General features: G+C 70.7%; 57 protein-coding genes and 1 pseudogene (2 of these 58 running past the window's edge). 26 read left to right on the top strand and 32 right to left on the bottom strand.

The annotated features are described in order from the left end of the window. Positions 1-779, bottom strand: the 5' portion of a protein-coding gene (locus ABZZ38_RS10620) for an ATP-binding cassette domain-containing protein (protein ID WP_356737891.1). Its footprint begins 1111 nt before the window's first position; the window shows 779 of its 1890 coding nt (coding positions 1-779); it begins with the start codon at positions 777-779; its stop codon lies off the left edge, out of view. A 1339-nt stretch (positions 780-2118) separates the two neighbouring features. Here ABZZ38_RS10620 and ABZZ38_RS10615 point away from each other — a divergent pair. After that, positions 2119-3240 (top strand): hypothetical protein, encoded by a 1122-nt coding sequence (locus ABZZ38_RS10615; protein ID WP_356737889.1) that lies wholly within the window; start codon positions 2119-2121, stop codon positions 3238-3240. Next, positions 3237-4844, top strand: a complete 1608-nt coding sequence (locus ABZZ38_RS10610) for a hypothetical protein (RefSeq protein ID WP_356737887.1) — start codon at positions 3237-3239, stop codon at positions 4842-4844. Before ABZZ38_RS10615 ends, ABZZ38_RS10610 begins: the two co-directional genes overlap by 4 nt. Before the next feature lie 49 nt (positions 4845-4893). Here ABZZ38_RS10610 and ABZZ38_RS10605 read toward each other — a convergent pair whose 3' ends face one another. From ABZZ38_RS10605 to ABZZ38_RS10590, 4 genes are all read right to left on the bottom strand, one after another. Further along, a complete protein-coding gene (locus ABZZ38_RS10605; RefSeq protein WP_356737885.1) occupies positions 4894-5064 on the bottom strand; it encodes a hypothetical protein in 171 nt (56 codons plus the stop codon). Beyond that, a complete protein-coding gene (locus ABZZ38_RS10600) occupies positions 5009-5221 on the bottom strand; it encodes a hypothetical protein (protein ID WP_356737933.1) in 213 nt (70 codons plus the stop codon). Before ABZZ38_RS10600 ends, ABZZ38_RS10605 begins: the two co-directional genes overlap by 56 nt. A gap of 155 nt (positions 5222-5376) precedes the next feature. Further along, the gene (locus ABZZ38_RS10595; RefSeq protein WP_356737883.1) at positions 5377-6555 is read right to left on the bottom strand and encodes a Cmx/CmrA family chloramphenicol efflux MFS transporter; all 1179 of its coding nucleotides are present in this window, start codon (positions 6553-6555) and stop codon (positions 5377-5379) included. Between the two features lie 307 nt (positions 6556-6862). Continuing rightward, positions 6863-7009: a hypothetical protein gene (locus ABZZ38_RS10590; protein WP_356737881.1), complete on the bottom strand. Its 147-nt coding sequence runs from the start codon at positions 7007-7009 to the stop codon at positions 6863-6865. Positions 7010-7299: 290 nt separating this feature from the next. On the opposite strand from ABZZ38_RS10590, the gene ABZZ38_RS10585 reads away from it, so the two are divergent. The 4 genes from ABZZ38_RS10585 (at position 7300) to ABZZ38_RS10570 (ending at position 10170) form a co-directional block, all read left to right on the top strand. Next, entirely contained in the window at positions 7300-8094 is a 795-nt protein-coding gene (locus tag ABZZ38_RS10585; protein ID WP_356737879.1) for a hypothetical protein, read from the top strand. 3 nt (positions 8095-8097) lie between these two features. Then, the gene (locus ABZZ38_RS10580) at positions 8098-8544 is read left to right on the top strand and encodes a phage holin family protein (RefSeq protein WP_356737877.1); all 447 of its coding nucleotides are present in this window, start codon (positions 8098-8100) and stop codon (positions 8542-8544) included. After that, on the top strand, positions 8520-9191 hold the full coding sequence (locus ABZZ38_RS10575; protein WP_356737875.1) for a DUF3618 domain-containing protein: 672 nt from the start codon (positions 8520-8522) through the stop codon (positions 9189-9191). Before ABZZ38_RS10580 ends, ABZZ38_RS10575 begins: the two co-directional genes overlap by 25 nt. A gap of 424 nt (positions 9192-9615) precedes the next feature. Further along, on the top strand, positions 9616-10170 hold the full coding sequence (locus ABZZ38_RS10570) for a GNAT family N-acetyltransferase (protein WP_356737873.1): 555 nt from the start codon (positions 9616-9618) through the stop codon (positions 10168-10170). Between the two features lie 346 nt (positions 10171-10516). Here ABZZ38_RS10570 and ABZZ38_RS10565 read toward each other — a convergent pair whose 3' ends face one another. The 3 genes from ABZZ38_RS10565 to ABZZ38_RS10555 all read right to left on the bottom strand — a co-directional run bounded on the left by ABZZ38_RS10565 (position 10517) and on the right by ABZZ38_RS10555 (position 12179). Then, positions 10517-10654 (bottom strand): hypothetical protein, encoded by a 138-nt coding sequence (locus ABZZ38_RS10565; RefSeq protein WP_356737871.1) that lies wholly within the window; start codon positions 10652-10654, stop codon positions 10517-10519. 410 nt (positions 10655-11064) lie between these two features. Next, positions 11065-11199 (bottom strand): hypothetical protein, encoded by a 135-nt coding sequence (locus ABZZ38_RS10560; protein ID WP_356737870.1) that lies wholly within the window; start codon positions 11197-11199, stop codon positions 11065-11067. A gap of 569 nt (positions 11200-11768) precedes the next feature. Continuing rightward, complete coding sequence (locus ABZZ38_RS10555) at positions 11769-12179, bottom strand: hypothetical protein (protein ID WP_356737868.1); 411 nt, start codon at positions 12177-12179, stop codon at positions 11769-11771. 285 nt (positions 12180-12464) lie between these two features. On the opposite strand from ABZZ38_RS10555, the gene ABZZ38_RS10550 reads away from it, so the two are divergent. Then, on the top strand, positions 12465-12851 hold the full coding sequence (locus ABZZ38_RS10550; protein ID WP_356737866.1) for a transposase family protein: 387 nt from the start codon (positions 12465-12467) through the stop codon (positions 12849-12851). 90 nt (positions 12852-12941) lie between these two features. Next, positions 12942-14069: a transposase gene (locus tag ABZZ38_RS10545; RefSeq protein ID WP_356737864.1), complete on the top strand. Its 1128-nt coding sequence runs from the start codon at positions 12942-12944 to the stop codon at positions 14067-14069. A gap of 8 nt (positions 14070-14077) precedes the next feature. Here the strand turns inward: ABZZ38_RS10545 and ABZZ38_RS10540 are convergent, their stop codons facing one another. After that, complete coding sequence (locus tag ABZZ38_RS10540) at positions 14078-14575, bottom strand: hypothetical protein (RefSeq protein WP_356737862.1); 498 nt, start codon at positions 14573-14575, stop codon at positions 14078-14080. Between the two features lie 95 nt (positions 14576-14670). On the opposite strand from ABZZ38_RS10540, the gene ABZZ38_RS10535 reads away from it, so the two are divergent. The 3 genes and pseudogenes from ABZZ38_RS10535 to ABZZ38_RS10525 all read left to right on the top strand — a co-directional run. Continuing rightward, complete coding sequence (locus ABZZ38_RS10535) at positions 14671-14802, top strand: hypothetical protein (RefSeq protein ID WP_356737860.1); 132 nt, start codon at positions 14671-14673, stop codon at positions 14800-14802. Positions 14803-14878: 76 nt separating this feature from the next. Further along, complete coding sequence (locus ABZZ38_RS10530) at positions 14879-15364, top strand: TrmO family methyltransferase (protein ID WP_356737858.1); 486 nt, start codon at positions 14879-14881, stop codon at positions 15362-15364. Between the two features lie 205 nt (positions 15365-15569). Then, positions 15570-15737, top strand: a pseudogene (locus tag ABZZ38_RS10525) (site-specific integrase); the annotation flags it as partial. A 59-nt stretch (positions 15738-15796) separates the two neighbouring features. On the opposite strand, the gene ABZZ38_RS10520 reads toward ABZZ38_RS10525, so the two are convergent. After that, positions 15797-16213, bottom strand: a complete 417-nt coding sequence (locus ABZZ38_RS10520) for a hypothetical protein (protein ID WP_356737856.1) — start codon at positions 16211-16213, stop codon at positions 15797-15799. A gap of 359 nt (positions 16214-16572) precedes the next feature. Continuing rightward, the gene (locus tag ABZZ38_RS10515) at positions 16573-17688 is read right to left on the bottom strand and encodes a magnesium and cobalt transport protein CorA (RefSeq protein ID WP_356737854.1); all 1116 of its coding nucleotides are present in this window, start codon (positions 17686-17688) and stop codon (positions 16573-16575) included. Positions 17689-17806: 118 nt separating this feature from the next. Between ABZZ38_RS10515 and ABZZ38_RS10510 the strand changes: the two genes are divergently transcribed. Together ABZZ38_RS10510 and ABZZ38_RS10505 are read left to right on the top strand one after the other, a co-directional pair. Further along, positions 17807-18922, top strand: coding sequence for a winged helix DNA-binding domain-containing protein (locus ABZZ38_RS10510; protein ID WP_356737852.1), 1116 nt, complete (start codon positions 17807-17809; stop codon positions 18920-18922). 198 nt (positions 18923-19120) lie between these two features. Then, positions 19121-20833, top strand: coding sequence for an AMP-binding protein (locus ABZZ38_RS10505; protein WP_356737851.1), 1713 nt, complete (start codon positions 19121-19123; stop codon positions 20831-20833). A gap of 208 nt (positions 20834-21041) precedes the next feature. On the opposite strand, the gene ABZZ38_RS10500 is transcribed toward ABZZ38_RS10505, so the two are convergent. Further along, the gene (locus ABZZ38_RS10500) at positions 21042-21830 is read right to left on the bottom strand and encodes a hypothetical protein (protein ID WP_356737849.1); all 789 of its coding nucleotides are present in this window, start codon (positions 21828-21830) and stop codon (positions 21042-21044) included. 232 nt (positions 21831-22062) lie between these two features. Between ABZZ38_RS10500 and gcl the strand changes: the two genes are divergently transcribed. After that, a complete protein-coding gene (gene gcl, locus ABZZ38_RS10495; RefSeq protein WP_356737847.1) occupies positions 22063-23847 on the top strand; it encodes a glyoxylate carboligase in 1785 nt (594 codons plus the stop codon). Positions 23848-23932: 85 nt separating this feature from the next. Here gcl and ABZZ38_RS10490 read toward each other — a convergent pair whose 3' ends face one another. Beyond that, complete coding sequence (locus ABZZ38_RS10490) at positions 23933-24865, bottom strand: N-acetylmuramoyl-L-alanine amidase (protein WP_356737845.1); 933 nt, start codon at positions 24863-24865, stop codon at positions 23933-23935. Positions 24866-25045: 180 nt separating this feature from the next. Here ABZZ38_RS10490 and ABZZ38_RS10485 point away from each other — a divergent pair, with 180 nt between their 5' ends. Then, the gene (locus tag ABZZ38_RS10485) at positions 25046-25609 is read left to right on the top strand and encodes an endonuclease domain-containing protein (protein WP_356737843.1); all 564 of its coding nucleotides are present in this window, start codon (positions 25046-25048) and stop codon (positions 25607-25609) included. 322 nt (positions 25610-25931) lie between these two features. Continuing rightward, entirely contained in the window at positions 25932-26102 is a 171-nt protein-coding gene (locus ABZZ38_RS10480) for a hypothetical protein (protein ID WP_356737841.1), read from the top strand. Between the two features lie 371 nt (positions 26103-26473). Here ABZZ38_RS10480 and ABZZ38_RS10475 read toward each other — a convergent pair whose 3' ends face one another. The 3 genes from ABZZ38_RS10475 to ABZZ38_RS10465 all read right to left on the bottom strand — a co-directional run bounded on the left by ABZZ38_RS10475 (position 26474) and on the right by ABZZ38_RS10465 (position 29974). Continuing rightward, positions 26474-27931, bottom strand: a complete 1458-nt coding sequence (locus ABZZ38_RS10475) for a catalase (RefSeq protein WP_356737839.1) — start codon at positions 27929-27931, stop codon at positions 26474-26476. Between the two features lie 248 nt (positions 27932-28179). Next, positions 28180-29097: a 2-hydroxy-3-oxopropionate reductase gene (locus ABZZ38_RS10470; protein ID WP_356737837.1), complete on the bottom strand. Its 918-nt coding sequence runs from the start codon at positions 29095-29097 to the stop codon at positions 28180-28182. A gap of 37 nt (positions 29098-29134) precedes the next feature. Then, a complete protein-coding gene (locus ABZZ38_RS10465; RefSeq protein WP_356737835.1) occupies positions 29135-29974 on the bottom strand; it encodes a TIM barrel protein in 840 nt (279 codons plus the stop codon). 423 nt (positions 29975-30397) lie between these two features. Here ABZZ38_RS10465 and ABZZ38_RS10460 point away from each other — a divergent pair, with 423 nt between their 5' ends. Further along, positions 30398-30706 carry a hypothetical protein gene (locus tag ABZZ38_RS10460; protein ID WP_356737833.1) on the top strand — a complete coding sequence of 103 codons (309 nt, stop codon included), beginning with the start codon at positions 30398-30400 and terminating at the stop codon, positions 30704-30706. 38 nt (positions 30707-30744) lie between these two features. Here the strand turns inward: ABZZ38_RS10460 and ABZZ38_RS10455 are convergent, their stop codons facing one another. Beyond that, complete coding sequence (locus ABZZ38_RS10455) at positions 30745-31680, bottom strand: zinc-binding dehydrogenase (RefSeq protein WP_356737831.1); 936 nt, start codon at positions 31678-31680, stop codon at positions 30745-30747. 80 nt (positions 31681-31760) lie between these two features. Here ABZZ38_RS10455 and ABZZ38_RS10450 point away from each other — a divergent pair, with 80 nt between their 5' ends. Next, positions 31761-32270, top strand: coding sequence for a MarR family winged helix-turn-helix transcriptional regulator (locus tag ABZZ38_RS10450; RefSeq protein ID WP_356737829.1), 510 nt, complete (start codon positions 31761-31763; stop codon positions 32268-32270). 12 nt (positions 32271-32282) lie between these two features. Here ABZZ38_RS10450 and ABZZ38_RS10445 read toward each other — a convergent pair whose 3' ends face one another. From ABZZ38_RS10445 to ABZZ38_RS10385, 13 genes are all read right to left on the bottom strand, one after another. Beyond that, positions 32283-33050 (bottom strand): hypothetical protein, encoded by a 768-nt coding sequence (locus ABZZ38_RS10445; protein WP_356737931.1) that lies wholly within the window; start codon positions 33048-33050, stop codon positions 32283-32285. Positions 33051-33339: 289 nt separating this feature from the next. Then, the gene (locus ABZZ38_RS10440) at positions 33340-33870 is read right to left on the bottom strand and encodes a hypothetical protein (RefSeq protein ID WP_356737827.1); all 531 of its coding nucleotides are present in this window, start codon (positions 33868-33870) and stop codon (positions 33340-33342) included. Next, positions 33867-35150 (bottom strand): MCE family protein, encoded by a 1284-nt coding sequence (locus tag ABZZ38_RS10435; protein ID WP_356737825.1) that lies wholly within the window; start codon positions 35148-35150, stop codon positions 33867-33869. Before ABZZ38_RS10435 ends, ABZZ38_RS10440 begins: the two co-directional genes overlap by 4 nt. Continuing rightward, complete coding sequence (locus ABZZ38_RS10430) at positions 35147-36487, bottom strand: MCE family protein (RefSeq protein ID WP_356737929.1); 1341 nt, start codon at positions 36485-36487, stop codon at positions 35147-35149. The genes ABZZ38_RS10435 and ABZZ38_RS10430 overlap by 4 nt, the downstream gene beginning before the upstream one ends. An 11-nt stretch (positions 36488-36498) precedes the next feature. Next, positions 36499-37641: an MCE family protein gene (locus ABZZ38_RS10425; protein ID WP_356737823.1), complete on the bottom strand. Its 1143-nt coding sequence runs from the start codon at positions 37639-37641 to the stop codon at positions 36499-36501. Then, on the bottom strand, positions 37638-38618 hold the full coding sequence (locus ABZZ38_RS10420) for an MCE family protein (RefSeq protein ID WP_356737927.1): 981 nt from the start codon (positions 38616-38618) through the stop codon (positions 37638-37640). Before ABZZ38_RS10420 ends, ABZZ38_RS10425 begins: the two co-directional genes overlap by 4 nt. A gap of 20 nt (positions 38619-38638) precedes the next feature. Further along, positions 38639-39676: an MCE family protein gene (locus ABZZ38_RS10415; RefSeq protein ID WP_356737821.1), complete on the bottom strand. Its 1038-nt coding sequence runs from the start codon at positions 39674-39676 to the stop codon at positions 38639-38641. Beyond that, complete coding sequence (locus ABZZ38_RS10410; protein WP_356737819.1) at positions 39673-40917, bottom strand: MCE family protein; 1245 nt, start codon at positions 40915-40917, stop codon at positions 39673-39675. The genes ABZZ38_RS10415 and ABZZ38_RS10410 overlap by 4 nt, the downstream gene beginning before the upstream one ends. Before the next feature lie 6 nt (positions 40918-40923). Further along, positions 40924-41727 carry an ABC transporter permease gene (locus ABZZ38_RS10405; RefSeq protein WP_356737817.1) on the bottom strand — a complete coding sequence of 268 codons (804 nt, stop codon included), beginning with the start codon at positions 41725-41727 and terminating at the stop codon, positions 40924-40926. 3 nt (positions 41728-41730) lie between these two features. Then, positions 41731-42501, bottom strand: a complete 771-nt coding sequence (locus ABZZ38_RS10400; protein WP_356737815.1) for an ABC transporter permease — start codon at positions 42499-42501, stop codon at positions 41731-41733. Then, positions 42498-43529 (bottom strand): ABC transporter ATP-binding protein, encoded by a 1032-nt coding sequence (locus tag ABZZ38_RS10395; protein ID WP_356737813.1) that lies wholly within the window; start codon positions 43527-43529, stop codon positions 42498-42500. The genes ABZZ38_RS10400 and ABZZ38_RS10395 overlap by 4 nt, the downstream gene beginning before the upstream one ends. Before the next feature lie 157 nt (positions 43530-43686). Next, positions 43687-44760 (bottom strand): sigma-70 family RNA polymerase sigma factor, encoded by a 1074-nt coding sequence (locus ABZZ38_RS10390; protein ID WP_356737811.1) that lies wholly within the window; start codon positions 44758-44760, stop codon positions 43687-43689. Between the two features lie 54 nt (positions 44761-44814). Next, positions 44815-45939 carry a lytic transglycosylase domain-containing protein gene (locus tag ABZZ38_RS10385; RefSeq protein ID WP_356737810.1) on the bottom strand — a complete coding sequence of 375 codons (1125 nt, stop codon included), beginning with the start codon at positions 45937-45939 and terminating at the stop codon, positions 44815-44817. A 177-nt stretch (positions 45940-46116) separates the two neighbouring features. Here ABZZ38_RS10385 and ABZZ38_RS10380 point away from each other — a divergent pair, with 177 nt between their 5' ends. From ABZZ38_RS10380 to ABZZ38_RS10345, 8 genes are all read left to right on the top strand, one after another. After that, on the top strand, positions 46117-46389 hold the full coding sequence (locus ABZZ38_RS10380) for a hypothetical protein (protein ID WP_356737808.1): 273 nt from the start codon (positions 46117-46119) through the stop codon (positions 46387-46389). Continuing rightward, positions 46386-46763 (top strand): helix-turn-helix domain-containing protein, encoded by a 378-nt coding sequence (locus ABZZ38_RS10375; protein ID WP_356737806.1) that lies wholly within the window; start codon positions 46386-46388, stop codon positions 46761-46763. Before ABZZ38_RS10380 ends, ABZZ38_RS10375 begins: the two co-directional genes overlap by 4 nt. A 154-nt stretch (positions 46764-46917) precedes the next feature. Beyond that, positions 46918-47433 carry a 2-oxo-4-hydroxy-4-carboxy-5-ureidoimidazoline decarboxylase gene (gene uraD, locus ABZZ38_RS10370; RefSeq protein WP_356737804.1) on the top strand — a complete coding sequence of 172 codons (516 nt, stop codon included), beginning with the start codon at positions 46918-46920 and terminating at the stop codon, positions 47431-47433. Beyond that, entirely contained in the window at positions 47430-47819 is a 390-nt protein-coding gene (gene uraH / locus ABZZ38_RS10365) for a hydroxyisourate hydrolase (protein ID WP_356737802.1), read from the top strand. Before uraD ends, uraH begins: the two co-directional genes overlap by 4 nt. 7 nt (positions 47820-47826) lie before the next feature. Beyond that, positions 47827-48750, top strand: a complete 924-nt coding sequence (gene pucL / locus ABZZ38_RS10360; protein ID WP_356737800.1) for a factor-independent urate hydroxylase — start codon at positions 47827-47829, stop codon at positions 48748-48750. 168 nt (positions 48751-48918) lie between these two features. Next, positions 48919-50319 (top strand): nucleobase:cation symporter-2 family protein, encoded by a 1401-nt coding sequence (locus ABZZ38_RS10355; protein WP_356737798.1) that lies wholly within the window; start codon positions 48919-48921, stop codon positions 50317-50319. Positions 50320-50396: 77 nt separating this feature from the next. Next, positions 50397-51782 (top strand): 8-oxoguanine deaminase, encoded by a 1386-nt coding sequence (locus ABZZ38_RS10350; RefSeq protein ID WP_356737796.1) that lies wholly within the window; start codon positions 50397-50399, stop codon positions 51780-51782. 392 nt (positions 51783-52174) lie between these two features. Continuing rightward, positions 52175-53524, top strand: a complete 1350-nt coding sequence (locus ABZZ38_RS10345) for a nucleobase:cation symporter-2 family protein (protein WP_356737925.1) — start codon at positions 52175-52177, stop codon at positions 53522-53524. A 248-nt stretch (positions 53525-53772) separates the two neighbouring features. On the opposite strand, the gene ABZZ38_RS10340 is transcribed toward ABZZ38_RS10345, so the two are convergent. Together ABZZ38_RS10340 and ABZZ38_RS10335 are read right to left on the bottom strand one after the other, a co-directional pair. Further along, positions 53773-54363 carry a TIGR03086 family metal-binding protein gene (locus ABZZ38_RS10340; protein ID WP_356737794.1) on the bottom strand — a complete coding sequence of 197 codons (591 nt, stop codon included), beginning with the start codon at positions 54361-54363 and terminating at the stop codon, positions 53773-53775. A gap of 106 nt (positions 54364-54469) precedes the next feature. After that, positions 54470-54879 carry the 3' portion of a hypothetical protein gene (locus tag ABZZ38_RS10335; RefSeq protein WP_356737792.1) on the bottom strand. 208 nt of this gene lie beyond the right edge of the window, so only the last 410 of its 618 coding nucleotides appear in the window; its start codon lies beyond the right edge, outside the window; the stop codon is at positions 54470-54472.

Raw genomic sequence — 54879 nt, 5'->3', positions numbered from 1 at the left:
CGGACCTCGTCTCCGTACTTCGACGTGGTCGCCCACCAGCGCATCATGCCGCGCACGTTGCGGTCGGCCACGTTGGCGTAGTGGATCTCGTAGTCGACCCGGGCGGTCAGGACCGCGCCGACACCGGCCGGCAGCACGGCAAGCAGAAGCAGCGGCAGCATCAACGGGTTCAGTACCGACAGCACGCCGCCGGCGGTGACCATGCGGATCAGCGCGGACAGGAACCGCTGGGCGTCGGTGACCATCACATGGGTGCGGATCACCCCCATCTCGGCCGCCTCATGCCGGTCCGAGAACCCGTCCTCCGCGTACGCCGCGGCCTCGACCCGGCACACCGCCTCGACCAGCGCACTGTCCGTCTCCGTGATCAGCCGAGGTGTGATCCGCCGCTCGGCGTACGTGGACACCGCTCCCGCGCCGCGGCCCAGCGCGGCGGCCAGCGTCACCAGCAGAAGCGCCGGCAGGGCCCCGTGCAGCCGGTCGCCGGCGGAGCCGCCCCCGAGGAGCGGCTCCATGGCGCGGGCGGTGGCGGTCAGCAGCACGGCGCCCGAGACGCCGGTGACCACCTGGCAGCCGAGCAGGAGCCGCACCGCTCGCCGGTCGGTCCGCCACGACAGCCGGGCGATCCGGCCCAGGACGGCCGGGATCTGCCCGCACATCAGCCGGAAGGAGACCTCGGCGAGCGGATTGACGGAGTACTGCCCGCTGTAGGTGATCTCCGCCGGCGGTGGCGGAGGAGGCGCGGTGTCCTGCTGTTCGTTCGTGGCGGCCGAGGTCAACGTGGTCCCCCTTGGCGGTCGTTCGACGTGGTCGTGAAGCTCAACGACCCGGGCGGGATATCGAACACCTGTGTTTCGGTCGGTTGCGGAATCCCGAGATTGAGCGCGTGTTGGAGCGTGGGGGATGCATCGACCCGTCTCCTGCAACGGGAGGGCGAGGCAGGAGGGTTGGCCGAAACGCCGACGCCGACGCCGACGCCGAGGCCGACGCCGGCCTCGTGCGCTGCGCTGCGCGCGACGCCTGGACCGGGGGAGCCGAGGCTTACACCGCGTTATTCGATCGGGCAGGCGCTCGGAACGTGGGACTCGACTGTTTGCGGGTGACGCGTTCGCGGATCGTGCCGTTGCCGGTACGCAGCTCCGCGGTGAGTTGGTCCTGCGGCTCGTCGGGGAGCAGCCCGGCTCCGAATGCGCACCCGTTCACGAGGCCGCGGCGGCTCCTCTGCTGCCCGTCGCTCGCGAGTGCGGTGAACAAGGGGTGCGCCGGCCCCTCCCGACGGGGTATCCGTCGTTCAGCCGCGTCGCTCGGCGGTGCAGGTCGTGGTGACAGGTCGCGTGGGGCCTCCTCGCTGGTGCCGATGGCATCCAGGATCGTCAGCCCGAGCCGGGCGTCCAGAAGTGCCATTCCCGGTTCAGGTTCCAGCTCGACGTAGAGGTCCGCCGGCCCGTGCGCGTGACGATCGGCTGCCTGTCCGGCAGCGCGCCGGCATGGCGCGGCAAGGCACGCTGTCACGGCCTGCTACGACAAGCGCGCTCAGCTTCCTTTTCGCGTGCCCGGTCGCGGAGGGCGAGTCCGGCCGGCTGCCGGGCGCGGGCCGGTACCGCTCACGCCGGGCACGGCCAGGTCGCGCAGCAGGGCCTGGGACAGTGCCGACTGGGCGGAGCCGATGCCGTGGGAAAGCCCGAAGTTCCGGTGCCCCGGGGGTAGTCGGCGCTGGGGGGACCGGTGGGTCCGACGTTCATCCGCCACGGCGGCAGCCCGGCCGGGTTCGGCAGAGGTTCGCTCAGGCGCACCAGGTGGACAGGACGTCACGGGTGTTCTCGTGGTGCGGGTGGTGGCTCAGATGGGCCCGAAGGCGGGGTGGCGGCGTAAGGCCGGGCATCTCGTCTCCACTCAAGGCCGGGTGGCACGGCAAGCAGTGCCACCCGTATCCCCACCAGACGGTCCAGGCCCCATTGCGGCAGCGAGCTCTGACGGGCAGGCGCCAGATCACGCCAATCCCGGCAGCCACAACTCTTTTCCCCTTGCCAGTACGTACAACTCCGTATACACATGGCCGCCAACAACGCGGGACTGCCGGGCACACGGGGCTCGGGGCCGCGAGGACGGGGGAAGTGTGTGACGTACGAGCGCCTCCTTGCCCGCGTCATCTCCGGGCTGCTGATGGAGCCGCGGAACCGGCCGAGCGTGGGCAGCAGGCTGCGGCGCAAGGGCGGGCCGCCCGTCATCGAGGTCGTCGGACTCGACCGGACGCAGCAGAACGACCTCCTGTGGAGCCTGCGCCACAAGTACGCGGAGCGGCTGCCGGTGAACGTGCCCGAGGTCCCGGTCGGGAACGGGGTCGCGGACTCCTTCTGGTATCTGTCGACCCGGATGTCCGGGCTCAACGGCCCAGCCGGCCGACGTGCCCCGGCCTTTCCGCGCTTCCACCTCGGGCTCCTCGCTCACACCTGGGCCGCCGACCACGCCGACCTCGGCCTGGACCGGCTGCAGTACGCGCACCGCGCCCTGGTGCGTGATCTGGGCCGGAGGCGGCAGGAGGAACCGCCCCGGCGCGACCAGCTGCTGCGCGAGCTCGAGGTACCACTGACGGGGTCCGGCTCGGTCGGCAGCCTCCTGGCGATGCTCTCCACGCTGGCGCGCTTCCTGACCGGACGCCCGCGGCCCGACCGGGTGGCCCTGCGCTGGTGGGGGCGGGCCCTGAGCGTGCAGAAGGGCGGCGCGTTCTCCAACCGCGAGGCGATCGCCATCAGGCTGTTCCACTTCTTCCGGCCACGCCCGCCGCGTCCCGACGACCCGGACGATGTCCGCGAGGAGGCGGCCCGGGCGGAGGCGGCCCGAGTCGCCAACCGGAACGAGTACCTCATCGCCGCCTTCCTCGCGGACATCGACGCGCACTACGGCCTGCTGCGCCGCCTCAACAGGAACCAGCCCCCGCTGATGCTCCTGCAGGTGCACAACGCGGTGGGCCGGGCCGTCCTCGACACTTACCTCGCCGCCTACCGGACCCTGCGCCGCGTAGTGGGTCGCCGTACGACCACGCATCCCGTGGTCCTGGTGGTGAGCGACGACGACGCGGGCGCCCGGCTCTCGGCGGCGCCCCTCGACGAGCTCGAAGCCCTCCTCCACGCCTGGGCACTGCGCCTCGAAGGCGATGTGCGCGAGCGGCGGCTGGTGCGGGTGACGGTGCGGGAGGCGGCACCCGGGGCACGGCCGACCATCTCGGGGGAGGGGCAGTGACGGACACTCCGGAGAAGCCCGGGCACGGCCCGGTGACCCTGGTGGCGATCGCCTTCGGCGTGATCCTCGCGCTGCTGGTGGCATGGACCCTGTGGGACCGGTACGGGCCTGAGGACCCCGACCCGTGCGGCCCGGGCCTGCACACCACCAACGGCGAGTGCATCGGGGTCAGCGACGGCGGCGGCAAGCCCTTCATGGAGGACCTCACCGAGGTCATGAAGCGTATCAAGGAGGAGAACAACCGCATCGACGGCCAGACGCACGTCACCATCGCCCTGATGATCCCGATGACCTCCGACCACGAACAGGTCAGGAGGCAGATTCTGCACGAGGTGCAGGGTGCCTACATCGCCCAGTACTTCGCCAACGGCGCCACCAAGGCCGAGAAACAGAGCGGTGGCGAACACCCCAAGATCCGCCTCGTGCTCGCCAATCCCGGCAAGAACCGCGATCAGTGGCGGCCGGTGGCCGACCAGCTCGCCGGCCTCGCCGAGGACAAAAAGCACAACCTTCGTACCGTCTTCGGCTTCGACCTCAGCGTGCGGCCGACCGCCGAGGCCATCGCGTATCTGACGACGGAGAAGAAGATCCCGGTCGTCGGCGGCCCCATCACCGGCGACGAGTTCACCGGCTACCCCCTGTTCGCCCGGATCGCGCCCACCAACAGCGACCAGGCGGACGCCCTGGTGCACTTCGACGAGAACCTGGATCTCGAGCACGCCATCCTGGTCAAGGACACCAGGTCCTCGGACCCCTACAACGAGTCGCTCCTGCAGGCGTACGAGGGGAAGCTGCGCAGATCGCCGCACGAGCCGATGCCCTTCGAGTCCGATGGGACGGACGCCGAGGGCGGACTGTCCAGCGAGTTCAAGAGAATGGCCACGGACATCTGCGTACTGCGGCCCCAGGTCAACACCGTCTACTTCGCCGGTCGCCCCACCCACCTGCGGCAGTTCCTCAACGAGCTGGCCAGGAACCGCCCGTGCAAGGAGGAGCCGTTCACGGTGGTCAGCGGATCGGGCGCGTCCACGCTGTACGCGGACACGAAGCTGGACTGGGACGCCCTGCGCGGCCTGCGCGGCGACGGCGGCAGGTGGGAAGGCAAGGTGACCGTCCTGTACACCTCCGTCTCGCACCCCGACGGCTGGCTCAGCAAGCAGCCCCGACCGCCCGAGACGGGTGGCTCACCGGCTGTGGTCCGCGAGCTGATGCAGCGGCTGGCGGCACCGGCCCCCGTCGGGCCGATAGGGCCCGCCGACATCTACGACTCGCGCACCGTCTCCGTACACGACTCCGCCAAGACCGCCATCGCGGGAATCAGGCTGCACGCCGAGGGCCGCAAAAGCGGCTACGTCCCCACCCTGCGGGAGATCGGCACCGACTGGAACGCCCTGAGGGGGGTGCACAAGGTCGACGGGGCCAGCGGCTGGATCTGCATCGACAACAAGGGCAACGCCTACAACAAGGCCGTCGCCGTCGTCCGGATCGATCCGGACGTACGCGGCGAACGGCCGACGTTCGTCGGCCTCGCCTGGCCGAGGAAGTCCCCGCCGCCAAAGGGCCAGGAAGGCAGCGGGGCCTGTCAGATCCCCCGCGCCCAGTAGTGCTCCGTTGGGTTCTGGGTCTGGTCCGTTGCGGGGCAGGGGGGCGGCCTCAGGGCGTGCAGGTGCCGGTCCAGCACAGCGGCAGGTCCTTGAGTGCGTCCAGGACCTGGTAGAAGGCCAGGCCGGCGTGAGGGCTTCTGTCTGGGTCCAGCCGCCCGGACCCTTCAGGGTCGAGGAACCGGCGGTGGTGGATGCCCAGGTGGGCCAGCCACCGGCCCACCTGGGCGTTCGCTGATCCGCACGCCCCGGTTCGCGGGTTCGAGCGCGATCCCGCGTGCGGACCACTCGTTGTCCCGCCGCAACTGCTCAATCCGTTCGACGACCCCGGGTGGGGTCCGGGCCGGTGAGGAGTGCGGGACGCTGGAGCGGTCCTGCAGCCCGGCCTCGCCGTATGTGTCGTATCAGTTCTTCCACTTGGACGGGCAGCGCGGGGGACGCCCGGCCCCGGCTGCCGCGTGGGCGATCGGACGGCTGCGGCAGCGCTCCACGACCCTTCGGCGGCCCTCAATGTCCAAGGGAGCGTTCGCATGTGTCACCGGAACACCTCGGCGCTTCGGCCGGCCGCGACCACAGTGCGGAGGGGGAACGCGATGAGCAGTGCGACAGCGACCAGGAGCCCGCTCGCCCACAGCGGTCCGAGGTCCCCGAGCTCGGTACTGAGGGTGGCCGCGGCGACGAGGGGGCCGGCGGCGGCGCCGATGTTGAGTGCCGCGGTCGCGTACGAGCCGGCCATGGTGGGGGCTTCCGCCGCTTCGTAGAGGACCCGCGTGATCAGCGTGCTGCCCAGTGCGAATGACAGCGCGCCCTGCGCGAACACAAGAGTGCACAGGGCGACCGGCTTGTCGGCCAGTACCGCCAGGGCCGGCCAGCCGACGAGCAGCAGCGGACCACCGACTGCGATGACCGGACCGGGACGCCGGTCGGACAGCCGGCCGGCGACGGTGACGCCGACGAGGGAACCAGCGCCGAAGAGCACCAGAACGACGGAGACCCACAGCTCGTCCAGCCCGGCGGTGTCGGTCACGACGGGGGCGAGGAAGGTGAAGCTGCCGAAGGTCGCCGCGTTCACCAGCGCGCCGAGCACCATCACCAGGATCAACCGCGGCCTTGCGAGCAGGGCCAGCTCCGCTCGCAAGGCCGGCCGGGCAGTCGCCGCTTCCTTCAGGCGTCCCACTGGGATGCCCTGCAGAATGCCGAAAGCTGCAGGCAGGCAGAGAGCGGCGACAGCCCAGAATGTGGCCTGCCAGCCGAACACCGTGCCGAGTACCGACCCACCGGGGACACCGGCGATCGTGGCCACCGTCGTGCCCGACAGCAGCACGGCCAGCGCACGTCCCTTCTTGTCGGGCGGGGCCAGCGTGGCGGCAGCCGTCAGAGCGACGGCAAGGAACCCCGCGTTCGCGAGCGCGGCGACGACCCGGGTGGCGAACAGGACCGGGAAGCTCGTGGTGATGGCGCCCGCAGCGTGAGCCGCCGCGAAAGTGAGGAGGAAGCCGAGAAGGCTGGAGCGCCTGGGCCAGTCGCGGGCAAGCGCGGCCACCAGGGGGGCGCCGACGATCATGCCGATCGCGAAGGCCGAGGTGAGCACGCCCGCTGTCCCGACTGTGACGTCGAAATCCGAGGCGATGTCCGGCAACAGGCCGGCGAGCATGAACTCCGAGGTGCCCATGGCGAAGACCGCCATGGCGAGCAGGTACAGCGAGAGAGGCATCGAAGGCTCCGGGGTGAGGAGAAGCACGAGAAGGTCATCTCGTCACCGCGGCCAGCCCCAAGGGCACGCTCGTCCCACCACGGAATGCGGCGCGACGACAGGGCTACGAGCTCAGGGGTTCATGGGGCTGACGGCGTGACCGAAAGCCCCCACCTTGTCTGACTCAGGACTCGACATGGCCCGCACGCTACCCGACCGATGCCCGTAGCGGCACCTCGGTTTCACCGGCATCGGCCGGTGTCACCGACGTCATGTCCCGCAACACGTAGGGGTCATTGGCGACAGCGAATCAGGTCGACGTTTCCGGTCATCCGTCCACAGCCGGTCCCGCCTCCTGAAGATGACGTACAGACCTCGTGCACACCACCGCCATCAGCAGGACCGCGAAGGGGTAGCCGTACACCCAGTGCAGCTGGGGCATGTGGTTGAGGTTCCTGCCGTGGATCCTCGTCATCCCCCTCGCGTCGCTGACCTGCTCGGATTCCTCCAAAAGGCCGCCTGCACCGCGGCTTTGCATTCTTCCGGGGCTTTCACCGTGGCGCGGATTTGCGCGGTCGATTCTCCCCAGACGCTCCCCGGCGGAGTCCATACACGAACTCGTCCGGGTGACGCATGACCCTGGCCAGCCGCCACGCCGCGCCGCGCCGTACAAGTGGCTTCCCGCATGGAAAAGCGGTGCGTGGCGGGGATTGGGGTACGCGACGGGTGCCAGACAACCGATCGCTTTATTGACCAGGAGGAGCTTTGAGCGACTTCCAGGGCACGAGCCGCCCGGACCAAAGCAGGTCGGCGGCGGTGGCCGGCACGGCTCAGGACAGGGCGAGCGAAGGCGCCGGGCTGGTGGGTGACAAGGCCGCCGAGGTGGCCGACACCGCGAAGGAACAAGCGGCGGGCGTTGCTCACGAGGCCACTGTTCAGGCGCGGGACCTGGTGGGAGAGCTGCGGGACCAGCTCCAGGGCCAGGCGCAGTCACAGACGCAGCGTCTGGCGGAGAATGTGCGCCGACTGGCCGATGAACTGCGGGACATGAGTGAGAGCGGCAAGCCGGATTCCACCGCCTCGAGCGTGGTGCGCCAGATAGCTGACGGCGGCCGTCAGGTGGCTTCCCGCCTGGAGCAGCGCGGGCCGGATGGCCTCATCAGTGACCTGCAGGACTTTGCGCGCCGCCGGCCCGGTGTGTTCCTGGCGGGGGCGGCGCTGGCAGGGTTCGCCGTCGCGCGGGCCGGCAAGGGAGTCAGCGCTGCCGGCTCGTCCGCTACGTCGGGTTCGGGCGCTGAGAGCGGGCAGCACCAGGTTCCCTCGAGCCCGGTCACCTCGCCCCGGCCACAGGTGACGGGTGCCGGCACCCCCCAGCCGGGGTATGAGAGCCACCCGGACCCCCACGGTCGGTTCCAACCGCCGCCCGTCGCACCTGGCTACGGGCAGTCTCCCGCGCCTTCCTGGCCCGCGGCAACGCCGCCCCCTCCTCCGCCGCAGGCTTCGCCTGCCACCCCGCCGCCGCCCTACCCGGCCCCGCAACGGCCGATCCAGGGGAGTTGAGCGGTGGCTGCACAGTTCCCGGAACCCGGTACGGACGCCCCACGTCCACGTGGCCCACGCTCCGTCGAATCGGACGATCCGTCCATCGGCGACCTGCTGAGCGAGATCAGCACCGATCTGTCGCAGCTGGTGCGTGATGAGATCGAACTGGCCAAAGCGGAGATCAAGCAGGAATCGGTGAAGGCCGGCAAGGCCGTCGGCATGCTGGGCGGCGCCGGTTACGCCGGTCACCTCGCCGTGCTCCTGGGCAGCCTGACCCTCATTTTCGCCCTCGCCAACGTCATGGACATCGCCTGGGCGGCGCTGATCGTCACGGTGGTGTGGGCGGTGGTCGCGGCCGTGCTGTACACCACCGGCCGTAAACGCCTGCGCACCGTGAACCTCAAGCCCGAACAAACCATGGAATCCCTGAAGGAGGATGCCCAATGGGCGCGACACCCGACGAGCTGAGGACTGACGTGGAATACCGGCGTGCCCATCTGGCCCGCAACGTCGACCTCCTGGCGGACAAGGTGACCCCCCGCAGGGTGGCCCAGCGCAAGGTCGGTGATGCCCGGAATCGGTTGACCGGCATCAAGGAGCGTGTGATGGGCACGGCCCGCGACACCACCGGCGGAATCGCGGACACTGCCGGCCGGACAGCAGGCAGCCTCGCCGACTCCGCCCGGGAAACGACCGGTCAGATCGGTGAAGCCGTCCAGCAGGCGCCCGCTCAGGTCAAGCAGCAGACCCAGGGCAGCCCGCTCGCGGCCGGTCTCATCGCCTTTGGCGCCGGCATGCTGACCGCCGCGCTCCTGCCGACCACCAAGGCAGAGGAACAAGCCGGCCAGCAGCTGCGCGAACACTCCGATGAGCTGCTCGAACCGGTGAAGCAACAGGCCGTCCAGGCAGCGCAGGACATCAAGGAAGAACTGCGCCAACCGGCCGCCGACGCAGTGGAGGCCGTCAAGTCCACGGCACGGGAAGCGGTGCAGACCACGACGGAACAGGCCCGGAGCGCCGGTCAGGACACCGCGCAGGGGCTGCGCGAGGTGAGCCGGGACGCCGCTCATGAGATGCGCGAGCAGGCCGGCCGCCCCGGACAACCCCGTACATAAGGGGCTGGTGCCCTCCGGATCCCTGGCCTGCCCCGTGCCTTTCTGGGCTTATGCAAGTCGGTCGGCCGCACGGCAGACGCGGTGAAGCGGAACAGGAGCCGCCCCCCTCGGTACCGGGGGGCGGCCCCTGTTCTCCACCGGCTCGCGCCTTGGCGGGTAGGGGCAGCCGCAGATGCTGCCGACGCAGACCTGCTCAATGGCAGATCATGCGCATGCTGGCACCGGTTGTGCACGGCTTTTTCGGGCCTCAATCGGTCTTTCGGTCATGTCCGAGACCGCCTGGAGCACTTATCTGGAACGCGCCGGAAGGACTCCGCAACGGCACGTGCGTGCCTCGTCGCGGGAGGTCGACCGGTAGGGCGACGCGCAGCCAGGGCGGTACATCAGGCAGGGCAGGCAACCGGGAACCCCGGATGAGTGACCGATGTGGCGTGTTCATGGCATTAAGCAGGCATTGGTGCCTGGGTATCGGGGCACGCGCGAGTGCATGGGAATCCAGACGTTTGCCAGGACCACCGCGCACGGCCGGTTGCCTGAGCTGCGGGCCGGCGCCTCACACCGGCGGGCTGAGGGAAGGCACCGGCGTCCTGGACGGCGCTGGGGCAGGTGGCATCGCAGGCTTCTGGCCTATCGCAACATCGAGCTGCTGCCCTCTCCCGACCCGGAGGGGGCGGGTGAGGACTGTCTTCTGCTGGTACACGGTCGCAAGGTGGTCGGGCGGGTGACGTATCTAGCATGCGGTCAGTGTGCTGAGGGCGTGATCACCGACCTGGTCCTCGACGAACCGTTCCGCGGCAGCGGACTGGGTACCAGGGCACTTTCGCATCTACGCTCCCGGTATCCCGGCGTCAACTGGCGCACTACGCTCGACCGTCGCCTCACCCGTGATCTGCTGCGGCGGATGCGGGTCCCCACGGCATCCGCCGGGGGGACCTGCCCCCATGTGCTGCCCGCTGTCGCTGCCCCTGCCGGTGGTTGAGCGGCGTCGGCGGGCTCTGCGGCGAAACAGGGGCGGGGTCCTGCGCTGGGTCGGCGTGGCCGGTACGGGTGTCGACGGCAGGTGAACACCCGGTGGCAGTCTGTGTGCCGGGCGGTGCGGGGGCGTGGTGAGGAGCGGGACGGGCTGCTGCTGCAAGGCAAGGGAGCCGCTGCGGCTGCGGCCGCTCGATGGGTGTCGTCGTGGTTGCTGCCGTCGACGGTCACGGCTTTCGCCACGTTCACCGCGCTGCCGGCGCTGCAAGTCCACGGTCCACCGCTCGCTGTGGGACTCGACGCAGAACCACGGAGTTCCAGGACCTCCCGTGTGAGGGAGTAGATCTCTTGGATCACGTCCTCGCCCGGGAGAACACCCGGCGCTCCAGGCCGGTCAGACCACTGCGTACTTCTTCGGCGATGGCGGTGCAGGTGTCCACGGTTACGTCCAGGACGGCATGCAGCACCACTACCGGGTCCAGTGCCAGCATGGCCGGGCCACGGTCGAGCCGGCGGGCGGATCGACCCCATTTCACCTGTGCACCGCGCCCGATCCATGCCCCTCATCTGCCCGAAGAGCACCGGCGCGGATCCCGTCGCGCCGCCAAGCGGACAGGTCGCAACCACGCGGCCCCAAAGCCCGCCCCGCGGTGGTGGGCCTTCGGCTACCAGCCAGGCGGATGCGCTGAAAACGTCCCTGCGCCCGCCCCGGGGCTTCAGGGGCCGGCCGGGCGGGCGCAGGAATTCGTTGTCACCTTCGCCCCGCCACGGCGCGGGCGTCAGGGTGGTCACCGGCTCCGTGTGCAGGTCACGCGTTCAGGCTGCGGGTCATGCCGACCAGAGGAGGAGCGGTCCTTGCCCTGCGCATTCGGGTCGGCATTCCCAGGGCCGGCCTTTCGGCTCACCGGTGCCGGTGTCGCCGTTCCTGGATCTTCTTCATCTGCTCCTCGAGGAGCTTGTTACGGCCCTGGGCCTTGTGTCGCGTCTTGCTGCTCTGCTCACCTTCGCCCTTCTGCTGCCGCAACTTCTCAGCCATGTCTTTGGCCCGCTGCCTCATTCCTTCTACGCCCATGACGGCACCTCCTGGCAATTGCTTCAGCCCTATTCACCACACTGGCACCGGGTCGTGGCTCCCGCATCTGGCAGCGCCTCCACCATCGCGGCCCTTGCGGGAAAACCGTGCTTTGGTTGTGGCCTCGACCCTGCGGGCGCCCGAGGGCGAGGGGCCGGCAGCGGGTGGGGAGGTCCCTTCCGTATCGTGTGAGTCCCCGGCGTCCCGCGTTCGGCTGCCACGGGGCGCCCCCGCCGATCATCAGCGCCTCCTCCTTGTCCCGGCACACAAGCCGCTGGAACGGGCTCCCGGCGACACAAGGGTCAGCGGGTAAGTATCAGCCCTGACTGACTCCTGGCTCGTCCTCGTGCCGGCCGTAGAGCGGCTGGAGCCTTTTCCAGTGCCGGTCGAGGTGTCCGTCGGTCTCGCGCAAAGTTTGGTCGGCGGTGGGGTCGAGCATTGCGGCGGGTAGCTCTGACGCGGGCGCGGACTTGCTTGTGGGACTTGTTGTGGGCCTGCGGCAGGACGGCCGGGCGGTGTCGCGCCGTGCTGGGTTACTGGTACACCTGCCACCAGCGGTCCGCCTCAGCGCGAGCCACTTCGGCGTCGTACTGACTCGCGTCGAAGTGGAGATCCGGCGGAGGGTAGGGCTTGAGGGTGTGCGCCGCCCATGGCACCTCCCAGTCCGACCACTGCACGATCTCCCCGAGCCGCTGCACGACCATGGTCAGGAAGCCGCAGCAGCCACCGGTGCAGTCCGGTTCGCCCAGCTCCAGACGGCGCGCCTCGCCGGTCGCTCGGAGGGGGCTGGGCTGCCCCGCCGGCAGCACAACGGCGGCGTACGGACCGCGGCCGCCTTCGCCGACCGCTTCTTCGACCACGTCCTCGCCATTGACCCAGAACCGCAACTGGGCAGCGAACCGGGGTCCCGGCGGCAACACCCTGATCTCCAAACGATCGAACATCAGACCACCTTATGGGGCACGCCGACGTCGACGCGCGGCCCAGCCGACATCTCCCTCCACCCGGCCGATGAAGTGTCCACGAGGTGCCTCCCGTTCTTGTGAATATCGCCCGTGGCCCGAGCGGGGCACCTCCCGAAGTCGTGGACATCTGCCGTCGGAACGCGGGCTGCGGCTCAAGTTCTGTGGTGTGCCTACTCCCTGTCAGCGTTGATCTTGCTGGCCCCTTTCGCGAGGTCGTCTGGAAACCGCCGGTACCGACCTCGTCTGGGCTGATGGTTCTGGGCTGTGCGCGAGGTACTGCTCCGGCTGGAAGAGCTGCTCTTCCTGTCGGCTCCGGGGATCAGGGTGGTGTCGGTGCAGGACGACGGAGAGGTGGTCCGAGTCGGCGTCCGATGTCGGACGGCCAGGGCTCGGTGCCCGGGCTGCGGGAACTGGTCGGGACGGGTGCACGGGTCCTACCTGAGGTTCCCCGCTGACCTCCCGGTGGTGGGTCGGCGGGTGGTGCTGTGTCTTCGTGTCCGGCGCTTCATGTGCGAAGACCTCTCCTGTGGGCGGCGGACGTTCGTCGAGCAGGTCGCGGGCCTGACCCGGCGGTACAGCCAGCGCACCGAACGAATGCGGTCAGTGCTGGCCGAGGTCGGCCTCGCGTTGGCCGGTCGTGCCGGTGCCTGACTGGCCGACGTCTTCGGTGCGAGGGTCAGCCGGAATACAGTCCTGCGGCTGGTCGATGCCCTCCCGGAGCCCAAGCCACAGGTCCCGCGTGTGGTCGGCGTCGACGAGTACGCGATGCGCAGGGGAAGTGTCTACGGGACCGTGCTGGTCGACGTCGAGACCCGCAGTCTGGTGGACCTGCTGCCGGATCGAGAGGCGGTCACTGTCGCGGCCTGGATGGCCGAGCGCCCGGGGATCGAAGTCGTCTGCCGCGACCGCGCTCCATTCTTCGCCGAGGGCGCCAGCATCGGGGCGCCCACCGCGGTCCAGGTCGCCGACCGGTTCCACCTGTGGCGCAACCTCGGCGAAGCGGCCGAGCGGTGTGTCTCCCGCCACCGCTCGTGCCTCCGCGCGTCCTTCGCCGAGTCGGCGCCGGAGCAGGTTCCGGCGCCGGCGCCGGCGCCGGCCGAAAACGGGTCGCCATGGCCCACAGGGCACCGGTTCGCCGACCGTACCCGCGCCAAGCACGCCGCCGTCCACGCGCTGCTGGCCGCTGGCCACAGCCGACGGTCGGTCCAGCGCGAGCTCGGCATGACCTACCGCACCGTCCAACGGCTAGCCGACGCCGCGAGGCCGGAAGGCCTGTTCCAGGGGCAGTGGCAGAACCGCCCGACCAAGCTCGACGACTTCAAGCCGTACCTTCACGAGCGATGGGCCCAGGGCTGCACGAACGCCTGGACCCTCTGGGAAGAGATCAAATCGCAGGGCTATACCGGCGGCTACGGCGCCGTCCGTGCCTACCTCCAACCGTTTCGCACATCCCCGACCGCACCTGCAGCCCGTCCTCCGTCCCCGCGCACGGTCACCGGCTGGATCCTGACTCACCCCGACACCCTGCCGGAGTGCGAGCGGCTGAAGCTCAAATCCGTCCTTGCCGGCTGCCCTCAACTGGATGCCCTCACCAGGCACGTCCGCGCGTTCGGGAAGATGCTCACTCAGCTCCAGGGCGACCAGCTCCCACAATGGATCAAGGCGGTCCGCGCTGACGACCTGCCCAGCCTCCACACCTTCGTCAACGGCCTCGAACGCGATCTCGCCGCCGTCACCGCTGGTCTCACACTGCCGTGGAGCTCCGGCATCGTCGAAGGCCACGTCAAATGGATCAAAATGATCAAGCGCCAGATGTACGGCCGGGCTGGCTTCGGTCTCCTGCGGAAACGAGTCCTGCTGGCATTCTGACGGGACAGTCACGAGCTCTGCTGGAGTCGCTCCGCAGCCTGAGCAGGGGTGTCGTAGTAGCCAGGCCGTGCCAGCAGGACCGAGCTGAAGTAGTAGCCCTGTTCTTCTTCCGGCTCATCGTCGGCTGCGAACGGGCGCCAGAAGCTCAGCAGCAAGTCGGGGGTGATGAATGAAGCATCGTCGTCAGGATCTTCCTCGATCGAGGTGAGCTCACCGACGCGCCGGACAACCTCGCGGGCCGGAAGCGCGAACACGTCCACACCCTGGAACAACACTCGATCCGTCTGGGACGAGGGCCTTCCCAGCTCGATAGCTTCGAGCGTGTCGCGCATGCATTGGATGCTGATCATCAGCCCGCTGGGACGGAACACGTGTTGTCCCGGCCGGTCGGACTCCGAGATCGCAGAAGGATCGCGGAGCGAGTACAACGCGGTGTTGGCCGCGTGTCGAGTCATACCGATCCGCAACGGGCCAACGCCGTTTGGTGGGGCGAGGTCGAAGTCCATGCGGGCATGATCCCAAACAGGTCTGTCAGCGAGTACCGGGGAACGTGGAGGCCGCGTGCCACACGTGGGCGCAGGCCCTGGACGCGATGGAAGGCGTGCAGTCGGGCAGAGCACGCGAGGCGGCCGTGAACATGCGCCGGGTGCTGTCCCCCTTCCGTAATCGGGGAATCAGCCTGGCGGCGGAGATCGACGAGCGCGCCAAGGCCGTACTCGAACGAGTAGCCTGACGGCGCCATGGGTGGTGAAGGCGGGCGTGTTGTGATCGGCCGCCTCGCCGTGCCGCGAGCGGAGAAGGGGGAACCCGTGTCCACACAGTCCATCGAGGTGCCGGTGATCGCCGACGTGGTGGGAGGCCACAAGGGGCGGCTCGACGACTTCAAGGGCGGCGTGGAGTCGATCATCCGGCTGCGCCCGGAGTACCCGGAGGGGACTCTGCAGGGGATCGAGGAGTTCTCCCACCTCCAGGTCACCTGGTTCTTCAACTTCGGCTCCCCCGACGACGTCGCCCTCCACGCGCGCAGCCCGCGCGACAACCCGGCTTGGCCGGCCACGGGCACCTTCGTGCACCACAACCACCGGCGCCCCGCACGCCTCGCTACCTCGTTCCCGCGGTTGCTCGGCGTCGAGGGGCGGGACCTGCACGTCACGGACCTCGATGCCGATGACGGCACCCTGGTGGTGGACCTGGTGGCGGTCTTCGAGGAGTTCCTGCCGCGCGGCACCGTCACGCAGCCGTCGTGGCCCAGTGAGATGCTGCAGGACTACTGGAGGGACGCGGCCGAGCGGTGACTCGGGGTCTCTCCGGGACCGAGACTGGCGGGTCGACGTAAACCAGCCCCCAAGATCTAGCCGGCCCGGGGCTTTTTCAGGATGCCCGCCTGGCCGCACCGTCCGCCGCCGGACGGGCGGTTTCCGTCTCGGGCGGGATGCGGGGGCCGTGCACCGTAGCTGCTGCCGCGGGGGCAAGGTCGAGGTCGAGGTGGGAGCCTCGAAGCAGTCCGTCGTCACGCTTGCCCGGTGGCTCGAACACTCCAGCCCGACCTTCACCCTTGACCACTATGCCCACTTCATGCCGGAGGCCGGTGGTAAGGGGCGTGCAGCCGTCGACGCGTTGCTTGGTGTCGTCCCAGAGTACGTACCGGAGAATTTCGCCCCTGCGTGAGAAAAAGGGTGGCACAGCGAGCGCTGTGCCACCCGTTTTGCTGTGCCGACTCGCGGCAATCACCCCGCCAGGCTTTTACGCCGAACACGCAGGGAGTACGCCGTTCCCTCGGGGCCGCTGCTGCTGCCCCAGCCACCGCTCGTCGCTACGACCCATCCCTGCTGGTCCTTCATCTGGGCAGCGAACGCGCTCAGGTCGTGTATCGAGCAGCCGCACTCCAGCGAGACACGGATGCTGATGTACGGACTTCGGGGGCTGTCGTTGCCGTAGGAATTCTTCTCCCACCGAACGTCGTGGACGTGCTCCTTGAGGCCGGTGCGGTCCTCATCGTGCTTGATCCCGTGGGCCTTGGCGTACTCGTCCAGGTCGTCGATCACGAACAGGTGGCTCGACCACTCGCCGGGCCAGACGGCGAAGAGGCGCGACGTGCCGGCGAGCGCTCGCTCGTAGGCGGCGCGGTCGTCTCCGTGTGTCACCGTGCCATCCTCGTGGACCTCGATATAGCACGTCGTACGTGCGGTGTAGGGGAAGTCCTTCCCTGCCGCCGCGGCGCTTCTCGGTTCCAATCAGCCCTCCCGGTGTGCGTGGTGCCCCGTTGAGCAGTCAACAGCATCTGAGGCGGCTGCCGCAGGCGGTTGGGCACCACGCTTAGTGACCGGCTGCTGCGGCAGGGCGGCGGGAGCGAATCCGTGCGATAGGTGCCGAACACCAGGTGAGCGGAGCGACGGCTTCCTCCCCAGCGCGGCGCATTCTCCCCAGATTCTCCCCAGGGCCTCGAAACAGCCCTCCAGAGGCGTTCGCAAACGCGAAGTGGGGCAACGTCTGAGGCTGCTGTCTACAGCCAGTCCCGCCTCTTGAAGATGACGTACAGGCTCGTGCACACCACCGCCATCAGCAGGACCGCGAAAGGGTAGCCGTACACCCAGTGCAGCTCCGGCATGTGGTCGAAGTTCATGCCGTAGATCGTCCCCACCAGTGTGGGCGCGAAGAGAATGGCCGCCCAGGACGAGATTTTCTTGATCTCCTCGTTCTGTTCGAAGCCCGCCTCCGCCAACGCGCGCATTTCCGCGTTCTGTTGTTGTGTCACCAGGGTCGCGTTGACCGTGAGGATTTCACTGAGTGCCTGGCGGAAGCCGTCCACGCGCTCGCTGGTGTGGGTGACGTGGTCGGCGACGTCGCGGAGGCGGCGCTGGAGCTCGTCGTCCGTGCCGTACTTGGCGAAGCCGGCCATCAGGGAGTGGAGCATGCTGACCAGGGGGCGGGTGGCGCGCTGGAACTCGACCATTTCGCGGGAGAGTTCGTAGATGCGGCGGGACACCGCCGGGTCGCCGCGGAACACCTCGGTCTCGATCTCGTCGATGTCGTTCTGGACGCCCGCCACCACGGGGGCGTATCCGTCGACCACCGCGTCGAGGATCGCGTAGAGGACCGCCTCGGGCCCGAGGGCCAGCAGTTCGGGGGTCTCTTCCATGCGGCGGCGTACGGCCGAGAGGTCCGGTGCCGCGCCGTGGCGGACCGTGATGAGGAAGTCCGTGCCGAGGAAGACGTGAAGCTCCCCGAAGTCGACCTCCTCCTGGGCGTCCAGGTAGCGGGCGGCGCGCAGGACGACGAAGAGCGTGTCTCCGTACCGCTCCAGCTTGGGGCGCTGGTGGGCCTCCATCGCGTCCTCCACGGCCAGTTCGTGGAGATCGAACTCGGCCGCCAGCGACAGCAGTTCCGCTTCGGAGGGGCGGTGCAGGCCGATCCACGCCATGCCCTCCGGCTCCTCGCGCAGCCGGCGGAACGTCTCGGCGAGCGTGTCGGGGGAGGCCACCTTGTGACCGTCGCGGTAGAGGGACGCCTGGACGACGCTGCGGTGGTTCCCGGACGGCGTGTCGGCGGGCGCGTCGGGTGCGGGTGACTCGGGGGCGGGGCGGCGGCGCCAGTTGTTCTTCTTCGAGGGCAGAGTCATCGGGGCCTCACCTCCTTTACCTTCGGGGCAGGATATATGTCCTGGTTTGCTCGGGCGTAACGGGACGGGGCGGCATCCAGGACAGAAGCCGTCCGCAAGGGCGCGTAGCGTGCGGAGCATGGTCTCCCCGACGAGCCCGGTGCTCTCCACCCGCGCCCTCAACCGCGCCACCCTCGCACGACAGCTCCTGCTTCGGCGTACCCCGATGTCCGCCGGGCACGCAGTCGAGCACCTCATCGGACTCCAGGCGCAGAACACCAAGCCCCCGTACTACGCTCTCGCCGCCCGCCTCGACGGCTTCCGGCCCGAGGAACTCTCCGGGCTCATGGAGTCCCGCGCGGTGGCCCGGATCGTCACCATGCGCTCCACCATCCACACGCACACCGCCGACGACGTGATGCGCCTGCGGCCCCTGGTCCAGCCGGCGCGCGACCGTGAGGTGAACATCTTCCGCAAGGGCCTCACCGGGGTCGACCTTGAGCGGCTGACCGCGCTCAGCCGCCACCTGGTGGAGGAGCGGCCCCGTACGCCGAAGGAGCTCCGCGAGGCGCTGCTGAAGGAGTGGCCGGACGCCGACCCGCTCGCCCTGACGGTCGCCGCCCGCTGTCTGCTGCCCCTCGTCCAGGTCACCCCGCGGGGCCTGTGGGACCGCGGCGGACAGGTGGTGCTCACCACCGCCGAGGTGTGGCTCGGGAGGGAGCCGGAGCCCGCGCCCGCGCCGGAGGAGGTCGTCCTGCGGTACCTCGCCGCGTTCGGACCCGCCTCCGTCAAGGACATGCAGACCTGGTCGGGGCTGACCCGGCTGCGTCCCGCCTTCGAGCGGCTGCGGCCCCGGCTGATGACCTTCCGCGACGCGCACGGCGTTGAGCTCTTCGACCTGCCCGACGCGCCCCGGCCCGACCCGGACACCCCCGCCCCGCCGCGCTTCCTTCCGGAGTTCGACAACCTCCTGCTCTCCCACGCCGACCGCACCCGCGTCGTACCGAAGGAGTACAAGGACCGCACCTGGAAGGGTAACCAGGCGCACCGCACCTTCCTCGTGGACGGCTTCCTCGCCGGGATCTGGCGTCCGGAGGAGAACCGAGGGGGCGGCGTCACGCTGACCGTGCAGCCCTTCGCGGCGCTCACGCCGGCGCAGCGCGCCGCCGTCGCCGAGGAGGGCGAGCGGACGATGGCGACGCTGACGGGGGGCCGGGCCCGCGACTCCGTACGGTTCGGGACGGTCGCGGAGTAGGCGGGAGGACGGGACGGGCGAGGGGCGGAAGAGGGCGAGGGGCAAAGGGGCCGGAGACGACGAGGGGGCGCAGAGGGCGAGGGGGTGGAGAGGGCGAGGGGGTGGAGCAGGCGAGCGACGCGCACGCCGTATCCCGGTCGTTCGGCCCCGTTCCGGGGTAGTGAGGACTCACCGATCACCCGCACGAGGAGGACACACATGGCGGAACGCGCGGAGAGCGGCGCGGCGGACCCGAGGGACGCGGTGGGCGCGACGGAGAGCTTCCGGGCTGCCCGGGACTTCCTGCTGCGGCACCGGGAGGACTACGCGACGGCGTACGAAGGGTTCGTCTGGCCCCGGCCCGAGCGGTTCAACTGGGCGCTGGACTGGTTCGACGTCATCGCGGCCGGCAACGACCGGACCGCGCTGCACATCGTCGAGGAGGACGGCACCGAGACCCGCCTGTCCTTCGCCGAGATGTCCACCCGCTCCGACCGTGCCGCCAACTGGCTGCGCGAGCGGGGTGTCCGGGCCGGCGACCGCCTCCTCGTCATGCTCGGCAACCAGGTGGAGCTGTGGGAGACGGCCCTCGCCGCGATGAAACTGCGCGCCGTCGTCATCCCCGCCACGCCGCTGCTCGGCCCGGCCGATCTGCGCGACCGGGTCGAGCGAGGGGGGGTCCGCCATGTGCTCGTACGGGCCGGGGACACCGCCAAGTTCGACGACGTGCCGGGGGACTGGACCCGGATCGCGGTCGGGGACGCCACCGACGGATGGCTCCGGTACGAGGACGCCCACGAGGCCCCGGCCGGGTTCACGCCCGACGGGGAGACCCACGCCGACGATCCCCTGATGCTGTACTTCACCTCCGGCACCACCGCCCGCCCCAAACTCGTCGAGCACACCCACACCTCGTACCCGATCGGGCACCTGGCGACGATGTACTGGATCGGGCTCCGGCCCGGGGACGTCCATCTGAACATCTCCTCGCCCGGCTGGGCCAAGCACGCCTGGTCCAATCTCTTCGCGCCCTGGAACGCCGAGGCGACCGTCTTCATCCACAACTACACGCGCTTCGACGCCGCCCGCCTGATGGCCGAGATGGACCGGCACGGCGTCACCGGCTTCTGTGCCCCGCCCACCGTCTGGCGGATGCTGATCCAGGCGGACCTGACCGCCCTGCGCACCCCGCCGCGCGAGGTCGTCGCGGCCGGTGAGCCGCTGAACCCGGAGGTCATCGAGACCGTGCGGCGCCAGTGGGGTGTCACCGTCCGGGACGGCTTCGGGCAGACGGAGACGGCCGTCCAGGTCTCCAACAGCCCCGGTCAGCTCCTGAAGGCCGGCTCCATGGGGCGGCCGAGCCCCGGTTTCCGCGTGGAGCTGCTGGACCCCGTGACGGGGAAACCCGGCGCCCGGGAGGGGGAGATCGCGCTCGATCTGTCGGCCGCCCCTGTGGGGGTGATGGCCGGCTACCACGGCGACCCGGAGCGTACGGCCGAGGCGATGGCGGACGGCTACTACCGCACCGGTGACATCGCCACGCGCGACGAGGACGGGTACCTCACCTTCGTGGGGCGGCGGGACGAGGTGTTCAAGGCCTCCGACTACAAGATTTCGCCGTTCGAGCTGGAGAGCGCGCTGCTGGAGCACGAGGCGGTGGCGGAGGCGGCGGTCGTTCCCGCGCCCGACCCCGTACGGCTGGCCGTGCCCAAGGCGTACATCGTCCTCGCCGACGGCTGGGAGCCCGGCCCGGAGACGGCGAAGGCGCTGTTCGCGCACTCGCGCGCCGTCCTCTCGCCGTACAAGCGCGTACGGCGCATCGAGTTCGCCGAGCTGCCGAAGACGGTGTCGGGGAAGATCCGCCGCATCGAGCTGCGCGAGCGTACGGCGGCCGGGTCGGCGGACGAGTACGTGGAGGGGGAGCTGGGATGAGCCGGTCCCACACCGGCTGGAGATCCCGGACGTCTTCCCGATGACGGTCAGCGGCAAGGTACGGAAGGTGGAGTCGCGCGCGGCCTACGGCGGCTGAGCCTCCCGTCCGGGGCCCGCCCGGGCGTCCCGCTCGGGCGTCCGGCTCGGGAGCCCAGTGGCCCGGGGGCCGGTCCCGGGCGCCCGCCCAGCCCTCCGGCGGCGCATGCGCTCACGCGCCGCGGGCGACCAGCTCGTCGGCGGCGCTGTTCACCGGCTGCGGCGTGCCGGTGAGGTCCATGACGAACAGCGGCAGTCGCAGGCCGTCGGCCCGGGCGCGGGCGGTCTCCTCGTACCCGGCGAGCGAGAAGTGGACGCTCACGGCCGTGGCCGCGAGGCCGTTGAGCCAGAGGCATTCGACGGCGCGCAGCGACACGGGCCGGGTGGTGGGGTCGACCTGGGCGATCAGACCCGGGCCGCGCAGGTCGATGCCCATGGCCGCGAGGGTCGAGGGCGCCGCGGGCTCCTCGGGCTGGACGACGTCCCGGAAGCCGAGCCAGCGCAGGTAGAGCGCCGCAGCGGTGACCGCGTCGCGCGCGGTGCGGATCGTGACCGGGGTGAAGGAGGGGCGGGGCACGGCGGCGGTGCGCGGGAGCGGGATGTGCGCCGGGGCGGGGACCGTCGAGACGCCGGTCGTGGCGGCGGTCGGCCCGGACGAGGGTCCCGATCCGGTCCGGCCGCCCGGCGGCACCGCCGAGGACACCGGCCGCACCGGGACGCGCAGCACCGTGCCGCAGGGACAGCCGAGCTCGGGCTGCGGCCACTGGCCCTGCCGTCCGCACGCCGTGCAGCGCACGGTGACCCATGCGTCGGTCCAGGTGCGGTGGACGATCGGCTCGGCGGGAGCGCCCCTGAGGACGGGCGGGACGACCGGTGCGCCGCAGGCGCACGGATAGACGGGCGGCGCGTAGGCATGCGCGCGCCGGCAGGCCGGGCAGCGGACCGGCACGTTCTCTCCCACGATGGCCCCCTTCGTCGCGTGACCATCGTCCACCAAGCGGGCCGTCTTGGGGAGAACTTCGGCCATCACGAGGTCCGCGAGGCCCCGCCGAGCGCTGGACCACTCTTGACTGCTTCTGGCCCACCCCCCTACATTGCTTCCGTATAACAGAAACACACTTCCGCATTACGGAATCGCAGCTCTCAGGTGGCGCGACAGAGCCCCGATCCGCCAGGCGAAGCAGGAGCACTCCATGGCACGTATGACCGCCGCCCGAGCGGCAGTTGAGATCCTCAAGCGCGAGGGCGTCACCAACGCGTTCGGTGTGCCGGGCGCGGCGATCAACCCCTTCTACAAGGCGCTCCAGGAGGGCGGTGGCATCGACCACACGCTCGCCCGACACGTCGAGGGCGCGTCGCACATGGCCGAGGGGTACACCCGCGCCAACCCCGGCAACATCGGTGTCTGCATCGGTACGTCCGGTCCCGCCGGCACCGACATGATCACCGGCCTCTACTCGGCCATCGGTGACTCGATCCCGATCCTGTGCATCACCGGCCAGGCCCCGACCTCCGTGATCCACAAGGAGGACTTCCAGGCCGTCGACATCGCGTCGATCGCCAAGCCGGTCACCAAGGCCGCGACCACCGTCCTGGAGGCCGCCCAGGTCCCCGGCGTCTTCCAGCAGGCGTTCCACCTGATGCGCTCCGGCCGCCCCGGCCCGGTCCTCATCGACCTGCCGATCGACGTCCAGCTCACCGAGATCGAGTTCGACCCGGAGACGTACGAGCCGCTGCCGGTCTACAAGCCCGCCGCGACCCGCGCCCAGATCGAGAAGGCGATCTCCCTCCTCCTGGAGTCGCAGCGCCCGCTGATCGTCGCGGGCGGCGGCGTCATCAGCGCCGACGCCTCCGACCTGCTCGTCGAGTTCGCCGAGCTGACCAACACCCCCGTCATCCCGACCCTGATGGGCTGGGGCACCCTGCCGGACGACCACGAGCTGAACGCCGGCATGGTCGGCGTCCAGACCTCGCACCGCTACGGCAACGCGAACTTCCTGGAGTCGGACTTCGTCCTCGGCATCGGCAACCGCTGGGCCAACCGCCACACCGGCTACAAGCTGGACGTCTACACCAAGGGCCGCACGTTCGTCCACGTGGACATCGAGCCCACCCAGATCGGCAAGATCTTCGCCCCGGACTACGGCATCGCCTCGGACGCCAAGGCCGCCCTGGAGCTCTTCGTCCAGGTCGCCAAGGAGCTGAAGGCCGAGGGCAAGCTGCCCGACCGCTCCGCCTGGGTCGCCTCCACCCAGGAGCGCAAGGCCACCCTGCACCGCCGGACGCACTTCGACAACGTGCCGATGAAGCCGCAGCGCGTGTACGAGGAGATGAACAAGGCCTTCGGCCCGGAGACGCGCTACGTCACCACCATCGGCCTCTCCCAGATCGCCGGCGCGCAGATGCTGCACGTCTACAAGCCGCGCCACTGGATCAACTGCGGCCAGGCCGGCCCGCTCGGCTGGACCATCCCGGCCGCGCTGGGTGTCGCCACCGCCGACCCGGAGGCCCAGGTCGTCGCGCTGTCGGGCGACTACGACTTCCAGTTCATGATCGAGGAGCTGGCGGTCGGCGCGCAGCACCGCATCCCGTACGTCCACGTCCTGGTGAACAACTCCTACCTGGGTCTGATCCGTCAGGCGCAGATCGGCCTGGACATCAACTTCCAGGTCAACCTGGAGTTCGAGAACATCAACTCCCCGGAGCTGGGCGTCTACGGCGTGGACCACGTCAAGGTCGCCGAGGGCCTGGGCTGCAAGGCGATCCGCGTCACCGAGCCGGACCAGCTGCTGCCGGCCTTCGAGGAGGCCAAGAAGCTGGCCGCCGAGTACCGGGTCCCGGTCGTCGTCGAGGCGATCCTGGAGCGGATCACGAACATCTCCATGAGCCGCACCATGGACATCAGCGACATCTCCGAGTTCGAGGAGCTCGCCACCGAGCCGGGTCACGCCCCCACGGCGATCCGCCCGCTCGTCTGACGCGCCCGCCCCCTCCGCGGGGGATGCGCGGCCCGACACACGGCCCCCGCCCCGGGCACACCGGGGCGGGGGCCGTCGCGCGTCGTCACGCCGCCCAGCGCAGGGCGCGCAGGACGCGCCGCTCGACGCGGGCGGCGCGGTCGGCCCGTATCTCCACCTTCAGCTGCTCATTGGTGTCCAGGACGCCGTTACGGGTGGCCGCGACGTTGAGCACGCCGTCCGGGCCGATCACACCGCAGTCGATCGGCAGGTCCAGGGACGGCCGCTTGGTGGCCAGCGGCAGGTCGTGGAAGCGCACGGTGACCCGTGTGCCCGCCTGGCCCCGGACCGTCACGTAGGCGGTGACGGTGTACGCGCACGGGCCCTGGAGCAGCGCGGTGTCGTCGGCCATCTGCAGCAGCTGGTAGGTGCCCGCCGCCAGGGCCGGGCCGCCGGCCTCGGACTCGGTGATGACGCTCGGCATGGGGTCCTCCTGTGAGGGGGGCGATGTCTGGCCGCTCGCCCGGGCGACGATCCCGGGGAAGACGACGTTCTTGAACTGGCGCACGCGCGCGTCGCCGGGGCAGGCCGTGCCGGACACCGCCCACGCGGAGTGCAGCCGGTGGTAGCCGTAGCCGGGGTCCGACGCGGTGCGGCAGACGCGCAGCGGGATGCCGTGGTGCCGGTGCAGCCATACGCCGAGCCGGATCAGCTGCTCGACCTGCTTGTCGGTCCACGGGTCGGTGTGCTTGAGGTTCGACGCGGTCTCGATGGACACGGCTCCCGTGCCGTCGGGGCGCCGGTTCGCCTGGTAGTTGGCGTCGGCGCGGGTCTCGGTGCCGATGTACTGCGCGAGGTCTCCCTCGTACCCCAGCCCGAAATGGGACTCGAGTGAGCTGGTTTTCCAGTACTCGTAGAGCCGCTGCGCATCCCATGGCGCGGCGAGGCTGTGCAAGATGAACTGCGTAGGCCTGATAGCGGGTTGCTGATCACTCTCAGGCTGAAGCTCCAGCTTCTTCGCGAACGGGCACCAAGCCATCAGGGTGCCTCCTTCTGACTCAGGAACGTCTTTTCGGGGGGGGACATCGGCATGGACGAGCTCACCTGCGCTGTTGAGGGCTGCAGCCGCCCCGTACGCGTGCTCTCCCGGGGGTGGTGCGCCATGCACCACCAGCGGTGGCAGCGCCACGGAGGCACAGGCGCTGGGACCGCGCATCGCGTGCACGGCAGCACGGCAATGGAGACCCGGCGGTGCGAGTTCCCCGGCTGCACGCGGAAGTACATCAGCAAGGGGCTGTGCGCGAGCCGCAATTGGCAGCGCAACGCGGGACGCGAACTGACCGCGCTGCCGGACCGGCGGCACGCCAGGCCTCATGACCGCAACCCACAGGGCGAGAAGCAGTGCCGCACCTGCCTCCTCTGGCTCCCGCCGGACAAGTTCAACCGGAATGCCGGGGCCAAGGACGGGTTGCAGGGGAGCTGCCGAAGCTGCGGCCGGGACGCGCAGCGTAAGGCGCTGTACCAGCTGCCCCGTGGCCGCTACGCGGAGATGCCGGCGAGCCAAGGAGGCGCCTGCGCCATCCGCAAGCAGGCCGGCGTCAATGGGTTCGCTCTGTCTGTTGACCATGATCACGGCTGCTGCCCGGATTCCGCCGGGATCTGCGGGAAACGCGTCCGCGGCCTGGTGCGCACCGCGTGCAACCACGGCCTCGGGAAGCTCCGTGACAGCCCGGAACTCCTGCGCGCCGCGGCGGCGTACCTGGAATGGCGCGCCTCCCGGTAGCCGTTCAAGGCGCCCCCCTCGCTGTCGCGCCGGTACTCGTACATCCGGCGCGCGGTCCAGGGGGCGGCGTTGACGTCGAGGATGAACCGGGTGGGCCGAATCGCCGGCCGGCCGTCCGGCTCGGGCTGTGACTCCATGCGGGTGGCGGCGGGGTACCACGCCATGGGCTTCCCCTTCCGGGAAAGGACGCCTGACAGGTGCACGGTCAGTCAGACACGTACAGTGAGGTACTACCCGCTGTGTGTATCCGTCACCCCAGCCCGTCACCATGCGTGTCGGTGTCGGACGGAAGTATTCCGCGGATCGGGGGTACCCGCTCCTCATGGCTGATGGTGTGGACTCGGACGAACTGCTCCGTCGAATCAGGGTCGCCCGGGACTGGGCGCACGAAGAGGAAGAGCGGTCGGCGGACAAAGCCGACGAAGCCGCGGCGGCGGCGTACCGGGCGGTGGGGGCGGTCCTGGACAAGGTGGTGGACCCGACCCGCCACTGAGCGCAAGGAAGAGCGCAGAGTTTGGGGGACCGTAAACCCCAAACTCCGCGCTCTGGCTCTTCTGCTGTGGTGACGTTGTGCCCGTCCGACGGTGCGAGGTTGGCGCGACAGGACGTTCGCGCCGCCGGACGGAGTCATGGGGAGGATGCCGGGACCGCGGCGGCGGGCGACGGGAACCGCCGTCTCCCCTCCCTTCAGGTCAAGAAGGGGGACGAGGTGCCCCTACCACCGCACTGGCTCGCACGCCGCCGCGGTCCTCGGATGTGTCCGGCGCCACCGACCACCCCTCATCCGGGCCGGTGTTCCGGACCGCGTACGACGGCGGACCTCCCGTCTGCCGCCGTACGCCGCCTGGTGGAAACCCCGTGCGCTCAGTCCTCGCGCAGGGCGCGGACCGCTTCCTCGACGCGCTTGCCGTAGTCCGGGTCGGCGGCGTGGAAGTGGGCCAGGTTCTTCTCGATGACGTCCTCGCGGGACACCTGGGACAGGCCGCCGGCGATGTTGGCGACCAGACGCCCCTTCTCCTCCTCCGACATGAGGCGGTAGAGCTCACCGGCCTGGAAGAAGTCGTCGTCCTTGGTGTGCAGCGGGGCCGCGTGGGCGCCCGTGTAGCCGGCGACGGCCAGCGGGGCGGAGAGCGGCGCGTCGGTCTGGGCCGGACCGGCGTACGAGTTGGGCTCGTAGTTCTTGTCGTGGCGCGAGCCGTTGCGGGTGGCCATGAAACCGTCGCGGCCGTAGTTGTCCACCACGGCGGCCTTGGGCGCGTTCACCGGCAGCTGGGTGTGGTTGACACCGAGGCGGTAGCGGTGGGCGTCCGCGTAGGCGAACAGGCGGCCCTGGAGCATCTTGTCCGGGGACGGGCCGATGCCGGGAACGAAGTTGTTCGGCGAGAACGCGGCCTGCTCGACCTCGGCGAAGACGTTGTCCGGGTTGCGGTCGAGGACCATCCGGCCCACGCGCCGCAGCGGGTAGTCCGCGTGCGGCCACACCTTGGTGAGGTCGAACGGGTTGAAGCGGTAGTCCGCCGCCTCGTGCGCCGGCATGATCTGCACGTACAGGGTCCACGAGGGGTTCACACCGCGCTCGATGGCCTGCAGCAGGTCGGTCTGGTGCGAGTTGGCGTCCTTGCCGACCACCTCGGCGGCCTGCTCGCTGCTCAGGCAGCGGATGCCCTGGTTCGTCTTGAAGTGGTACTTGACGAAGAAGGCCTCGCCCGCCTCGTTGGTCCACTGGTAGGTGTGCGAGCCGTAGCCGTTCATGTGGCGGTACGAGGCGGGGATGCCGCGGTCGCCCATCAGCCAGGTGACCTGGTGCGTCGCCTCGGGGGCGTGCGCCCAGAAGTCCCAGACGTTGTCCGGCTCCTGCTTGCCCGTGAACGGGTCGCGCTTCTGCGAGTGGATGAAGTCGGGGAACTTGATCGGGTCCTTGATGAAGAACACCGGGGTGTTGTTGCCGACGAGGTCATAGTTGCCCTCTTCGGTGTAGAACTTCACCGCGAAACCGCGCGGGTCGCGGACCGCGTCCGCGCCGCCCAGCGAGTCCGCCACGGTCGAGAAGCGGATGAAGAGCTCCGTGCGCTTGCCGACCTCGGAGAGGAAGTCGGCCTTGGTGTACGCGGTGACGTCGTCGGTCACCTCGAAGTAGCCGTACGCACCGGAGCCACGGGCGTGCACCACGCGCTCCGGGATGCGCTCCCGGTTGAAGCGGGCGAGCTTCTCCAGCAGGTGCTGGTCCTGGAGGAGCAGCGGGCCACCGACGCCGGCGGTGGCGGAGTTCTGATTGTCGGCGACCGGGGCGCCGGACTCGGTCGTAAGCACGCGCTTCGACATGGTGACCTTCCGTGCGGGAGCTGCTGAGCGGTGTCAGGAGCGTAAATTCGCGTCCGATGAAACGTCAACAGTTTGTTGAAATGAAGGTGGTGAATCCGGGCCGCGGCTGCGCTTGGGCGCGACAGGACAGGTGTCAGCGCAGCCACGGCCCGGACGCCTTGGGGAGGGCCTCGGGCCGCCAGGGCCTCAGGCCTCCGGGGGGAGCCTCACGAAGGCTCCGGCCCGGGGTCGGGCGACCCGCGCGGGCGTCAGGCGACCGGTTGGCCCGAGAGGCGCTCGACGGCGCGCAGCAGGGCCGAGTGGTCCAGGCCGCCGTCGCCCTGGGCGCGCAGGGAGGCGACGAGCTGGGCGACCACGGCGCCGACCGGGAGGGCGGCACCGACGTTGCGGGCGGCGTCGGTGACGATGCCCATGTCCTTGTGGTGCAGGTCGATCCGGAAGCCGGGCTTGAAGTCCCGGTTGAGGAAGTTGTCCTTCTTGCGGGTCAGCACCGTGGAGCCGGCCAGGCCGCCGTTGAGGACGTCCAGGGCCGCGGCGAGGTCCACACCGGACTTCTCCAGGAAGACGACGGCCTCGGCGCACGCCTGGATGTTGACCGCCACGATCAGCTGGTTGGCGGCCTTCACCGTCTGGCCGGAGCCGTGCGGGCCGCACAGCACGATGGTCTTGCCGAGAGCCTCGAGGATCGGCTTGGCCTGGTCGAAGTCGGCCTGCTCGCCGCCGACCATGATCGACAGTACGGCCTCGATCGCGCCGGCCTCACCGCCGGAGACCGGGGCGTCGAGGACGCGGATGCCCTTGTCCTTCGCGGCCTTGGCCAGGTCGACGGAGGTCTGCGGCGTGATCGACGACATGTCGATCAGCAAGGCGCCGGACTGCGCGTTCTCCAGGATGCCGTCGGGGCCGTAGGCGATCGCCTCGACCTGCGGGGAGGCGGGCACCATCGTGATGACGACGTCGGCGTCCTTGACGGCCTCGGCGATGGAGGACGCGGCGGTGCCACCGGCGGCGGCCAGGCGGTCCAGCTTGTCCTGCTCCAGGGTGTAGCCGGTGACCTGGTAACCGGCCTTGATCAGGTTCTCGGACATGGGGGAGCCCATGATGCCGAGGCCGATCCAGGCGATCGCCGGACGGGTGGACCGGGAGGAATCAGCGAGGTTGCTCATCGGGGTGCCTCTCAAGAACTGGTGGTGCGGAAAGAAGTCAGCGGGCGGCGCGGGCCTCGGCCGGGAGCCAGTCGAAGGCCTCGGTGCTCGGGCGGTCGCCGGCCTTGTACTCCAGGCCGACCCAGCCGTCGTAGCCGGCCTTGGCGAGCTGGTCGAGCAGCTCCTCCAGCGGCAGCGAGCCGGTCCCCGGCGCACCTCGGCCCGGGTTGTCCGCGATCTGGACGTGGCCGGTCTTCGCGGCGTACGCCTCGATGACCTGGCTGACGTCCTCGCCGTTCATCGACAGGTGGTAGATGTCGAGGAGGAACATGGCGTTGCCGAGGCCGGTGGCCGCGTTCACCTTGTCCACGACCTCGATCGCGGCGGGGGCGCTCACCAGTGGGTAGAGCGGCGACTCCGGCTTGTTCAGCGTCTCCACCAGCAGGATCGCGCCCACCCGGTCGGCGGCGCGGGCCGCGGTGACCAGGTTCTCCAGGGCGAGCTCGTCCTGGACGGCCGGGTCGACGCCCTCGACGCGGTTGCCGTACAGCGCGTTGAGCGCCGTGCAGCCGACCGAGGCGGCGAAGTCCGCGGCCACGTCGATGTTGGCGCGGAAGCGGTCCGACTCCTCACCGGGCACGGAGAGGGCGCCGCGGTCCGGCCCCGGAAGGGCGCCGGCGTAGAAGTTCAGGCCCACCAGCTGGGTGCCGGCGTCGTCCAGCGCCTTCTTCAGGGCGTCGAGTTCGCTCTGGTCGGGCGTGGGCGTCTCGATCCAGGGCCACCACAGCTCGACCGCCGTGAAGCCCGCCGCGGCGGCGGCCGCGGGGCGCTCCAGGAGCGGGAGTTCCGTGAAGAGGATCGAAAGGTTCACATCGAAGCGCTGGTCCGTGTATCCCATGAGGGGTTCGGCGCTCCTTCCGTATTGCGGAAGTTCGTTTCTGCTTAACGGAAGATTGCCCGGAGAGGGTGAGGGCTGTCAAGAGCGGGCCACAAAAAATGCGCCTCCCGGGCGATCCCGGAAGGCGCATATGCCGTGCTCGCAGGCCTGGGGCACGCCAGTGCTGCTTGCGCACCGTGGTGACGGCGACGTCCAGCTCGCGCGCCATCTCCGTTGGCCGGCCCGTGGCGGCAGCGAGCACGGTCCGGGCCCGCAGGACCTCGCGAACCCGGGCCTTCGCTGACGCGACCAGCCGCTCCGGCGCCCTGCGCGCGGTCTCGTCCAAGGTCACGGCAACCGCCGCGACCGCTCCGCCCGACTGCCTGCGTACGTCCCTGATCGATGATCATGGCGGCCCGCCTGCGAACCGGGCAGGAGGGGGCCGTGCCGAAGAACCCACCCGACTCGATGCGGCACCACCTGCGCGTTCGCCTGAACACCCGCGCGAAGGACCGCTGGCCGCAACTGGCCCGCGTGGAGGTCCGCTTCCGCACCGGATTCGCCTACGTGAGCGGCGAACTGAAGGACGGCGAGCGGATCTCCCTGTGCCGCCTGCGCTTCACCGGCGTGCTGGACACCTGGGGCTTCGCCCTGTACCTGGCCGGCCGAGACAAGTACGAGGACAACTTCCTGCCCACCGGCCTGCCATTCGGCAGCCCCGATGACTGCCTGGACTGCGCCTGCTACCGCTAGCTCGGCGACCGGCCGGCCGAACTGGCGCGGAGCTCCAACTAGGGCCGCAGGACGACTTTGCCGAGATTGGTGCGGGCCTCGATGATCTCGTGCGCCCGTGCGGCCTCGGCCAGCGGGATCTCGGCGTGTACGGCGGGCTGCAGCCTCCCGGACAGGGCGAGTTCCCACAGCTGCTCGCCGTGCAGGTCATGGAGTGCGCGCCGGCTGGTCGAGAACCGCGCCATGGTGAGGCCGGTGATGGTCTTCGCGCCGGCGAGGAGGTCGAAGGCGGGGACGGTGCCGCCGCCCGATCCGAAGAAGACCATGCGTCCGCCGGGCGCGAGGGCGGCCACGGCGCGCGGCAGCAGGTCCCCGCCGACGCCTTCCAGGACGACGTCGACGGGGTCCCCCCAGGTGTCGCTGGCGTACGTCACGACCTCGTCCGCGCCCAGTGCGCGCAGGAACTCCGCCTTGGCGGGTGAGCTCACGGCCGCGACGACCCGCTCGACGCCCTGAATCTTGGCCAGTTGGACCGCGAGGTGCCCTACCCCGCTCGCCGCTCCCGTGATCAGGACCGACTCGGCCGCCGCGGGGCGGGCGGTGGAGAGCGCGGCGAGGGCGACATGTCCACTGCGAACGAGCGCGACGGCCTGGACGGCGTCGGCCCCGTCCGGTATGTGGCTCGCCATGAAGGCGGGCACGACGGCCAGTTCCGTGTAGGAGCCGGTGAAGGTGAGGGAGGTGACGCGATCCCCGACCTTGAACTCCGTCACATCCGAGCCGAGCGCGACCACTTCTCCAGCGACCTCGCCCCCGAGAACGCCCGGCAGCGGCGTTCCACTGCCCGCTTCGCGCACCTTGCGGACGCAGGGGAGGGACACGCCGATTGCCTCGGTGCGAACCAGCAGTTCGCCGGATCCGACCTCGGGGGCCTCGGCTTCCTCGTAGCGCAGCACTTCCGGGCCGCCGTGCTGGTAATAACGGACACGCCGCATGGAACCTCCAGGTCGTTGGGTTGCCCAACGATACCAAGGAATCATTGGTTGCCCCAATGGATTTCGGATATCCTCTCCCCATGGATGAAGCGCCGTACGCCCCTACCCGTATCCGAGGGCTGCCCAGCTGGCTTCTGGGTCGCGCCGCCGCGCGTGGCCATCGGCTGGTCGCCGAGGCCCTCTCCGCCGAGGGAATGCGGATGATGCATCACGCCGTCCTGTCAGCCGTCGCCGAACTGGGGCCGGTGTCACAGGCGCAACTGGGGCGCAGCCTAAGCATCGACCCCAAGGACATGGTCGCGATCGTCAACGATCTTCAGAGCGGCGGCTTGGTCACCCGCACGCCCGACCCCACGGACCGACGCAAGAACGCCATCACCATCTCGGCGAGCGGCAAGGATCGCTTGCGGCGCACGGAACGCCTGGGCGATAAGGCAAACGACGAACTGACCGCGGCGCTCACGCCCATCGAGCGTGACCAGCTCATCGACCTGCTCACCCGCATCGCTCACCCGAAGGAACCCTGCAGCGGCGCGGACGAGACTCCCTATCGCTACCCCCGTGAGTCCGCGGGACCCTCCACGAACTAACGCGGAACAGCACTAGAGGGCGTCGACGGCGCTCACTTTCCAGCCATCGGAGGTGAGGGTCAGCGTCATCCGCACCCGGTTCAGGTCCACGCGCGGCCCCGACACCTGGGTGCTCGTGGTCACCTGGTTCACGAAGAGCAGCACGACCGCCCGCTCCGGCGAGGCCGACACCACGGAGACCGCCGGGTCGCCGCCGCCCGGCGGCTCCACCACCGACGCCTTGACCACGCCCTGGTACTTCCGGGCCGTCGGCGCCACCACACTCGTGGTCGTCCGCCGGTACTCGTCACGGAACGAGCCCGTCAGACGCGCCCGGGCCGCCGCGAAGTCCTTCTCCAGTCGCCGGTGGTCGTACGACAGGATGACCGGCGCCGCCTTCCGGGCCGCCTCGGCCGCCTGGACGCGCGCCCGATCGGCGCCCCGTCCGTCCCGGTACTGCCGCGCCAGCACGGCCACCGCGATCAGCCCCAGCACGGCCACCACGGCGAGCACGGCGCACAGCACGAGCCGCCGCCGGCCGGTGGCCCGGCCCGGGGCGTCCACGGCCGCGGCGTCAGGAGCCGGCCCCTCGGTGCCCACCGTGTCGGCGGTCACCGCGTCGGTGACCGCAGCTGAGCCCGAGGGGCCCGAACCCCCGCCGCCCGTCCCCTCCGGGCGCGACCCTTCCGGGCGGGACCCCTCCGGGTCGGCACTGTGCGGGGCGGCGCGGTTCCGCTCGGCGGCCCTGCCGGCGGCGACCCTCGGGACGGGGCCCCCGCGCGCGGTGTCCTTCGCGACCACGCCCTGCCCGGGTATGCCGTCGGGGGCCTGTCCGTCCGGACCGGCCCCCTCCGGGGCGCCGTCCGGACCCTCCCAGTCCGGGGCCTCCCAGTCCGGTTCCCTCGCCTCCGCGCCAGTCGCGTCCTCCACGCGCAGGGTGCGACCGGCCACCACGTCCGCCACGGGCTGCTCCCCGCGCTCCGTGCGCTTGGCGGCCGCCCGCGCGGCGGCCGACAGGGAGCGGCGGGCGGGGGAGCCGACGCCACGGCCTCGGGTACTCGTCTTCGCCATGGTGTTCCTCTCCGCCGGCTCAGCCGACGAACTCGACGTTGGACGTCAGCCAGCGCTCGCCCTCGCGTACGAGATCGAGTTGCAGCCGGTACGTACGCGCCTGCCCCTGCGGGGAAGCGGTGTTGGTCACCTTGCTGTCGGCGACGACCAGGACGCGCGCACCGCGCTCGTCGGCCCGCGTGATGCCGGCCTCCAGGACCTGGCCCTCCGACACCGACTTGTTCGCCGCCACCAGCTTGGTCAGCTGAGCCGTCTGCGCCGCGAACTGCTCCTTGAAGTCACCGGTGGCGCCCTTCAGCACGTTCGCGCTGTCCCGCTCGTAGTGCCGGTAGTCCAGCGAGGTGAAGTTGAGCGCCGACTGGCGGGCGGCGGCCAGGATGTCCTGGCGCCGCTGCTCCTCGGCGCGCTGTTCGTGCACCTGGAGGCCCAGCCAGCCGGACAGGCCCGTCACCGCCGCGGTCGCCACCGCGAGCGCCACGGGCAGCGCCCGGCCCCGGCGGGCGGCCTCCCGCACCCACCGGAGCGCGTCCGTGAACGTCCTGCCTCTCATGCCATCGGTCCGACGAGCAGCCATTGCCACGAGTCCTTTCCGAACACACTCTGTTCGCCGCCGGTCGAGCCGATCTCGACGGGCGTTCCGCCCGGCCCGGCCGCCGCGCCGGTCTGCGGGTCGTACGGCGTGATGTACGCGGCCGGGCCGGCGTCCCGGCCCGGACGGGCACCGCCCGACGGCCCGGGGGCGTTCTGGGCGCCGCGTACGGAAGTGGGGGCGCCGCGCGGAGCCGTGCAGCGCGCGGCGGTGTTGGCCGGGCGCTCGGCCGTGTCGGCCGGGTCGCGCCGCTGCGTCCCGTACCCCTGCCGGCACGCGGGCGGATCGTCCCGGCCGGCGACCAGCCCGAAGTGGGTGGTGCCGTCGCCGGGGATCACGGTGTAGCTGCCCGCCACCACCACCGGGAAGGTGACCAGCGCCTGCTCCACCCCCGGCAGCCGGGCCACGGTGACCTGACCGCCGCTGATCAGGTTGGTCAGCAGGACCGGGAGATGGGGCCGGGTGGTCGTCAGCAGCGAGTTCACCTCCTGGGCCGCGGGCGCCCCGGCGTCGATCAGCCGCCGGATGTCGCCGTCGCTCGACTTCAACTCGGCGGTGAGCGCGGCGAGGTCGCGCGAGAAGGACCTGATCGCCGATCCCTTGTCGGCCTGCGTCTTCAGGACCGTCCGCGAGTCCTCGATCAGCGAGATGGTCTGCGGCAGGGAGTCGGACGCCGACTCGACGAGCAGGTTCCCCGAGTCCACGAGCCTGCTCAGGTCCGGGCCCGTGCCGGCGAAGGCCTTGCCCAGCTCGTCCACCGTGATCCGCAGGTCGTCCTTGCCGACGGAGTTCACCAGCCGGTCCAGGCTGACGATCAGGTCCGTGGCGGGCAGCGGCACCCGCGTGTCGCGGCGGGTGATGGTGGAGCCGTCCCGCAGATACGGGCCGCCCGAGCCGCGCGGCTGGAGATCCACGTACTGCTCGCCGACCGCCGACCGGTTGGCCACCACCGCCAGCGTGTTTGAGGGGATGCGCGCCCCGTCCTCGATGTCCAGGACCACCGTCACTCCGTCGCGGCCGGACAGCCGCAGCTCGCCGACGCGGCCCACCGGTACGCCGCGATAGGTGACCTCGGCGCCCTGGAAGATGCCGCCGGAGTCGGCGAAGTCGGCGCTGACGGTGTATCCGCGGTCGAGGAGGAGGTCGGCCAGCCCGGTGTACTGGGCGCCGACGTAGGACACGCCCACGGCGGTCACGGTGGCGAAGGCGAGCAGCTGGGCCTTGACCGTACGGGTGATCACAGCAGCATCCCCTTCAGCATCAGCTCGGCGAGGGAGGCATCGGCCCCGGGCGGGAAGCCGTCACCGTCCCCGTAGGAGGTGTGACCGGCGGTGCACACCGGTGGGCAGAGCGGATCGTTCCCGTCCGAGGGCCGGGAGGGAGCCGGTGACCGCGGCAGCGGGTCCGGCTTCGGTCCGCCGGGCACGCCGGGTCCACCGGAGCCACCGGGCAGGTCCGGGGTCCTGGGCACGTCCGGCACCTCCGGTCCGCCGGGCAGGTCCGGGGCGTCCGGGACGGGCGGCAGTCCGGGGCCGTCCGGGAGACCGGGGACCCCCGGGGCGCCGGGTTCGGCGGGTTCGTCACCGAGGTTGCCGTAGATGCTCGCCAGGTCCAGATCGGCGGTGATCTTCAGGTTGACGTAGTCGCCCTTGACGGCGTCCACGGCGTTGCGCGGGAACGGATAGGTCGTCAGCAGCTCCAGCGCGTTGGGCAGATCGTCGCCCGCCTTGTTCAGCGACTCCAGGATCGGGCGCAGGGCACGCAGATTGGCGACCGTGTCGGCGCGGGAGGCGTTGATCACCTTCGTACCGGTGGTGCTCAGCGCCGACAGGGACGTCAGCATCGCCGTCAGCTTGCGCCGCTGGTCGGCCAGCACCTTGAGCGCCGGCGGCATGGTGTCGACGGCCGCCGCGATCGTCTTCTTCTCGGCCGCGAGCCGCTTGGAGAGCCGGTCGATGCCGTTCAGGGCGCGGACGATCTCCGTACGCTGCGAGTCGAGCCCGCCGATGAAGGTGTCGAGTTCACCGAGCAGCGACTTCACCCGGTTCTCCCGCCCCTCCAGGGCCTTGTTGAGCTCCGTGGTGATCGTCTTGAGCTGGGCGACCCCGCCGCCGTTGAGCAGCGCGGACAGCGCGGAGAGCACCTCCTCGATCTCCGGGTTGCGGCCGGAGCGCGACAGCGGAATCCGCGCCCCGTCCTTCAGCCGCCCCGTCGGCGCCACGTCGACGGGCGCGGACAGCGCCACGTACTTCTCACCGAGCATGCTGGTCTGGCGCAGCTCGGCGACCGCGTTGCCCGGCAGCTTCACCGAGTCCGCGACGCGCAGCCGCACGCGCGCGTGCCAGCCGTCGAGCTCCACCTTCTCGACCGCGCCCACGGTCACGTGGTTCACCTTCACCGCGGACTGCGGCACCAGGTCCAGGACGTCCCGGAACTCGACCGTCACCCGGTACGCGTCGCCGTCGGCGGCGGCGCCGCCCGGCAGGCGGACGTCGTACAGCCCGTCGAAGTCGCAGCCCGTCAGCAGGAGCGAGCCGGCCGCCGACCACACCACCGCGCCGGTGCCGAGCCTCCTCATGCGTCGTGCGTTCACGCGTCCGCCTCCAGGATTCCGCCCAGCGTCCGGTCGACCGGGCCGGTCCCGGCGACCGGCGCGGCGGGCAGCGACCCCGGGTCCGGGAGGGAGTCGAACAGCTTCCTGAGCTCCTCGCAGTCCGCCGCCTTCGCCTCTCCCGCAGTGCTGAGCAGCGAGCACAGCAGGGAGGCCGGGTCCTGCGGCCGGTCGGGGTTGTCGCGGGTGTCGAGGGTCCCGGAGGACGGGTTGTAGGCGTTCTGGAGGTTCGACAGGCCGGTCGGCGCCACCTCCAGCACCTCCGCGAGGGCGGCCCGCTGCGTCACCAGCACTTTGGTGACCTTGGCGAGCCCCTCCACGTTCGACGTCAGGGACTTCTTGTTCTTCCGTACGAACTCGGACACGTCCGCCAGCGCCACACCCAGGTGCCGCAGCGCCGCCGCCAGGTCCTTGCGCTCCCCGGCGAGCTGGTCGGCGACCTTCGCCAGGCTGTCGTTGAAGGACCGGACGCTCTTGTCGTCGGCCGCCAGCGCGGCCGTGAACACCTGGAGGTTGCGGACCGTCCCGAACAGGTCCTGCCGCCCGTCGGACAGCGTCGTCACCGCCAGGGACAGGTCCTCCACCGTCCGGTGGAGCTTGGTGCCCTGCCCTTCGAGGTTGTCGGCGCTCACGCCCAGCAGCCGGGACAGCGACCCGTCCTCGTTCGCGCCGCGCGGGCCGAGCGCCTCCGCCGTCGTGTGCAGGCTGTCGAAGACCCGGTCCAGCTCGACCGGCACCGCCGTCCTCGCCTCCGGGATCACATCGCCGTCGCGCAGCGCCGGGCCGCTCCGGTACACCGGAAGCAGCTGGACGTAACGGTCGCTGACCACCGAGGAGTTGATGATTGCCGCGCGGGCCCCGGCGGGGACCTTGCGCCCGGCGTCGTACTCCAGCGTCACCCGCACCCGCTGCCCCCGCGGGGTGATCTCCTTGACCTCACCGATCCGCACGCCCAGCACCCGGACGTCCGAGCCGGGGTAGATGCCGACCGTGCGCGGGAAGTAGGCGGTGACGCGTACGGGGTCGTCCGCCGGCCACAGCACCACGGCGCCCGTGGCGACGACCGCGAGGGCGACGACCGAGGCCAGCGCGCGGCGCGCCTTCCTGCCCGGTGCCTTCATGACGTACCTCCCGTGCGCGGGACCACCGGTGCGGCGACCATGTTCTGGATGTAGCTGTCGAACCAGCGGCCGTTGCCGAGGGTGTTGGTGAAAAGGCGGACGTAGGGCGCCATCAGCTTGATGGAGCGGTCGAGACTCGCCTGGTTGCGTTCGAGCATCGCCACCACCGTGTTCAGGCCCTTGAGCGCCGGTCCGATCTCCTTCTCGTTGTCCCTGACCAGGCCGGACAGCTGGATCCCGAGCGCGGCCGAGCTCTTGAGCAGCGCGTGGATCGCCGCCCGGCGGGCCGCGATCTCCGTGAAGAGCGCGTCGCCGTCCTCGACCAGCTTCGAGAACTCGCCCGAGCGCGCGGCGAGCACCCCGCTGACTCCCTTGGCGTGGCCGAGGAGTTCCCGCAGCGCCCGGTCGCGGGAGGCGACCGTACGGGAGATCCGCGACAGGCCCTCGAGGGATGCCCGCACCTCGGCGGGGGAGTCCTTGAAGGTGGTGGAGATGGTGTCCAGGGCCGTCGCGAGCTGTTCGGTGTCGACCTGTTCGGTCGTCGTGGTCAGGTCGCTGAAGGCCGCCACGACGTCGTACGCCGGTGTCGTCCGGTTCAGCGGGATCTCGCTGCCCGGCTCCAGCTGCCCCGGCCCCTTCGGCTCCAGCGCCAGGTACTTGGCGCCCAGGATCGTCTTGATGCGGATGGCCGCGCCCGTCCTCGTACCGAAGGCGGGCTCGCCCTTGACCCGGAAGACCACCTTGACGTGGTCGCCGTCCAGGTCCACCTCGTCGACCTTCCCGACCTTCACCCCGGCGATCCGTACCTCGTCGCCTGGCTTGAGCCCGCCGGCTTCCGAGAACGCGGCGCTGTAGGTCTCGCCACCGCCGATCAGCGGGAGGCTGTCGGCGTTGAACGCGGCGGCGGTCAGCAGCGCGAGCGCGGTGAGACCGGCGGCCCCGATGGGGACCGGGTTGCGGTCGCGGAACGGGATCATCCGGGACCTCGTGCGGCGTTTCATGCGCACCTCGCCCGGGCGACGTGGAGTTCGGGGGTGATGACCTTCTCCGTCCTCGGCAGCACGATCCGGCCGTCGAAGTCGCAGAGGTAGAAGTTGAACCAGGAGCCGTACGAGGCGGTCCTCGTCAGCTTGTTGAGCTTGTTCGGCAGCCGCTTCAGCACGCCCTCCACGGTTTTCTCGTTCTTGTTCAGCGTTCCGGTGAGCTCGGTGAGCTCGGCGATGTCGGCCTTCAGCGGCGGCCGGGCGTCCTCCAGCAGGCCGGAGGTGGCCTCCGTCAGGTTGTTGATGTTCACCAGCGACTCCCCGATGGGTTTGCGGTCGGCCGACAGCCCGGAGATCACCCGCTGGAGCTGCTGGATCAGCCCCGAGAAGCGGGCGCCGCGCCGGTCGAGCGTCGCCAGCACCGTGTTGAGGTTGTCGATCACCGAGCCGATGAGCCGGTCCCGGTCGGCGAGCGTGGTGGTGAGCGAGGCGGTGTGCGCGAGGAGGCTGTTGACCGTGCCGCCCTCGCCCTGAAGGGTCTTGATGATCTCGGTGGCGAGCTGGTTGACGTCCTTCGGGCTGAGGGCGGCGAACAGCGGCTTGAATCCGTTGAGCAGCGCGTTCAGGTCGAGCGCCGGCTGCGTTCGGGACAGCGGGATCGTTCCGCCGGGCGGGAGCCGGGTGCCGTCGCCCGCGCCTTCCGTCAGCGCGATGTAGCGCTGCCCGACGAGGCTGCGGTAGCGGATGACGGCGCCGGTGCTGCTCAGCAGCGGACGGTCGTGGGTGACGGTGAAGGTCACCTCCGCCAGTGTGCGGTCCTTGATGGCGATGTCCTCGACCTCGCCGACCCGCACGCCCGCCACTCGGATGTCGTCGCCCTCCTCCAGGCTGGTGACGTCGCTGAAGACGGCCTTGTACGTGTGTTCCGGAGTGAACGAGATGCTGACGATGGTGGCCGCCAGCAGGGTGGTCGCGAGGACCGTCACCACCGCGAAGACACCGAACTTGATCAGCGGTGCCGCCGTGCCGCGTGCGCTCTTCGTACGGCTCATGCGACGCTCACCGCCGTTCCCCGGGCCATCGGGCCGAACAGCAGCGTCGCCACCGCCGGCACCTCGTCGGCCGGTACGCCCATGACGGGCGCGACGAGCGAGCTCACGGCACGCTGCTCGGCCGCCGTGGCGGACGACTGGTGCGCGGTCGTCCCGCCGGCCGTCACGTCCCGCGTGCCGTCGTCCAACTTGGTGTGACCGGCCGGGACACCGGGGCCGGGGAGCCCTCTGCAGTTCGGGCCTGAGCGATCCGCGTACTGCGGCTCCTCGCCCGGCTCGTAACCGGGGCGCGAGCGGACGATTTCCAGGGTGATGCGCATCTTTCCGCCTCTGAAGGTCTCTTCCGCCGCCGCCTCCTGCCTCACCAGGCCTTCGAGCAGGCACGGGTACTCCGGCGCGTACCGGGCGAACAGCGCCAGCGTGGGGCGGGAGACACGGCCCAGGGTGATCAGCCGCTCGCCGTTCTCGTCCAGGTACGCCCCGGCGGTGCCCGCGACGGTCGCCGTGGAGGTGAACAGGGCGGCCAGCCGGTCCTGCTTCTCGACGAGGGTGCGGCTGGTGGTGAGGGTGTTGCGCAGGATCTTCATCAGGTCGGGTGCGGCGTCCCCGTACACCTCGGCCACGTCGGCGAACCGGGAGATGTTCTCCTTGATGGACGGCATGTGCGGGTTCAGCCGGCTCAGGTAGCTCTCGACCCGCACGAGGTTGTCGCCGATCCGGTCGCCGCGCCCTTCGAGCGCGGTGGCGAACGCGGAGAGCGTGGCGTTGAGTTCGGCGGGCTTCACCGTCCGCAGGAGCGGCAGCAGGTCGTTCATCAGCTGCTGCACCTCCATGCCGACCTTGGTGCGGTCCTGGGTGATGACGTCCCCGGCGCGGATGTGCCGTGCCGTCGAGCCGGGAGGGGCGACGAGGTCGACGTACTTCTCGCCGAACAGCGTCTTGGGCAGCAGCCGGGCCCGTACGTCGGCCGGGATGCGGGCGACGTGCTCCGGTTTCAGCGCGATGTCGAGGGTGGCCTTCTCGCCGTCGGCCCGCACCTCGCGCACCTCGCCGACCAGCAGCCCGCGCAGCTTCACGTCGGCCCGCGGCTCCAGCTGGTTGCCGAGCGTCCCGGCCTCCAGCGTGATCCGTACGACGGATGTGAACACCTGCTGGTAGACGGCGACGGACAGCGACAGCAGCAGGGCCAGGACGGCGAGGAAGACGACCCCGTACAGGCGCAGTTTCACAGGCGTACGCATCGGCCCCTACCCCGCAATCCGTACGGTCGTGCTGGCACCCCAGATGGCCAGGCTGAGGAAGAAGTCCAGGACGTTGATGGCCACGATGGAGGTCCGCACGCCCCGGCCCACCGCGACACCGACACCGGCCGGGCCGCCGCTCGCGTAGTAGCCGTAGTAGCAGTGCACCAGGATGATCACGACGGCGAAGACGATCACCTTGCCGAAGGACCACAGCACGTCCACCGGTGGCAGGTACTGCTGGAAGTAGTGGTCGTACGTGCCCGCCGACTGGCCGTAGTAGCCGGTGGTGATGGTCCGGGCGGCGAAGTACGAGGACAGCAGCCCGACCACGTACAACGGGATCACCGCCACGAATCCGGCGATCATCCGGGTCGTGACCAGGAACGGCAGCGAGGGGACGCCCATCACCTCCAGCGCGTCGGTCTCCTCGCTGATCCGCATCGCGCCGAGCTGGGCGGTGAACCCGGCCCCGACGGTCGCGGACAGCGCGAGCCCGGCCACCAGCGGGGCGATCTCACGGGTGTTGAAGTACGCGGAGAGGAACGCCACGAAGTTGGACGTGCCGAGCTGGTTGAGCGCCGCGTACCCCTGGAGGCCGACCTCCGTGCCGGTGAAGAAGGACAGGAACGCGATGACGCCGACCGTGCCGCCGACCACGGCGAGCGCGCCCCGGCCGAAGCTCACCTCGGCGAGCAGCCGCAGGATCTCCTTCTTGTAGCGGCGCAGGGAGCGGCCGGTCCAGGCCAGGGAGCGGCCGTAGAAGACGAGTTGGGCGCCCAGCTCCTCCAGGCGGTGCGACAGAGCCATGCGTCAACCCCTCTGCGGAACGATCTGGAAGTACACGGCGGTCATCACGAAGTTCGTCACGAACAGCAACATGAAGGTGATCACCACGGACTGGTTCACGGCATCGCCGACGCCCTTCGGGCCGCCCTTCGCCGTCAGCCCCTTGTACGAGGCGACGATCGCCGAGATCGCGCCGAAGACCAGGGCTTTCAGCTCGGCCGCCCACAGGTCGGAGATCTGGGCGAGGGAGGTGAAGGAGGCGAGATACGCGCCGGGGGTGCCGTTCTGCAGCACCACGTTGAAGAAGTAGCCGCCGGCGACACCGACCACCGAGACCAGCCCGTTGAGGAGGACGGCCACCAGCATGGAGGCGAGGACGCGCGGGACGACGAGACGGTGGATCGGGTCGATGCCCAGCACCTGCATCGCGTCGATCTCCTCGCGGATCTTGCGTGCCCCCAGGTCCGCGCAGATCGCGGTGCCGCCCGCACCCGCGATCAGCAGCGCGGTGACGATCGGCGACGCCTCACGCAGCACGGCCAGGACGGACGCGGCGCCCGAGAACGACTGGGCGCCCAGTTGCCGGGTCAGGCTGCCGATCTGGAGGGCGATGACGGCACCGAACGGGATGGACACGAGCGCGGTCGGCAGGATGGTGACGCTCGCGATGAACCAGGCCTGCTGGATGAACTCCCGCACCTGGAAGGGCCGCCGGGGGAGCGTCCGCAGGACGTCCAGGGCCATCGCGAACAGGCTGCCCGAGTGCCGCAGGGCGCCGAGAGGGGAGAGGCTCATGCGCGCGGCCCCTTCTCGGGTTCGGCCGCGCGCCCGGCCTCAGCTTCCGCATCTGCCTCGGCGGCGCGTTCCGCCTCCGGGCCGGTGGCGCCTTCCGCCCCCGGCTCGGCAGCGCGTTCCGCCTCAGTTGCCGCCTCGCGCTCGGCGATCGCCTGCCAGCGGGGCGGGCGGGTGATCCCGGCGGTCGGTAGCAGGCGGGGCGTGACGGGCGCTGCTCCGGGGTGGTCGTCGAGCTCGGCCAGCTCCTGCGCGACCTGGGCGGCGTCCTTCTCCTCCGCCATGCCGATCGGCCCCTGCATCCGGCCGTTCAGAAACTGCCGCACGACCGGTTCATCACTGGTCAGCAGCTTCTCGCGGGGGCCGAACATGACCAGTTCGCGGCGGAACAGCAGCCCGATGTTGTCCGGGACCTGGCGGGCGGAGGCGATGTCGTGCGTGACGATCAGGAACGTCGCGTCGATCTGGGCGTTGAGGTCGACGATCAGCTGGTTGAGGTAGGCCACGCGTACCGGATCGAGGCCGGAGTCCGGCTCGTCGAACAGGATGATCTCGGGATCGAGGACCAGGGCCCGCGCCAGGCCGGCCCGTTTGCGCATGCCGCCGGATATCTCGCCGGGCAGCTTCCCCTCGGCGCCGATGAGCCCGACCATGTCCATCTTCTCGAGGACGATCCGCCGGACCTCGCTCTCCGGCTTGCGCGTGTGCTCACGCAGCGGGAAGGCGATGTTGTCGTACAGATTCATCGACCCGAACAGCGCGCCGTCCTGGAAGAGGACGCCGAAGAGCTTGCGCACCTCGTACAGGTCGTGTTCGCGCAGCTCGGTGATGTCGCGGCCCGCGATCACGATCGACCCCCGGTCGGGCTTCAGCAGCCCGACGAGCGTCTTGAGGAACACCGACTTGCCCGTGCCCGACGGGCCGAGCATGACCGAGATCTCCCCGGCGGGCAGTGTCAGTGAGACGTCCTGCCAGATGACCTGGTGACCGAAGGACTTGGTCAGCCCCTCCACACAGATCTCGACACCCATCCGGTTCACCCTTCAGCCCGTGAGCAGCTCCGACATCTGCTCTACGGGGAGGGGCGGCGCGTCCGTCGCGCCGAAACCCGAATTTTTTTCGCGACCGAGGGGCCGGGCGGTCCGTCCGGTGCGGGCGGGGCGAGGCCCGCGGCCGGAGGACCCGCGGTCAGGGGGCCGGCGACGCCTTGCCGGACGCGAGCTCCTCGACGGTGGGAAGGGACGGCTCCGACGTTGGCACAACCGGGACGCCCGGGCCATCCTGCGCACCGGCGACATCCGGCACACCGGGAACGTCACGGATACCGGGAACATCCGGGACGTCCAGCGGGGCCGGTGGAGGCGTGACCGGAAGGGGCGGGACCTCCGGGAGCACCGGGACCTCCGGGACCGCCGGAAGCTCCCCGACCTCCGGGACCGCCACCGGTAGCGGCGGCGCGGACGGGGACGCCGCGGGCGCGTCCGGCGTGACCGGCACGGCCCCCTCCCGGGCGGCCCGGGTGGACGACGGCAGCGGGCCGGGCCGCGCGGCGGGGCGGACGTCCGCCATCCCGGACGTGGCCGGCGGCGACGTGACCACCTCCGACGTCACCGGCGACGACGCGGGCCGGTCCTGGGCGCGGTCATGGGCGTACGGCACCACCAACCCCGCGACGGCGAGGGTGGCCGCCGTGGACGCCGCGGCGATCACCTGCGCGTTGCCGACCCCGCGCGGCCGGCCGCGCCCGCACAGCCACAGGACCAGCGCCAGCGTGCCCGCGAGCGAGTTGCGCAGCGTACGCCGCGCCCGGGCGAGCAGCGACTCGACCGTCCGGTAGCTCAGGCCCATCTTCACGGCGACCTGGCCGACGTCCAGGTCCTCGGACTTCAGCCGGAGCGCCTCGGCCTGCCGGGCGGGCAGTTCCCCGCTCCGCACGGCCAGCCACTTCGCCTCGGCGCGGTCGCACACCACCTCGTCGACCGGTGCGGGGCCGGGCGCGATCAGCGTCGGGCTGCGGCGCACCTCGGCCTCGCGGTGGACCTGCCGGTACCGGTCGACGCACAGCCGCATGGTGACGGTGGTGAGCCAGGCGCCCAGCCGTTCGTCGTCGAGGTGCGGGTGCTCGGCGGCGCGCAGCATGGCCTCGTGCACGGCGTCCTCGGCGTCCTCCGGGCTCATGGACCTGCGGCGGGCCACCTTGAGCAGCTGCTCGCGGTGGCTCCACGCCCGCTGCCACCGGTCATCGGACACGTCCGTAGCCATGAGGGCCCCTTCGCGCTCACACCGCCGGTCCCTGCCGCCCGGCGGGACGCGACATTACCGCCCGGTATCCGGAGTTGTGGAGGGGGCGGGAACCATCGAGTCCTTACCGTTGCCCACGGGCCCACCAGGCAGGACGACCTCCGCGCCCGGAACCGGAAGCACAGGCTCCGACGGCAGGCCCGCCCCGCCCCCCGGCCGCGTCGGCGAGGCGGACGACGGTGACGGTGACGGCGAGGCCGGCCGGGAAGGCGTGGACGAGGGCGCCGGTTCGCGCGACGGCACGGGGGAGGACGGAGCGCCGCGTCGCCCACCGTCACCCGGGCCGGCCGCCTTGCCGGAAGCCCTGGGGGCCGGCCGCTCCGGCCGCGCCGCCGCCTCACCGGGGGTACCCGGCGCCGTGTCCGGAACCACCCGGTGCCCTTCCAGGAAGTACGCGAACCACGCCCTGACCGTCCGCAGATAGGCGGTCGAGTGGTTGTAGCCGAGGATCGCGCGATCGAGGCCGTACGGGTCGGACAGGTCCCGCCCGCCCGCGCACAGGTACCGGCCCGCCGCGAGCGCCGCGTCGTGGACGTTGCCGGGGTCGGCGGCCCCGTCGCCGTTGCCGTCGGCGCCCCAGACCGCCCACGTCGACGGGATGAACTGCATCGGGCCGACCGCCCGGTCGTACACCGCGTCCCCGTCGTACGCGCCGCCGTCCGTGTCCCTGATCAGCGCGAAACCGTTCCCGTCCAGGCGCGGCCCGAGGATCGGCGTCAGGGTCGTGCCGTCCGCGCCCACCCGGCCGCCGCGCGCGTGTCCCGACTCCACCTGGCCGATCGCCGCCAGCAGCTGCCACCGCAAGCCGCAGCCGGGCGCGCTCTCCGCCAGCTCCCGCTCCGCCCGCCGGTACGCCGCGAACACGGTCGCCGGGAGCGCGCCGCCACCGCCGGTCGCGGCCCGGCCCTCCGACGGCGTGCGGCGGCCCTTCTCCGTCCCGGCCGGTGTCCGCAGCGGCGGCAGCTCCGTGCGGTACACGGAGTCGCCGGAGACGCCCGTCCCCGGCGCGGCGGCCGGACCCCCCGACGCGGCGGCGGCCGAAGCCGGCGCCCCCGGCGCCTGCGACGCGGTCAGCGCCGCCATCGCCGCCGCCGCGACCACCGTTCCCCGGACCGCCCTGCCCCTGTGCGCTGCTCGCATGACGTACGCCCCTCCCTGCCGATTACTGCTGATTCCTGCCGGTGCCTGCCGCTACGGCTCCTGCACGACTCCTGTCATCGGCTCTACGGGGCGGGGGCACCGGTCCGTCGCGCGCGGTCACCGCAATTTCCGCCCCGGGCGGCGGGTCATCCCGCGCCCGGCCTTACCGTGGGGGGCATGCAGCGACTGAGAGTGGAGTTCACGACAGAGCCGTTCGACCTGGACGAGGCGCCGGCCCACGCGGTGGTGGCCCGTGAGGTCATCCAGGCGGCCGACCTGGACGCCGTGGACGTCGGCCCGTTCGGCAATACGGCCGAAGGCGGGGCGGACGCGGTGCTCACCGCGGTCGACGCCCTGCTGCGCCGGGCTCTGGGCGCGGGCGCCACCCGGGTCTCGCTGCAGGTCAACGTGATCGGTGAGACCGGGCAGGCCGGGGGGGACGAGAAGTGACCGAGCCGAGGGATCACCCCCTGGTCGCCGCGGTCAAGCCGCTGGTGGACGCGATGGGCGCCCGGATGCTGGCGCCGGAGCAGGCCACGGCCGACGACGTGGTCCTCGCCTGGGAGGGCGAGGACGTCGTCGCCGTACGGCTGCCACAGCTCGCGGACTCGCTGGACCACATTCTGGCGGCGATGGAGCGCCGGCACGGCATGCCGCTGGCCGAGCTGGACCGGAAGACCAAGCAGGCCGTCGTCCGGACTCTGGAGGCACGCGGTGCCTTCTCCGTCCGCCATGGCGTCGAGACCGTCGCGGGCGCGCTGGGGGTCAGCCGGTTCACCGTGTACAACTACCTGAACAGGGAAAACGCCGCTAAGGGTGAGTAGCCGAGCACGCTGCGCAGTCGGCCGCCGTCCGGATGTCGGGACGGCGGCTTTTCTGACACCGAAGTTTCAACAAAGTGTTGACGGGGCGTTGGCGAAGGGCGTTAGCTATCCGCAGCCCGTCCAAGCACAGTGAAAAACAGCCACGGAGGCTCCCGTGACTTCGAGTTCGACGCCGGGCCTCGCCCGGTTCAACACCTCCGCGGACAGCGACGCGCTCGCCGCCCTGCACGAGGTGTGCGCCAGCTCGGCGTGGGGGAGCAAGCTGCTCGCCCAGCGCCCGTATGCCACCACCGAAGCCCTGCTTCTCGCCAGTGACGCCGCCATGGCCGAGCTGACCGACGAGGACCTGGCCCAGGCGATGGCCGGCCACCCGCCGATCGGCCGCCCGAAGCCCGGTGACCCGACCTCCTCCCGCGAACAGAGCGGGATGGCCGGCGCCTCCGAGGCGCTCAAGGCCGAGATGCTCGAGCTGAACCTGGCCTACCAGGAGAAGTTCGGCCATGTCTTCCTGATCTGCGCGACCGGCAGGACCGGTGAGCAGATGCGTGACGCGGTCCGCGAGCGGATCGGCAACTCGCCCGAGCGGGAGCGGGAGATCGTCCGCGCCGAACTGGGCAAGATCAACCGCATCCGGCTGACCCGTCTCGTAGAGGAAGAGAGCGCCGCATGAGCACCGAAACCACCGCATCGGTGTCCACGCACATCCTGGACACCAGCATCGGCCGCCCCGCCGAGGGCGTCGCCATCTCCCTGTCGGCCCGCGGCGGGTCCGGCGCGGAGTGGGTGGCGCTCGGCGGCTCGGCGACCGACGCGGACGGGCGCTGCAAGGACCTTCCGGCCCTGCCGGAAGGCACCACCCACGTACGCCTCGACTTCGAGACCGAGGCGTATTTCGACAAGAAGCAAGCCGAGGCGCAGCAGGACGCCCCCCGCGTAAGGGACAGCGGCGCGTTCTTCCCGGAGGTGGCGATCACGTTCGCCGTCGTACCGGGCGAGCACTACCACGTACCGCTGCTGCTCAACCCGTTCGGCTACTCCGTTTACCGAGGGAGCTAGCAGACACATGCCCACGATTCTCGGCCAGAACCAGTACGGCAAAGCAGAGAACCGCGTCGTCAAGATCACGCGGGACGGCGACACCCACCACATCAAGGACCTGAACGTCTCCGTCGCCCTCTCCGGCGACATGGACGAGGTGCACTACTCCGGCTCCAACGCCAACGTCCTGCCGACCGACACCACCAAGAACACGGTGTACGCGTTCGCCAAGGAGTACGGCATCGAGTCCGCCGAACAGTTCGGCATCCACCTCGCCCGTCACTTCGTGACGTCGCAGGAGCCGATCCACCGGGCGCGCATCCGCATCGAGGAGTACGCCTGGGAGCGCATCGAGACCTCCGACGCCAACTCCAAGTTCATCGGCGCGGACGAGGTCAAGCACTCCTTCGTACGCAAGGGCCAGGAGACCCGCGTCAGCGAGATCACCTACGACGGTGAGAACTGGCAGGTCATATCCGGCCTGAAAGACCTGGTCGTCATGAACTCCACCAACTCGGAGTTCTGGGGGTACGTCAAGGACAAGTACACCACCCTCCAGGAGGCGTACGACCGCATCCTCGCGACCCAGGTCTCCGGCCGCTGGCGGTTCAACTGGACCGACGACGAGCAGCGGATGCCCAACTGGGAGAAGTCGTACGCCCAGGTCAGGAAGCACATGCTCCAGGCCTTCGCCGAGACGTACTCCCTGTCGCTGCAGCAGACGCTGTACCAGATGGGCGCGCGCATCATCAACAACCGGTCGGAGATCGACGAGGTGCGCTTCTCCCTGCCGAACAAGCACCACTTCCTGGTCGACCTCGAGCCGTTCGGGCTCAAGAACGACAACGAGGTCTACTTCGCGGCGGACCGCCCGTACGGCCTGATCGAGGCCACGATCCTGCGGGACGGCGTCGAGCCGAAGATCCCGGTCGACATGACCAACCTCTGACGCCGGCGAGCGAGGTGAAGGGGCGCTGACGGTGTCGTAACGGAGATCGACCCTCGACACCGGCTTGAGCGCCCCGGAGCCGGACGAGCCAGAAAAAGGTGCCGAGTGACCGCCCCGCCCGCCCCCCACGCCGGGCGGCGGGGCGGCACCCGGACCGGAGGGAAAGCAATGGCACAGCCTGCAACGGGGCCGGCACCGGAAGGCCCGTGTTCCACCCCACCGGAGAAGGTCCCCTGCCACCCGGTGGACGAAAGACTCCCCTTCTCGCGGCTCGTCCCCGCCGCGCTCCAGCACATCGCCGCCATGTACGCGGGCGTCGTCACCCCTCCGCTCATCATCGGCCAGGCGGTCGGCCTCGACGCCGCCGGAATGACCCGGCTGATCGCGGCGAGCCTGCTCATCGCCGGCCTCGCCACCATCCTCCAGACCATCGGTGTCGCCACCATCGCCGGAAACCGGCTGCCGTTCGTCAACGCCGCGTCCTCCGCCGGTATCGCGCCGATGCTCGCCATCGCCGAGACCAGCGCCCCCGGCCACCAGCTGCCCGCCATCTACGGCGCGGTCCTGGTCGCCGGAGTGTTCTGCCTCGCCGTCGGCCCCTTCTTCGGCCGGCTGCTCCGCTTCTTCCCGCCGCTCGTCACCGGCGTCGTCATCACCCTCATCGGGGTGACCCTGATGCCCGTACCGGTGGGCTGGGCCCAGGGCGGGGACCGGCACGCCGCCGACTTCGGCGCCATGAAGTACCTGGCGCTCGCCGCCTTCACGCTGGTCGTGATCCTGCTCTTCCAGCGCTTCGGCAAGGGCTTCGTCAAGCAGATCGCCCTCCTTCTGGGCCTGTTCATCGGCACGCTCGCCGCGATCCCCTTCGGCATGGCCGACTTCTCCACCCTGCGGGAGGCGCCGGTCGCCGCGCTGCCCTCACCCTTCGCCTTCGGCGCCCCCGAGTTCCAGCCCGCCGCGATCCTCTCCCTGTGCATCGTGATGCTGGTGCTGATGACCGAGTCCAGCGCCGGCATGCTCGCCCTCGGCGAGATCTGCGAACGCCGCACCGACGGCAGGACCATCACCCGTGGTCTGCGTACGGACGGCATCGCCACCCTCATCGGCCCCGTCTTCGGCGGGTTCCCCACCTCGGCCTTCGCCCAGAACGTCGGCGTCGTCTCCCTGACCCGCGTCCGCAGCCGGTATGTCGTCGCGGTCGCCGGCGGCGCGCTCCTGGTCCTCGGGATCTTCCCCGTGCTCGGCGCGGTCGTCTCGCTCGTCCCGATGCCCGTCCTCGGCGGCGCCGGTATCGTCCTGTTCGGCTCGATCGCGGTCAGCGGCATCCGTACGCTCTCCGAGGCCGGACTGGACGACAGCTCCAACATCATCCTGGTCGCCGTCGCGCTCGGCGCGGGCATCATCCCGCTCGCCGCACCCACCTTCTACGCGGAGTTCCCGGCCTGGGCACAGACCGTGCTCGGCTCCGGGATCAGCGCCGGAGCGCTCGTCGCGGTCCTGCTCAACCTGTTCTTCCACCATCTCGGCACCCGGAGCCGCCACACGGCCCCGGCACTCAAATCCTCCTAGGGTCCTGCCGTGCCCTCCCCTCCGAGGACTCCGTCCAGGGGGACCCCCAGCCACCATTGAACGAAGAAGGAAGCACCATGGCACCTTCGGCAGCCCAGCGCATCGTGATCGAGAACTGTGCGATCGCGACCGTAGACGCCAACGACACCGAGTACGCCTCGGGTCACCTCGTCATCGCGGACAACAGGATCGAGTCGGTCGGAGCAGGCAAGGCCCCCGAGGGCCTGGAGAACGTCGTACGGCGCATCGACGCCACCGGCCACCTCGTCACCCCGGGACTGGTCAACACCCACCACCACTTCTACCAGTGGATCACCCGTGGCCTGGCCACCGACCACAACCTCTTCAACTGGCTCGTCGCCCTCTACCCGACGTGGGCGCGCATCGACGAGCGGATGGGGTACGCGGCGGCCCAGGGCTCCCTGGCCATGATGGCCCGCGGCGGCGTCACCACCGCCATGGACCACCACTACGTCTACCCGCGGGGCTCCGGCGACCTGTCCGGCGCCATCATCAAGGCCGCCTCCGAGATGGGCGTCCGCTTCACCCTCGCCCGCGGCTCCATGGACCGCAGCGAGAAGGACGGCGGCCTGCCGCCGGACTTCGCCGTCGAGACCCTCGAAGGCGCGCTCGCCGCCACCGAGGAGACCGTCAAGAGGCACCACGACGCCTCCTTCGACGCCATGACGCAGGTCGCCGTCGCGCCCTGCTCGCCGTTCTCCGTCTCCACCGAGCTGCTCAAGCAGGGCGCCGAACTGGCCCGCCGCCTCGGCGTACGCCTGCACACGCACGGCTCGGAGACCGTGGAGGAGGAGCAGTTCTGCAAGGAGCTGTTCGGCATGGGGCCCACCGACTACTTCGAGTCGACCGGCTGGCTCGGTGAGGACGTGTGGATGGCGCACTGCGTCCACATGAACGACTCCGACATCGCCGCCTTCGCCCGGACGAAGACGGGTGTCGCCCACTGCCCGTCGTCCAACGCCCGCCTCGCCGCCGGCATCGCCCGCGTACCGGACATGCTCAAGGCCGGCGTCCCCGTCGGCCTCGGCGTCGACGGCACCGCCTCCAACGAGTCGGGCGAGCTGCACACCGAACTGCGCAACGCGCTGCTGATCAACCGCCTCGGCGCCCACCGCGAGGCCGCCCTGAACGCCCGTCAGGCCCTGCGCCTCGGTACGTACGGCGGTGCCCAGGTCCTCGGCCGCGCCACGCAGATCGGCTCCCTGGAGGCGGGCAAGCTGGCCGACCTGGTGCTGTGGAAGCTGGACACCCTCGCGCACGCCTCCATCGCCGACCCGGTGACCGCCCTCGTCTTCGGCGCGGCGGCCCCGGTCACCGCGTCCTTCGTCAACGGCAAGCAGATCGTCGAGAACGACCACCTGCTGACCGTCGACGAGGACGCCATCGCACGGTCCACCCGGGACGAGGCCCAGCGCCTCGCCCGTATCGCCGCCCAGGCCTGACCCGGGCGCGCGACGCCGCCCGCGCCACGGCGCGGGCGGACATCGCCACCCGGCTCCGGCCGGGCGCGCGATCCACGAAGTCCGGTCGAGGGGGACGGCCCTCGACCGGTCGCCGTGAACCCGAGCGGGGTTCGCGGCAGCCGGACCGGGGGGTGCGCACCCACAGCGGTACCGCACCCCCCGGAACGGTGACCCGTGTCGGCCCCCAACGACACCCCCGGGCGCACTACCCAGCACCTCCCTGAAACCCACGTCCCTGAGCACGTGTAACCGACCGGAGGAACCCCGTGGCCGCCAAGCCCAGGTTTCGCAACGCCGAAGACGCCGCCGACGCGGGAACCGCGCCCGAAGACCGAAAGCATCCGGTCGACGAGACGCTCCCGCCCCTGAAGATGTTCACCAGCGGCCTGCAGCACGTGGCCGCGATGTACGCGGGCGTGGTGGCCCCGCCGCTGATCGTCGGAGCCGCCGTAGGGCTCTCCGGCACCGAACTGACCTTCCTCACCGGCGCCAGCCTCTTCACCGCCGGCCTCGCCACCTTCCTGCAGACCCTCGGGGTGTGGAAGATCGGCGCGCGGCTGCCGTTCGTCAACGGCGTCACCTTCGCCGGCGTCGCACCGATGCTCGCGATCGTCGACACCACCGACGACAAGGCCGACGCCATCCCCATCATCTTCGGCGCGATCATCGTCGCCGGTGTGCTCGGTTTCATCGCCGCGCCGTTCTTCAGCAAGCTCGTCCGCTTCTTCCCGCCCGTCGTCACCGGCACCGTCATCACCCTGATAGGTGTCTCTCTCCTGCCCGTCGCCTTCGGCTGGGCGCAGGGACCCGACCCCAAGGCGTCCGACTACGGATCGACCACCTACCTCGCCCTCGCGGCGATCACCCTGGTCCTGGTCCTGGTCCTGCGCCGCTTCACCCGCGGTTTCGTCAAGCAGATCGCCGTCCTGATCGGGCTCGTCCTGGGCACGCTCATCGCCATACCCTTCGGCGTCACCGACTTCAGCCCGGTCACCGAGGCGGACATCGTCGGATTCCCCACCCCCTTCCACTTCGGCGCCCCGCAGTTCGCCCTCGCCGCGATCATCTCCATGTGCGTGGTGATGCTCGTGTCGATGACCGAGTCGACCGCCGACATGCTGGCGCTCGGCGAGATCGTCGACAAGCCCGCCGACGAGAAGACCATCGCGGCCGGCCTGCGCGCCGACACCCTCGGCTCGGCGATCAGCCCGCTCTTCAACGGCTTCATGTGCAGCGCCTTCGCGCAGAACATCGGCCTGGTCGCCATGACCCGCGTCCGCAGCAGGTTCGTGGTCGCGGCGGGCGGTGGCTTCCTGCTCCTGATGGGCCTCTCGCCGGTGGCGGCGTCGCTCATCTCGGTCGTGCCGCGACCGGTGCTGGGCGGCGCGGGCGTCGTCCTCTTCGGCTCGGTCGCCGCCAGCGGCATCCAGACGCTGGTCAAGGCCGGCCTGGAGAAGGACAACAACGTCCTGATCGTGGCCGTCTCCCTGGCCGTCGGCATCATCCCGATCACCGCGCCGGAGTTCTACCACGCCTTCCCGGAGACCGCGAAGATCATTCTGGACTCCGGCATCTCCACCGGCTGCGTCGCCGCCGTCCTGCTCAACCTGGTCTTCAACCACCTCGGCGCGCGCCGCGACGACGACGAGGTGACGGCGCCCATGGAGCCGGGCGAGGAGATCTCCGGCTCCCACGCCACCAAGGCTGCCCCCGTGCACTGACGACCGGGGCCGGCCGGGGCGCGTGCGGCACCGAGAGGTGCGGCACGCGCCCCTCGCCATCACCGGTCGGGACGGCTGTGCGGTCAGCTGGGGCGGCCGGCACGGCGGGGCGGCCGGTGCGCGCCCGCGCGGGCGACGCGCATCATCCGCCCTCGAAGGCCCCGCCGGCGCAGCAGCGGTACGCATCTCGCCGTGCCCCGGGAGAGCGCCCCCGAGAGCAGGGCGCGCCGCTGCCCCCGGGGGCGCCGCTACCGGCCGGGACGCCAGTCGGGCCGGCGACCGCTCAACCCGATCACGCGGTCCAGCAGCGGAGCCCCGTCCGGCACCGTGACGGCAGGCCCGAACGGCTCGTCCTCCCGCGTAGCGTCTGCCGTCGGGGCCAGCAGCGCGTACGACACCCTCAGCGACGCCTCGTCCGGGGCGTACCCCTGGCCCGTGGCGCGGGCCAGGTCCCAGCCGTGGAGCACGACTTCGTTCAGCGCGACCAAGCCCGCCACCTCGCCCGGCAGCGTGACCCCTCCCGCCCGGGTGGTGCCCTGCCACGCCCCGGGCTCCCGCCACGCGGCGGCGAGCTCGTCGAGCAGCCGGGGAAGCGTGGTGCGCCAGCCGTCGTCCAGCGACGGCAGGGCGGCCTCCGGGCTCGTGTCGGTGGTCGGCCCGAAGTCCTTGCGCGCGGCGTCCCGGAAGGCGACGGAGAGCCCCGAGAGATGGCCGAGCAACTCCCGTACGGCGTAGTCCGGGCAGGGGGTCGGGGCGTCGAGCAGGTCGTCGGTGATGCCGTCGAGCAACGTGGCCACCCGCTCGGTCGCGGGTCGAAGGTCGGGCGTGGCTGTGTCCATGGGTGCGTCCATACCAGGAGAGACCGACCGCAGCCGCGGAACTCATCGCTCCCCGCACGGCCCGTCCTCACCGAAGCGCTCCCCGCCCTCACCGCTCCTCACCTCTTCACCGGATGCGCCTGCGGCATTCGTCCGCCAGCCGCGGATACGCCTGCGCGATCGCCTCATGGATCCGCCGCCGCAGCAACCGCTCGGCCTCCGCCCGCCCGGCAGCCCCGAACAGCCCGTCCAGCAGCACGTCGTACCGCCCCAGCGCATGGAGCAGGTAGTCCACCTGCCACCGCGCCAACGCGCCTGCCGCCCTCGGCTCCGCATCCGAGTCCGCCCCCGACTCCGGCTCCGGGCCCGACCCCGAGCCCCCACCACCTCCCTCCGGCGCCCCGCCCGTCAGCCGCCGGTGCCGCACGGCCCGCATCTCCAGCTCCGCCCGCGGCAGCATCGGCACCCGGATCGGCTCGGCCCGGATCGCCGCCAGGACCGCCTGCCGCCGCTTCTCCGCCGCCACCCGCGCCACCG

Source organism: Streptomyces sp. NPDC006368, from assembly GCF_040612535.1.
GTDB lineage: Bacteria > Actinomycetota > Actinomycetes > Streptomycetales > Streptomycetaceae > Streptomyces.
The sequence above is the reverse complement of the archived record's forward strand: the minus strand, read 5'-3'. Positions and strand labels throughout refer to the sequence as shown.

Bases quoted from the DNA above. Each gene is read 5' to 3' on its own strand.
- ABZZ38_RS10390 (WP_356737811.1), bottom strand. From the start codon at position 44,760: ATGGCTACGGACGTGTCCGATGACCGGTGGCAGCGGGCGTGGAGCCAC.
- ABZZ38_RS10470 (WP_356737837.1), bottom strand. From the start codon at position 29,097: ATGAGCAACCTCGCTGATTCCTCCCGGTCCACCCGTCCGGCGATCGCC.
- ABZZ38_RS10490 (WP_356737845.1), bottom strand. From the start codon at position 24,865: ATGGCTTGGTGCCCGTTCGCGAAGAAGCTGGAGCTTCAGCCTGAGAGT.
- ABZZ38_RS10540 (WP_356737862.1), bottom strand. From the start codon at position 14,575: ATGGACTTCGACCTCGCCCCACCAAACGGCGTTGGCCCGTTGCGGATC.
- ABZZ38_RS10475 (WP_356737839.1), bottom strand. From the start codon at position 27,931: ATGTCGAAGCGCGTGCTTACGACCGAGTCCGGCGCCCCGGTCGCCGAC.
- ABZZ38_RS10480 (WP_356737841.1), top strand. From the start codon at position 25,932: ATGGCTGATGGTGTGGACTCGGACGAACTGCTCCGTCGAATCAGGGTC.
- gcl (WP_356737847.1), top strand. From the start codon at position 22,063: ATGGCACGTATGACCGCCGCCCGAGCGGCAGTTGAGATCCTCAAGCGC.
- ABZZ38_RS10570 (WP_356737873.1), top strand. From the start codon at position 9,616: ATGTGGCGTGTTCATGGCATTAAGCAGGCATTGGTGCCTGGGTATCGG.
- ABZZ38_RS10505 (WP_356737851.1), top strand. From the start codon at position 19,121: ATGGCGGAACGCGCGGAGAGCGGCGCGGCGGACCCGAGGGACGCGGTG.
- ABZZ38_RS10395 (WP_356737813.1), bottom strand. From the start codon at position 43,529: ATGGGTGTCGAGATCTGTGTGGAGGGGCTGACCAAGTCCTTCGGTCAC.
- ABZZ38_RS10590 (WP_356737881.1), bottom strand. From the start codon at position 7,009: ATGACGAGGATCCACGGCAGGAACCTCAACCACATGCCCCAGCTGCAC.
- uraH (WP_356737802.1), top strand. From the start codon at position 47,430: ATGAGCACCGAAACCACCGCATCGGTGTCCACGCACATCCTGGACACC.
- ABZZ38_RS10560 (WP_356737870.1), bottom strand. From the start codon at position 11,199: ATGGCTGAGAAGTTGCGGCAGCAGAAGGGCGAAGGTGAGCAGAGCAGC.
- ABZZ38_RS10425 (WP_356737823.1), bottom strand. From the start codon at position 37,641: ATGAAGGCACCGGGCAGGAAGGCGCGCCGCGCGCTGGCCTCGGTCGTC.
- ABZZ38_RS10440 (WP_356737827.1), bottom strand. From the start codon at position 33,870: ATGAGAGGCAGGACGTTCACGGACGCGCTCCGGTGGGTGCGGGAGGCC.
- ABZZ38_RS10405 (WP_356737817.1), bottom strand. From the start codon at position 41,727: ATGGCTCTGTCGCACCGCCTGGAGGAGCTGGGCGCCCAACTCGTCTTC.
- ABZZ38_RS10510 (WP_356737852.1), top strand. From the start codon at position 17,807: ATGGTCTCCCCGACGAGCCCGGTGCTCTCCACCCGCGCCCTCAACCGC.
- ABZZ38_RS10450 (WP_356737829.1), top strand. From the start codon at position 31,761: ATGGATGAAGCGCCGTACGCCCCTACCCGTATCCGAGGGCTGCCCAGC.
- ABZZ38_RS10595 (WP_356737883.1), bottom strand. From the start codon at position 6,555: ATGCCTCTCTCGCTGTACCTGCTCGCCATGGCGGTCTTCGCCATGGGC.
- pucL (WP_356737800.1), top strand. From the start codon at position 47,827: ATGCCCACGATTCTCGGCCAGAACCAGTACGGCAAAGCAGAGAACCGC.
- ABZZ38_RS10380 (WP_356737808.1), top strand. From the start codon at position 46,117: ATGCAGCGACTGAGAGTGGAGTTCACGACAGAGCCGTTCGACCTGGAC.
- ABZZ38_RS10420 (WP_356737927.1), bottom strand. From the start codon at position 38,618: ATGATCCCGTTCCGCGACCGCAACCCGGTCCCCATCGGGGCCGCCGGT.
- ABZZ38_RS10555 (WP_356737868.1), bottom strand. From the start codon at position 12,179: ATGTTCGATCGTTTGGAGATCAGGGTGTTGCCGCCGGGACCCCGGTTC.
- ABZZ38_RS10515 (WP_356737854.1), bottom strand. From the start codon at position 17,688: ATGACTCTGCCCTCGAAGAAGAACAACTGGCGCCGCCGCCCCGCCCCC.
- ABZZ38_RS10565 (WP_356737871.1), bottom strand. From the start codon at position 10,654: ATGCTGGCACTGGACCCGGTAGTGGTGCTGCATGCCGTCCTGGACGTA.
- ABZZ38_RS10400 (WP_356737815.1), bottom strand. From the start codon at position 42,501: ATGAGCCTCTCCCCTCTCGGCGCCCTGCGGCACTCGGGCAGCCTGTTC.
- ABZZ38_RS10415 (WP_356737821.1), bottom strand. From the start codon at position 39,676: ATGAGCCGTACGAAGAGCGCACGCGGCACGGCGGCACCGCTGATCAAG.
- ABZZ38_RS10410 (WP_356737819.1), bottom strand. From the start codon at position 40,917: ATGCGTACGCCTGTGAAACTGCGCCTGTACGGGGTCGTCTTCCTCGCC.
- ABZZ38_RS10345 (WP_356737925.1), top strand. From the start codon at position 52,175: ATGTTCACCAGCGGCCTGCAGCACGTGGCCGCGATGTACGCGGGCGTG.
- ABZZ38_RS10465 (WP_356737835.1), bottom strand. From the start codon at position 29,974: ATGGGATACACGGACCAGCGCTTCGATGTGAACCTTTCGATCCTCTTC.
- ABZZ38_RS10455 (WP_356737831.1), bottom strand. From the start codon at position 31,680: ATGCGGCGTGTCCGTTATTACCAGCACGGCGGCCCGGAAGTGCTGCGC.
- ABZZ38_RS10430 (WP_356737929.1), bottom strand. From the start codon at position 36,487: ATGAGGAGGCTCGGCACCGGCGCGGTGGTGTGGTCGGCGGCCGGCTCG.
- ABZZ38_RS10350 (WP_356737796.1), top strand. From the start codon at position 50,397: ATGGCACCTTCGGCAGCCCAGCGCATCGTGATCGAGAACTGTGCGATC.
- ABZZ38_RS10340 (WP_356737794.1), bottom strand. From the start codon at position 54,363: ATGGACACAGCCACGCCCGACCTTCGACCCGCGACCGAGCGGGTGGCC.
- ABZZ38_RS10385 (WP_356737810.1), bottom strand. From the start codon at position 45,939: ATGCGAGCAGCGCACAGGGGCAGGGCGGTCCGGGGAACGGTGGTCGCG.
- ABZZ38_RS10575 (WP_356737875.1), top strand. From the start codon at position 8,520: ATGGGCGCGACACCCGACGAGCTGAGGACTGACGTGGAATACCGGCGT.
- ABZZ38_RS10355 (WP_356737798.1), top strand. From the start codon at position 48,919: ATGGCACAGCCTGCAACGGGGCCGGCACCGGAAGGCCCGTGTTCCACC.